Source organism: Streptomyces sp. RLA012 (assembly GCF_056270325.1).
This window is the reverse complement of record NZ_JBWDPA010000005.1, coordinates 1-43,082: the sequence shown is the minus strand read 5'-3', so window position 1 is coordinate 43,082 and position 43,082 is coordinate 1. Positions and strand designations below refer to the sequence as shown.

38 protein-coding genes and 13 pseudogenes are annotated in these 43,082 nt (G+C 68.5%); 29 read left to right on the top strand and 22 right to left on the bottom strand.

Features of this window, described 5'->3' with window-relative positions:
- Positions 1 to 717: 717 nt before the first annotated feature.
- From RV986_RS53850 to RV986_RS53840, 3 genes are all read left to right on the top strand, one after another.
- Positions 718 to 1,386 carry an IS630 family transposase gene (locus RV986_RS53850; RefSeq protein ID WP_475924983.1) on the top strand — a complete coding sequence of 223 codons (669 nt, stop codon included), beginning with the start codon at positions 718 to 720 and terminating at the stop codon, positions 1,384 to 1,386.
- 405 nt (positions 1,387 to 1,791) lie between these two features.
- Complete coding sequence (locus RV986_RS53845) at positions 1,792 to 2,640, top strand: hypothetical protein (protein WP_475924982.1); 849 nt, start codon at positions 1,792 to 1,794, stop codon at positions 2,638 to 2,640.
- A gap of 118 nt (positions 2,641 to 2,758) precedes the next feature.
- Positions 2,759 to 3,076 carry a hypothetical protein gene (locus RV986_RS53840; RefSeq protein WP_475924981.1) on the top strand — a complete coding sequence of 106 codons (318 nt, stop codon included), beginning with the start codon at positions 2,759 to 2,761 and terminating at the stop codon, positions 3,074 to 3,076.
- On the opposite strand, the gene RV986_RS53835 is transcribed toward RV986_RS53840, so the two are convergent.
- The 3 genes and pseudogenes from RV986_RS53835 to RV986_RS53825 form a co-directional block, all read right to left on the bottom strand.
- Positions 3,064 to 3,966 carry an NmrA family NAD(P)-binding protein gene (locus tag RV986_RS53835; protein ID WP_475924980.1) on the bottom strand — a complete coding sequence of 301 codons (903 nt, stop codon included), beginning with the start codon at positions 3,964 to 3,966 and terminating at the stop codon, positions 3,064 to 3,066. The two genes, RV986_RS53840 and RV986_RS53835, sit on opposite strands and share 13 nt — an antisense overlap.
- Positions 3,967 to 4,032: 66 nt before the next feature.
- Entirely contained in the window at positions 4,033 to 4,353 is a 321-nt protein-coding gene (locus RV986_RS53830; protein WP_475924987.1) for a hypothetical protein, read from the bottom strand.
- A 207-nt stretch (positions 4,354 to 4,560) separates the two neighbouring features.
- Positions 4,561 to 6,173, bottom strand: a pseudogene (locus RV986_RS53825) (MFS transporter).
- A 203-nt stretch (positions 6,174 to 6,376) separates the two neighbouring features.
- On the opposite strand from RV986_RS53825, the pseudogene RV986_RS53820 reads away from it, so the two are divergent.
- The 3 genes and pseudogenes from RV986_RS53820 (at position 6,377) to RV986_RS53810 (ending at position 8,492) form a co-directional block, all read left to right on the top strand.
- Positions 6,377 to 6,972 (top strand): annotated as a pseudogene (locus RV986_RS53820) (TetR/AcrR family transcriptional regulator).
- Positions 6,973 to 6,989: 17 nt separating this feature from the next.
- On the top strand, positions 6,990 to 7,409 hold the full coding sequence (locus tag RV986_RS53815) for a recombinase family protein (protein WP_475924979.1): 420 nt from the start codon (positions 6,990 to 6,992) through the stop codon (positions 7,407 to 7,409).
- A 240-nt stretch (positions 7,410 to 7,649) separates the two neighbouring features.
- Positions 7,650 to 8,492 carry an IS5 family transposase gene (locus tag RV986_RS53810; RefSeq protein ID WP_266636694.1) on the top strand — a complete coding sequence of 281 codons (843 nt, stop codon included), beginning with the start codon at positions 7,650 to 7,652 and terminating at the stop codon, positions 8,490 to 8,492.
- Between the two features lie 81 nt (positions 8,493 to 8,573).
- Here RV986_RS53810 and RV986_RS53805 read toward each other — a convergent pair.
- Positions 8,574 to 8,930: pseudogene (locus RV986_RS53805) on the bottom strand (MerR family transcriptional regulator); the annotation flags it as partial.
- A 117-nt stretch (positions 8,931 to 9,047) separates the two neighbouring features.
- On the opposite strand from RV986_RS53805, the pseudogene RV986_RS53800 reads away from it, so the two are divergent.
- From RV986_RS53800 to RV986_RS53775, 6 genes and pseudogenes are all read left to right on the top strand, one after another.
- A pseudogene (locus RV986_RS53800) lies at positions 9,048 to 9,756 on the top strand (SDR family oxidoreductase).
- Between the two features lie 195 nt (positions 9,757 to 9,951).
- Positions 9,952 to 11,381, top strand: a protein-coding gene (locus RV986_RS53795; RefSeq protein ID WP_475924978.1) for an IS3 family transposase whose coding sequence is annotated in 2 segments (ribosomal slippage) — positions 9,952 to 10,255 and positions 10,255 to 11,381 — 1,431 coding nt in all. Because the reading frame shifts where the segments join, the coding sequence is not laid out codon by codon here.
- A 125-nt stretch (positions 11,382 to 11,506) separates the two neighbouring features.
- On the top strand, positions 11,507 to 11,920 hold the full coding sequence (locus RV986_RS53790) for a DUF6262 family protein (RefSeq protein ID WP_475924977.1): 414 nt from the start codon (positions 11,507 to 11,509) through the stop codon (positions 11,918 to 11,920).
- 1,120 nt (positions 11,921 to 13,040) lie between these two features.
- On the top strand, positions 13,041 to 13,352 hold the full coding sequence (locus tag RV986_RS53785) for a hypothetical protein (protein ID WP_475924976.1): 312 nt from the start codon (positions 13,041 to 13,043) through the stop codon (positions 13,350 to 13,352).
- A 264-nt stretch (positions 13,353 to 13,616) separates the two neighbouring features.
- Positions 13,617 to 14,003, top strand: coding sequence for a hypothetical protein (locus RV986_RS53780; protein ID WP_475924975.1), 387 nt, complete (start codon positions 13,617 to 13,619; stop codon positions 14,001 to 14,003).
- Positions 14,000 to 14,146 carry a hypothetical protein gene (locus RV986_RS53775; protein ID WP_475924974.1) on the top strand — a complete coding sequence of 49 codons (147 nt, stop codon included), beginning with the start codon at positions 14,000 to 14,002 and terminating at the stop codon, positions 14,144 to 14,146. Before RV986_RS53780 ends, RV986_RS53775 begins: the two co-directional genes overlap by 4 nt.
- Positions 14,147 to 14,329: 183 nt before the next feature.
- Here the strand turns inward: RV986_RS53775 and RV986_RS53770 are convergent.
- Positions 14,330 to 14,760, bottom strand: a pseudogene (locus RV986_RS53770) (winged helix-turn-helix transcriptional regulator).
- Between the two features lie 92 nt (positions 14,761 to 14,852).
- Between RV986_RS53770 and RV986_RS53765 the strand changes: the two are divergent.
- Positions 14,853 to 15,691 (top strand): annotated as a pseudogene (locus RV986_RS53765) (SDR family oxidoreductase).
- Positions 15,692 to 15,905: 214 nt separating this feature from the next.
- Here the strand turns inward: RV986_RS53765 and RV986_RS53760 are convergent.
- Positions 15,906 to 16,187: a hypothetical protein gene (locus tag RV986_RS53760; RefSeq protein ID WP_475924973.1), complete on the bottom strand. Its 282-nt coding sequence runs from the start codon at positions 16,185 to 16,187 to the stop codon at positions 15,906 to 15,908.
- Between the two features lie 103 nt (positions 16,188 to 16,290).
- Positions 16,291 to 16,440, bottom strand: a pseudogene (locus RV986_RS53755) (hypothetical protein); the annotation flags it as partial.
- Positions 16,441 to 16,635: 195 nt separating this feature from the next.
- On the opposite strand from RV986_RS53755, the gene RV986_RS53750 reads away from it, so the two are divergent.
- From RV986_RS53750 to RV986_RS53735, 4 genes are all read left to right on the top strand, one after another.
- Positions 16,636 to 17,418: an MFS transporter gene (locus tag RV986_RS53750; RefSeq protein ID WP_475924972.1), complete on the top strand. Its 783-nt coding sequence runs from the start codon at positions 16,636 to 16,638 to the stop codon at positions 17,416 to 17,418.
- 140 nt (positions 17,419 to 17,558) lie between these two features.
- Entirely contained in the window at positions 17,559 to 18,116 is a 558-nt protein-coding gene (locus tag RV986_RS53745) for an MFS transporter (RefSeq protein ID WP_475924971.1), read from the top strand.
- Positions 18,092 to 18,343 (top strand): hypothetical protein, encoded by a 252-nt coding sequence (locus tag RV986_RS53740; RefSeq protein ID WP_475924970.1) that lies wholly within the window; start codon positions 18,092 to 18,094, stop codon positions 18,341 to 18,343. Before RV986_RS53745 ends, RV986_RS53740 begins: the two co-directional genes overlap by 25 nt.
- A 740-nt stretch (positions 18,344 to 19,083) precedes the next feature.
- Entirely contained in the window at positions 19,084 to 19,596 is a 513-nt protein-coding gene (locus RV986_RS53735) for a hypothetical protein (RefSeq protein ID WP_475924969.1), read from the top strand.
- A gap of 153 nt (positions 19,597 to 19,749) precedes the next feature.
- Here RV986_RS53735 and RV986_RS53730 read toward each other — a convergent pair whose 3' ends face one another.
- From RV986_RS53730 to RV986_RS53715, 4 genes and pseudogenes are all read right to left on the bottom strand, one after another.
- Entirely contained in the window at positions 19,750 to 20,268 is a 519-nt protein-coding gene (locus RV986_RS53730; protein ID WP_475924968.1) for a hypothetical protein, read from the bottom strand.
- 38 nt (positions 20,269 to 20,306) lie between these two features.
- Positions 20,307 to 21,382: pseudogene (locus tag RV986_RS53725) on the bottom strand (IS3 family transposase); the annotation flags it as partial.
- 240 nt (positions 21,383 to 21,622) lie between these two features.
- Entirely contained in the window at positions 21,623 to 21,964 is a 342-nt protein-coding gene (locus RV986_RS53720; protein WP_475924967.1) for a hypothetical protein, read from the bottom strand.
- Positions 21,965 to 21,987: 23 nt separating this feature from the next.
- Positions 21,988 to 22,596: a hypothetical protein gene (locus tag RV986_RS53715; RefSeq protein ID WP_475924966.1), complete on the bottom strand. Its 609-nt coding sequence runs from the start codon at positions 22,594 to 22,596 to the stop codon at positions 21,988 to 21,990.
- A 223-nt stretch (positions 22,597 to 22,819) separates the two neighbouring features.
- On the opposite strand from RV986_RS53715, the gene RV986_RS53710 reads away from it, so the two are divergent.
- Positions 22,820 to 25,330, top strand: coding sequence for a DnaB-like helicase C-terminal domain-containing protein (locus tag RV986_RS53710; RefSeq protein ID WP_475924986.1), 2,511 nt, complete (start codon positions 22,820 to 22,822; stop codon positions 25,328 to 25,330).
- Positions 25,330 to 25,902: a hypothetical protein gene (locus RV986_RS53705; RefSeq protein WP_475924965.1), complete on the top strand. Its 573-nt coding sequence runs from the start codon at positions 25,330 to 25,332 to the stop codon at positions 25,900 to 25,902. The genes RV986_RS53710 and RV986_RS53705 overlap by 1 nt, the downstream gene beginning before the upstream one ends.
- A 65-nt stretch (positions 25,903 to 25,967) precedes the next feature.
- Here RV986_RS53705 and RV986_RS53700 read toward each other — a convergent pair whose 3' ends face one another.
- Positions 25,968 to 26,189, bottom strand: a complete 222-nt coding sequence (locus RV986_RS53700; RefSeq protein ID WP_475924964.1) for a DUF3761 domain-containing protein — start codon at positions 26,187 to 26,189, stop codon at positions 25,968 to 25,970.
- Positions 26,190 to 26,378: 189 nt separating this feature from the next.
- Positions 26,379 to 26,831: pseudogene (locus tag RV986_RS53695) on the bottom strand (NAD(P)H-dependent glycerol-3-phosphate dehydrogenase); the annotation flags it as partial.
- Positions 26,832 to 27,189: 358 nt separating this feature from the next.
- On the opposite strand from RV986_RS53695, the gene RV986_RS53690 reads away from it, so the two are divergent.
- Together RV986_RS53690 and RV986_RS53685 are read left to right on the top strand one after the other, a co-directional pair.
- On the top strand, positions 27,190 to 27,882 hold the full coding sequence (locus RV986_RS53690) for a hypothetical protein (protein ID WP_475924963.1): 693 nt from the start codon (positions 27,190 to 27,192) through the stop codon (positions 27,880 to 27,882).
- 83 nt (positions 27,883 to 27,965) lie between these two features.
- Positions 27,966 to 28,232 (top strand): hypothetical protein, encoded by a 267-nt coding sequence (locus tag RV986_RS53685; protein WP_475924962.1) that lies wholly within the window; start codon positions 27,966 to 27,968, stop codon positions 28,230 to 28,232.
- A gap of 81 nt (positions 28,233 to 28,313) precedes the next feature.
- Here the strand turns inward: RV986_RS53685 and RV986_RS53680 are convergent, their stop codons facing one another.
- Positions 28,314 to 29,594, bottom strand: a complete 1,281-nt coding sequence (locus RV986_RS53680; RefSeq protein WP_475924961.1) for an asparagine synthase-related protein — start codon at positions 29,592 to 29,594, stop codon at positions 28,314 to 28,316.
- On the opposite strand from RV986_RS53680, the gene RV986_RS53675 reads away from it, so the two are divergent.
- Positions 29,477 to 30,814, top strand: a complete 1,338-nt coding sequence (locus RV986_RS53675; RefSeq protein WP_475924960.1) for an IS701 family transposase — start codon at positions 29,477 to 29,479, stop codon at positions 30,812 to 30,814. The two genes, RV986_RS53680 and RV986_RS53675, sit on opposite strands and share 118 nt — an antisense overlap.
- A gap of 80 nt (positions 30,815 to 30,894) precedes the next feature.
- On the opposite strand, the gene RV986_RS53670 is transcribed toward RV986_RS53675, so the two are convergent.
- Complete coding sequence (locus RV986_RS53670) at positions 30,895 to 31,926, bottom strand: serine hydrolase domain-containing protein (RefSeq protein ID WP_475924959.1); 1,032 nt, start codon at positions 31,924 to 31,926, stop codon at positions 30,895 to 30,897.
- Positions 31,927 to 32,378: 452 nt separating this feature from the next.
- Between RV986_RS53670 and RV986_RS53665 the strand changes: the two are divergent.
- The 3 genes and pseudogenes from RV986_RS53665 to RV986_RS53655 form a co-directional block, all read left to right on the top strand.
- Positions 32,379 to 32,671 (top strand): annotated as a pseudogene (locus RV986_RS53665) (transposase family protein); the annotation flags it as partial.
- Between the two features lie 164 nt (positions 32,672 to 32,835).
- On the top strand, positions 32,836 to 33,684 hold the full coding sequence (locus tag RV986_RS53660; RefSeq protein ID WP_475924958.1) for an IS5 family transposase: 849 nt from the start codon (positions 32,836 to 32,838) through the stop codon (positions 33,682 to 33,684).
- Complete coding sequence (locus RV986_RS53655) at positions 33,681 to 34,013, top strand: hypothetical protein (protein ID WP_475924957.1); 333 nt, start codon at positions 33,681 to 33,683, stop codon at positions 34,011 to 34,013. The genes RV986_RS53660 and RV986_RS53655 overlap by 4 nt, the downstream gene beginning before the upstream one ends.
- Before the next feature lie 197 nt (positions 34,014 to 34,210).
- On the opposite strand, the pseudogene RV986_RS53650 reads toward RV986_RS53655, so the two are convergent.
- The 5 genes and pseudogenes from RV986_RS53650 to RV986_RS53630 form a co-directional block, all read right to left on the bottom strand.
- A pseudogene (locus RV986_RS53650) lies at positions 34,211 to 34,411 on the bottom strand (integrase core domain-containing protein); the annotation flags it as partial.
- Between the two features lie 12 nt (positions 34,412 to 34,423).
- Complete coding sequence (locus tag RV986_RS53645) at positions 34,424 to 34,978, bottom strand: IS3 family transposase (protein ID WP_475924985.1); 555 nt, start codon at positions 34,976 to 34,978, stop codon at positions 34,424 to 34,426.
- A gap of 928 nt (positions 34,979 to 35,906) precedes the next feature.
- Complete coding sequence (locus RV986_RS53640) at positions 35,907 to 36,080, bottom strand: hypothetical protein (RefSeq protein WP_475924956.1); 174 nt, start codon at positions 36,078 to 36,080, stop codon at positions 35,907 to 35,909.
- A 633-nt stretch (positions 36,081 to 36,713) separates the two neighbouring features.
- Entirely contained in the window at positions 36,714 to 36,908 is a 195-nt protein-coding gene (locus tag RV986_RS53635) for a helix-turn-helix domain-containing protein (RefSeq protein WP_475924955.1), read from the bottom strand.
- Positions 36,905 to 37,927, bottom strand: a complete 1,023-nt coding sequence (locus tag RV986_RS53630) for a tyrosine-type recombinase/integrase (protein ID WP_475924954.1) — start codon at positions 37,925 to 37,927, stop codon at positions 36,905 to 36,907. Before RV986_RS53630 ends, RV986_RS53635 begins: the two co-directional genes overlap by 4 nt.
- 397 nt (positions 37,928 to 38,324) lie before the next feature.
- On the opposite strand from RV986_RS53630, the gene RV986_RS53625 reads away from it, so the two are divergent.
- The 3 genes from RV986_RS53625 (at position 38,325) to RV986_RS53615 (ending at position 40,476) form a co-directional block, all read left to right on the top strand.
- Positions 38,325 to 38,465, top strand: a complete 141-nt coding sequence (locus RV986_RS53625) for a hypothetical protein (protein ID WP_475924953.1) — start codon at positions 38,325 to 38,327, stop codon at positions 38,463 to 38,465.
- A 65-nt stretch (positions 38,466 to 38,530) separates the two neighbouring features.
- Positions 38,531 to 39,661, top strand: a complete 1,131-nt coding sequence (locus RV986_RS53620) for a hypothetical protein (protein WP_475924952.1) — start codon at positions 38,531 to 38,533, stop codon at positions 39,659 to 39,661.
- Positions 39,662 to 40,074: 413 nt separating this feature from the next.
- Complete coding sequence (locus RV986_RS53615) at positions 40,075 to 40,476, top strand: Tn3 family transposase (RefSeq protein WP_475924984.1); 402 nt, start codon at positions 40,075 to 40,077, stop codon at positions 40,474 to 40,476.
- Between the two features lie 57 nt (positions 40,477 to 40,533).
- On the opposite strand, the pseudogene RV986_RS53610 reads toward RV986_RS53615, so the two are convergent.
- Positions 40,534 to 41,160 (bottom strand): annotated as a pseudogene (locus RV986_RS53610) (NADPH-dependent F420 reductase).
- A 33-nt stretch (positions 41,161 to 41,193) separates the two neighbouring features.
- Positions 41,194 to 41,931 (bottom strand): annotated as a pseudogene (locus RV986_RS53605) (SDR family oxidoreductase).
- 372 nt (positions 41,932 to 42,303) lie between these two features.
- Between RV986_RS53605 and RV986_RS53600 the strand changes: the two are divergent.
- Positions 42,304 to 42,651: a hypothetical protein gene (locus RV986_RS53600; RefSeq protein WP_475924988.1), complete on the top strand. Its 348-nt coding sequence runs from the start codon at positions 42,304 to 42,306 to the stop codon at positions 42,649 to 42,651.
- The last annotated feature ends 431 nt before the right edge of the window (positions 42,652 to 43,082 follow it).

Below are 43,082 nucleotides of genomic sequence, written 5' to 3'. Positions count from 1 at the left end.
CCGGGCAGCCTCGCGGGTTTCCAGACGGAGGTACCGATCTCCGCTTTGAGGACTACGAACCAGTTTCCGCAGCAGCATTTATTTTCTGTGGCAGAGCCGACACGTCCCATCGACTGCCTCACTGTGCAACTGACGTATCTCGGCTCCGGAATCAGTCACTTGTGTATTCGCTGCCAGCGGTCGGTGTGCATGATGCAGTCGTCCTCCAGGCCACCGCGTCCGGCCGCATCCGCAGGCGGCGGCCGGCCTCGCCGCGGTGGTGGCCGGCCGTCGAACAGCCGATCACCTCCGCGTCCCCGAGATCGATGCAGGTCATGGACAACTTCCCTTCCAGGGTGACGAGTTCATCATGTCACCAACCAGCCGCATCCAGGGGGGGGGGCGCGGTGAAGTCCAGGCCGATCAGGTCGGCGGCAGAGCCCCGCCCGCTTCGCCTGCCGGGTCGGGCCCCGACGCCGACGACGGGTGATCCCGACGATCCGGTGCGCGCATCAGCCGCTCGACCCTTCTTCGGGTTCACCGCCCGCCCGGCCCGCCGCAGGGCGAGTGAATCCGCGGGGGCCGTAGGCGCCGCGCGACCCGGCGTGGAGCACTCGGATCTCGTCCACGAGGCGCTCCTCCTCGCGCCGTGCGGCCCGCCGCGCCGACGCGGCCGCGTGGTGCGCGTAGTAGGTAGACGCGGAACTCCCAGTGCACGGTACAGCAGCGCCACGCGCTGTGACCTGCCAAAGATGGCTGTCCAGATGCCTTCTCCGCGTCGATGAAGCGGCACCGCGCGGCGGTGTCTACCTCATCATCGGCCTCTACACGAACCCGCCCGACGGTGCGACGGTGATCTGCGCCGACGAGCTGGGGCCGGTGATCCCGCGGACCTTCCCGCCCGCACCTGCCTGGTCACCGGACGGGCACCGGATCAAGGCGGAACTCGACTACAGCCGCGGGCCGGAGAAGACCTGGGTCTACGGCGGTCTGCGACCAGCCGACGGCCAGGCAGTCACGATGACCGCATCCTCCCGGAACAGCGTCTTCTACCAGCAGTTCCTGCAACTGCTCGAGGACGCCAACCCACACGGGGAGATCTGGATCGTCACCGACAACCTGTCCAGCCACAACAGTCTGTCCACCCGGACCTGGCTCGAAGACCATCCCCGCATCCACCACGCCTTCATCCCCGTCGGCGCGTGCTGGCTCAACCTGCAGGAAGGCTGGTGGCGCATCTTCCGCGAAGCCGCCCTCGCCGGCCGGTCATTTGCCAACCCCGACGACATCGAACACGTCACCACCCTGGCGACCAGCCAGCTCAACTCCCGGGCCAACCCCTGGATCTGGGGCAGACCCACACCGCCAACCCGCCGGCTACGGCGCCGATATGTGTACACCGTTTGAGGAATCCAGCACTAGCCTTACCGAAGCCGCATAAGCCCGTGTCCAGGATCCGGGGTCAGGGCCCCCTGCCGTCCTGCCCCCGGCGCCGGTACAGGTGGTTGCGCCCGCCCCTGCTCCGGCCGCCCCCGCGGCCCCCGAGTACCTGGAGCTGGAGTCCTCCTCGGCCCCCGAAGAGGAGGTTCCAGCCTCCAGAGGGGAGGCTGTTGAGGAAGCGCAGGGCACTTCGCCGAGGCCTACCAGGGGGTGGATCGGCTCGGGCCCAGGCAGAGCCCACGGCTTCGCAGTTCGCTGCCTTCCTCCGGGACGAGTACGGCATCAGCACCGCGGCGGCGGTCACTCTCCTGACGAACAACGAGGCCCCTGCTCCGAGTCCTTCAGCAACGCTGTGCACCACCGGCCGGTCCCGTGATCGCCCCGGGCGATACGGAAGGTGTTCCAGAAGAAGAGCCGTCGTGGGATGAGTTCTTCTACAGCGCATGGCTCGCCTACGCGGGAGAGCATGATCAGTACCCCGATGCCGCCGCTCTCGCCGCGTATGTCTTCCAGCGGGACGGCATCACCGGGGCTACCGGCCAGCCCCTCATGGGCGAGGACCTGGAGGACTTCGTCGCCGCCTTCCAGGAGCGGGAGTTCGGTGACGCTGGGCCGCCCGTTGGGGAAGCAGCTGCTGGCTTTGGCGAGCAGTTGCCTCCCGTGCCGTCCCCGAGCGAGTCTGATCCCCAGGCCGAGCCCGTTGCAGCGGGGGCGCACGCTGCACAGGAGACGCGCGGCCCGAAGGTGAATGCCGCCATCGACGAGCACGCGGACGAGCAGATACCGCCCCAGCCTCCGGTCGAGAAAGGCGGCCTCACCACCGTCGATCGCTACTACCTCGCATGGGTGGAGTACCAGCAGCAGCGCGGTGGCGAGCCCAGCGGTGATGACCTGTCGAAGTACTTGGGTGAGAAGGGCGTGGTCGGCCGCAACGGCCGGGCCGCCGCTGCGAGCACGCTACGCCGCTACCTCCTGCCCTTCCGGATCTACAGCGTCTGGGCCGAGCACCGAGTGCGCAGTGAACAGCCCTCGTTGAAAGCCGTCGCCGAGGGCCTGCGCAGCCCGGGGAATCACCCTCCAGTACAACGAGCCCATCACGGCGGCGACCATCGCAGAGCACACCGCAGACTTCGAGCGCCGCTGGCACGCCGTCATCCGCCACCGCACCGACGCCACTGCGCAATCACGCTGAACAGATGCGCCGTGCGCAGCCCACCGTGATCACTGGGCAACGCCCATCGCTGTCACCAAGGAGGGACCCGCATGCCAGGACCGGCAGCGGGAGGCCCTGCTGGTCGAGTGCAGGGCGCGGAGTATCGAGCCGCCGGGCCGGACCCGGATGGAGAAGGTGCTGGTCACGGCCCGCAACCGGTGGGAGTGGGTGTTCTGTGCGCGAACCACTGAGCGCCTGGGCGAGGTCGGGGTGACCCGGCTGCTGGCGCTGGTGGCGGAGGGCAACGAGGGCGGCGCCGAGCTGATGGCGCTACTCAAGCGGGACCCGGGCGCGGTTGGCATGGATTCTCTGCTGACCGAGGTCAACAAGCTGAACGACGTGCGCAGTGTTTTCGGCGGGCATACACGGCCAAGAGGGCCCGGCCGGTCCCGCGACAGCAGTCGCCCCGGAGCGGCCTTGGCCGGGGCGGCTCAGCCCAGATAGAAGTTCCTGCGGGCGGTCACGAACGCCTCGATCGACTGGGCGGGGATGCCCGTCACGCGCTCGACGCCGTCGGCGGTGCGGTTGTAACGGTTGTCCCGGTGCAACTGGGCCATGGTGGCCACGTGCTGTTCGAGATGCGGCGGCATCCCCAGCTTCGGGAGCTGGGCCTCCCACCTCTCCGGGGGCACGTCCACGTAGGTCACCGGTCGTCCCAGCGCCCGCGAGAACTCCTCGGCCAGCTCTGTCATGTCGACCGAGCGGGGCCCGGTCAGCTCGTAGACCTGCCCGATGTGCGGAGCTGGGTCGCGGAGCACGGTGGCGACGACCCGGGCGACGTCGTCCACGGCGACCGGCGAGGTGCGTCCGGTGCCGAACGGCAGCGCGATCGTGCCGTTCTCCTGAATCGACCGCGCCGCCATCGCGGTGAACAGCGGAGTGTCCAGGAACGCCGTCGGCCGGATGTGCACCACAGGCAGACCTGACCAGTCGAAGACCTGCTCCGCCAGCCAGTGCAGCCGCTGCTGGTGCGACTCCTCGGTGCTGGTGGCGGTCATCTGCGACACCGTCATCTGCGACAGGTCGACCAGGGTCTCCAGCTTCCCGTACTCCCTCGCAACGGAGGCCACCACGGTCGCCGCCAGCAGATGGTCCGGCGACACGCGCATGGCGAAGTACATCCGCGCCACGCCCTGCAGCGCGGCCGCTACCGTCTCGGGCCGGGTCAGGTCACCGATGACGACCTCCGCGCCGAGCGCCCGCAGCTCAGCCGCACGCTCGTCCTCGCGACGGACCATGAAACGCACTGGCACATCCTGAGCACGCAATTGCTCGAAGACCGTACGGCCCACGCCGCCGGCACCGGGGATAAGAACAAGGTTGCTGGCTACCATCAGTCGATCTCCTTCGGAGTAATGGAATAACTGAGTTGAGGTGTGATCAGAGCGTCAGCGGAGCTGTCAGCAAGGCGTTGGCCGTGGCGATGTCACCGCTGATCCGGGTGGCGGTTTCACTGGGGTCTCCAGTGCTGTCGGTGGTTCTGCGATTGCCGGGCGGAGGAGGTCAGCGGCACCGAAGTCGGCACAGGCCTCACCCGCGCGGGAGCACTCCTTCGAGGCGTGTCGACCATCGGCTCGGACAGTCCCTCCTCCGGCGAGGAGCCCGGCCGCAGCATCGCGCGACAGCATCGGCCCCACGATCAGATCGCCGAGCAGCTCCAGATCGACGTCGCCGCGGATCTCCCCGGTGTCGATGCCGCGCTGCAGCACCCCGAGGACCAGGGGCCGGCGGACCAGGATGACGGTGTCGCGGTAGAGCTGCCACAGCTCGGGCGGGTAGGAACTGCAGCACGACGCTGCGCAGCACGGCGGAGTCCCGCTTGGCCGGCCCGCACCGCCGGACGAACTCGACGAGCAGGACCAGGTCGTCCCGTAGGCTGCGGCCCGGCAGCTCCGGCGTAGGCTCGTCCAGGGAGATCACCGTTGGGCTCAGACGGTCTGGCGCTGGGACTTGTCACCGGCGGCGGTCACGGCGGCGTCCTTGCCCGGCAGGAAGACCAGCACGACGATTGCGCCGACCAGGGCGACGGCCGCCGACCCTGTCGCGGTGATGTGCATGGCATGGATGAAGGCGTCGTTCGCGGGCTGCACCAGTGCCCTGCCGGCCGGTCCCAGCTTGTCGGCGACGGCCAGGGTCGCCTGGACGGATTCACCTGCGGCGTGCCGGTCGGAGGCGGGCAGTACGCCCAGGTGGCCGTCGATGCCGTTGCGTGGTAGGTGGTGGACAGCAGCGACCCCAGCACGGCGACCCCCTATGGCCCCGCCGACCTGCCGGAAGGTGTTGTTGACTGCGGATCCGGAGCCGGCCACTCCTCGCGGCAGCGACGACATGGTCATGACGGTGGCGGGCGGCATCACATGGGCCATCCCCGTACCCATCAGGAAGAACAGCACCTCCAGCACCCATATGGGGGTGTCCTGGCCGAGCAGCAGGAAGCCGGCGAAGGCCACGGCGGTCAGGACGAGGCCGGTGGCACACACGGCTCGGGCACCGAAGCGGCCCACGACCAGCCGGGCCCGCGGCGCGAAGAACATCTGGGAGGCGGCCAGCGGCAGCACGAGCAGACCGGACTGCAGGACGCTGTAGCCCCGAACGCTCTGGTTGTAGAAGACGCTGAAGAACGTGACGCCCAGAGGGCGAAGAAGACCAGGCCGATGGCGGCGACGGACGCGGAGAACCGCCGGTTGCGGAAGTAGGTGACGTCGAGGGCCGGATGGTCGCTGCGGGCCTCGTACACCACGAAGCCGGCGAGGACCGCCAGGCCGCCGAGGATCGTCGCCCAGGACTCGGGCCGGGTGAAGTCGCCCAGCTGGCCGCCCTTGATGATGCCGTAGACCAGCAGCGCCAGACCGACGATCGACAGCAGCACACCGAACGGGTCGAGTCTGCCGGGCCTGGGGTCCTTGGAGTCGGGGACGATCGCCGCCATCGCGGCCATCGCGGCGACCACGATCGGCACATTGACCAGGAAGACCGAGCCCCACCAGAAGTGCTCCAGCAGGATGCCGCCGGTGATGGGGCCGGCGGCGATGGCGAACCCGACCACACCGGTCCAGATGCCGATGGCCTTGGGCTGCTCGTCGCGCTCGAAGACGTTCATGATGATCGCGAGGGTGGCGGGCAGGATGAAGGCGCCGCCGAAGCCCATCACGGCGCGGAAGGCGATGAGCTGCCCGGAGGAGTCCGACAGCGCGGACAGCGCGGATCCCGCGCCGAACACCAGCATGCCGAAGAGCAGCACCTTCGTGCGGCCGAGCCGGTCACCGAGCAGACCCGCGGTGAAGAGCAGTCCGGCGAAGACCAGCGTGTAGGAGTTGACCGCCCACTCCAGCTGGCCCTGGGTGGAGCCGAGTCCGGTGGGAGCGGGCTGGGCGATGGTCTTCATCGCCACGTTGAGGATCGAGTTGTCCAGCATCACCACCAGAAGGCTGAACGAGAGCACGGTCAGGATGGCCCAGCGCCGGCGGTGGACCACCTCGGAAACGCCTCGTCGCTGGGCAGGCGGCACGGGCGCCGCGGGCGTCGAGGACTCGGTGGGGATAGGTGGCGATGCCACAGGGGTCTCCAGTGCTGTCGGTGGTTCCGCGATTGCCGGGCGGAGGCCGTCGGCCTCCGCCGGTGGGGGCAGCGCAAGGCCCTGACTGACCTGCCGGGTGATCTCATCGCGTCAGATAGATGTCGCTAGTAATCTAAATGGAAGCTAGGATAGATGGCAAGCGACATCCATCTGAGGAGAGTGATTCCGTGGGCCGCGTGTCCCAGGCGCAAGCACAGGAGAACCGGCAGCGCGTCGTAGCCACCGCCTCCCGGATGTTCCGCGAGAAAGGCACCGCGGTCAGCGTCGCCGACCTGATGAAGGCCGCCGGGCTCACCCATGGCGGGTTCTACAAGCAGTTCGCCTCCAAGGAGGACCTGGTCGACGAGGCCATCGCCCACGCCTTCGCCGAGCAGGCGGCACACTCGGCGGAGGCGCTCGAGGAGCACGCCGGGGAGCACGAGGCCGCACGCCGGACGCTGATCGAGGACTACCTCTCGGTCTGGCACCGCGATCACCCCGGGAGGGCTGCCCCGTCTCCGGATTCGCCGCGGACCTGGGGCGCGAGCCCGACCAGGCCGCCCGCGCCCGCCACGTCTACATCAACGGGGTACGCAACCGCGCCGCCCGGCTGGCCACTGGCGACGACGACGGCATGGCCCAGTTCTGCACCATGGTCGGTGCCCTCGCCCTCGCCCGGGCCACCCGGGGCACCCCGCTCTCCGAAGAACTGCTGCAGGCCGCGCGCGCGGCTCTCACCGAAAGCGGCACCGGGCAGTCCGAACCGCAGCAGCGCACGGACTGACCGGGGGCCGGCCCACGGTGTCGGCCGCCGCCACCATGAAGGGCCGGGCGATGTTCGGGATGCTGTCCGTACTCGCCGAGCTCCAGCGCGAGCTGATCGTGGCGAACAGCAACGACGGCCTTGCCTCGGCGCGGGCCCGCGGCTCGGTCGGCGGGCGCCGGCCCAAGCTCACCGACGACCAGGCCGCGCTCGCCCAACGGCTCTACGACGAGCGGGAGAAGACCGTCCAGCAGATCGCCGACATGTCGAGGTGCCCGTACGCCGTCGACCTCGGTACGCCGAATCACGGACCGCCGAGCTGCTGCCGCCGACCACGATGTCGACCTCGCGGTCCGCGGTCTTCTCGATCAGTCGGCTGCCAGGAGGCAAGGACCGAGTCCGCTCCGACAGGCCCTGCTGGTCCAGTTCCAGGCGCCGCACATCCGCACGGGTCTTGAGCCGGCGACAGCCGAGACGCAGCAGATACCTGCTCGCGGCTGTCCCCGCAGCGACCCCGATCGTCACCGGATCCATACCCACTCCACTGTGCCCTGGCAGCGCGCCGGTCGCGCCGTCTCTCCCCCTTAGAGAGCCCGGCGGTAGGTGTGGCGAATGGCCGTGTGACGACCCGGAGGCAAGACAGGCACGAGCCTGGGTGATCATGGAGTTCTTGACGCTCGGTGATCACCGGAGGACTGGTGCCTGTCCTGCCATCATGCCTGCTCGAACCCCTGTGGGACCAGTTCGCAGCGCTGCTGCCCGAGCATGTCGATACCCATCCGCTCGGCTGCCACAACCCGCGCATCCCGGACCGGATTGTCTTCGAGCGCGTCATCGCCGCCCTGGTGCACGGCTCCGGATACGAGCGGATCGCCGACCGCCAGTGCTCCGACCGCACCATCCGACGCCGCGTCAAGTACTGGTCACAGCTGGGCATGGCCGAGCAGGTCCACGGGCTGGCCCTGCAGGCGTACGACCGCATGATCGGCCTCCAACTCCATGAGCTGTCCGTCGACGGGTGCATCACCAAGGCTCCCTGCGGCGGCGAGAGAGCCGGACGCTCCCCGGTCGACCGGGGCAAGCAGGGCCTGAAACGCTCAGTGGCCACCGAAGCCCGCGGCGTCCCGATCGGTCTCGTCTCGGCCGGGGCCAACCGTCATGACTCCCCGCTGCTCGTGCCCACCCTGGAGGCCGCGAAGAAGCAGGTCGGTGTGTTTCCCGAGCAGGTCAACGTCAACTTGGACCGGGGCTACGACAGTGACAAGACCCGAGCCGCGCTCGAGGAACTGGGCTTCACCGGCGAGATCGCCCGCAAGGGCGTGCCCGCACCGATCCAGGCCGGCAAGAGGTGGGTCGTGGAGCGGAGCCACGCATGGATGAACGGCTTCGGCAAGCTCCGCCGCTGCACCGAGAAGCGCCAGTGCGTTGTGGACTTCTACCTCTACCTGTCCGCCGCAATCGTCACGCTCCGCATGCTCATCCGCCGCGCGACCCCGCTCTACCGCTGGGACGGACGGTCCACCACCAAGAGACTCGAGTGACGCCTGCTGACGGGCGTCCGTCTGCGTCGGGCGGACAAGCACTGCCGCACGCCTGGGGAAGGCGCGCTGCTCAACGAGGGCAGGGCCGCCCGCGCTCCTGGCTGTGGCAGCCGTGGTGATGATGGCGTCGAGCCGGTCCCGGGTTTTCACCAGGGTGCTGACCTGCGCATCGATGCGGCCCCGCTCGGCCGACAGCCGGTCGAGCAGCTCGGGGGTCACGTCACCGGTCTCGACACAAGGCAGCAGCTCCACGATCGCCCTGCTCGACAGCCCTGCGGAGTACAGCTGCTGAATCAGCTGGACGCGGTCGACCGCGCTGTCCGGGTACTGCCGCTGGCCGCTGGGGCTGCGCACCGAGGCCAGCAGGTCCTGCTCTTCGTAGTAGCGCAGTGCCCGCACGCTCACGCCCACCCTTGAGGCCAGCTCACCGATGCGCATCAACACCCCCTCTGTGACCTGGATCACATTTCTTGCCTCTGACGTCAACGTCAGGTTCTAGCGTAGCCCGCGAACAGCCCGGACAGGAATCACCTCACCACTGCCAGGAGACTCCCCATGAAGATCACCGGTTCCGTCGCCCTCGTCACCGGCGCCAACCGCGGCATCGGCAGGCACTTTGCCCAACAACTCCTGCACCGGGGCGCCACCAAGGTCTACGCGACCGCGCGCACCCCGCCTCGTCGACCTCCCCGGTGTGGAGGTACTGCGGCTCGACATCACCGATCCGGCCTTCCCGGTCGCCCGCTGCGGGCGCGGCCTCGGACGTCACCCTCTTGATCAACAATGCGGCGTCTTCACCCAGCAGAACCTCGTCACCGGGGACCCCGAGAAGATCCGGCTGGAGATGGACACCAACTACTTCGGCACCCTCAACGTGGTCCGGGCGTTCACCCCCGTCCTGGCCGCCAATGGCGGCGGGGCCATCCTCAACGTCCTGTCGGCGATGTCCTGGCTCGCCTACGACGGGGCCAACGCCTACAGCGCGGCGAAGGCGGCGGCGTGGAGCCTCACCAACGGCATCCGCCTCGAACTCGCGGGCCAGGGAACCGCGGTGACGGGCCTGCACCTGGCCAGCACCGACACCGACATGATGGCCGGGTGGGACGTGGAGAAGAACGACCCCGCCGATGTCGTGCGCGCTGCCCTCGACGGTATCGAGGCCGGGAAGATGGAGATCCTCGCCGACAACAACTGCGTCCAGCTCAAGGCGGCCCTGTCCGCCGACCCGAGCGTGCTCTATCCGCAGGCGGTTCCCGCCGCCTGACCCTTCAGCAGCCGCCCGCCCGGCCAGGCTTCAGCCGACGTTCGAGGATCTACGGATCAGCCGGGCGCGGCCTTGCCCTCTCTGTCAAAGTGACTCAAGCCAGATATACTGGATGATTCATTGAGTCGAGGGCGGAGAAGGAGGAGTGCCCGTAGTGGGCCGGCCACCAACGACCACGGGGCCCCGGATCCGCAGGTGACACCCCGGTCGACCGGGCAGCGGCGGTACTCGGCGGAGTACAAGGCGAGGATCCTGGCCGAGTACGAGACGCTCGACAAGCAGGGCAAGGGTGCCCTGCTGCGGCGGGAGGGTCTGTACTCGTCGCTGATCACGAACTGGCGCCAGCAGCGGGGACAACGGCGCGAAGGCGGCGCTCGCCGCCCCCCTGCGGGCTGGCCGAAGGCGGATCCCAGAGAGAAGGAGATCGCCCGGCTCGAAGCCGAAAATGCCAGGCTCCGCAGCGAGTTGGGCAAGGCCCGCACCGTCATTGAGGTGCAGGGAAAACTCTCCGCGCTGCTGGATCAACTCGCCACGGGCAGCGACGGGACGACGGGCGAGAAGCCGTGACGGCAGCGGGAGGGGTCTTCGAGGCCGCCCGCGCCAAGGCCCTGGAATCGCTGTCGTTGCTGGTGGGACGGGTGCAGGCGTGCGCCGCGCTCGGCCTGAGCCGGGCGACCTGGTATCGGCACCACGGCAGGTCCCCGGCTCCGGTGCGGCAGAGGCGGGAGCGCAAGCGGCATCCGCGGGCTCTGACAGAGACGGAGGAGGCGAAGGTCCTGGCCGTGCTGCGCTCGGCCGAGTTCGTCGACATGGCGCCTGCCGAGATCTGCGCGGTGCTGCTGGACCGCGGCATCTACCTGTGCTCGGAGGCGACGATGTACCGGATCCTGCGCAAGCACGGCGAGGTCCGCGAACGGCGCCGGCAGGCCACGCATCCGCCGCGCAAGAAGCCCGAGCTGATCGCCACCGCACCCAACCGGGTGTGGTCGTGGGACATCACGAAGCTGAAGGGCCCGGTCAAGGGCAGCTATTTCTGCCTCTACACGATCATCGACATCTACAGCCGCTACACGGTCGGCTGGATGGTCGCCGCCTCGGAGAACAAGGAGCTGGCCGAGCAGTTCCTGTCCTCGACGATCGCCAAGTACCCCGTCCGGCAAGGCAAGTTGACGATCCACTCGGATCGCGGTTCGCCGATGATCGCCCACAACGTCGCGCAGATGCTGAACAACCTGGGTGTCACCAAGTCGCACTCTCGGCCCAAGACGTCCAACGACAATCCGTACTCGGAGAGTCAGTACAAGACCCTCAAATACCGGCACGACTTTCCCGGGCGGTTCGGCTGCATCGAGGACGCCCGCGCCTGGTGCACCGGTTTCTTCGACTGGTACAACCTCGCCCACCGGCACTCCGGAATAGCCATGCATACCCCCTTCGACGTGCACTTCGGCCTCGCCGACCAGCTCCGCGAGATGCGCGCCGACGTCCTCACGAGCGTCTACCGCCAGCACCCCGAACGATTCGTCCGCGGGGCACCCGAACCACCGAAACTCCCCGAGGCCGCCTGGATCAACAAGCCCGCCGACCTCCGACACGACGATCAAACGATCCCGGCACAGGGATAGAACGATCTACCTGCCTTGATCGCGTTGACAGGCTCCGCCGTTGCCCGCCGTGGTCGGCAAGGCGTCCTGCTGGGCATGCCACGCGTCCGTCAGCCCCTGCCCGACCTGCGTCCTGCGAGGCCCGCATGACGAGCATGAGCGAGGGCCGTTCCGAGCAAACCGCCCGGCGTCGAGAGCGAGTCCTCAAGGCGATTACCGCAGCCGTCGGGGCCGGCGAGGAGGTCACCGTCTCGGCGATCGCCCGAGCGGTCAGGGTCGACCGGTCCTTCCTCTATCGCCATCGTGACCTGCTGGAGCGAACCCATACCGCTGCCCTAGTCCCTTCGCCGGACTCAGGGGCCGCAGCAGTCACCCGGGCATCCTTGCAGGCGGACTTGGCGAGCGCGCTGGAACGCAACTCCCGGCTGACCCTCCGGGTTCGGCAGCTGGAACGCCGGCTCTCCGAGTCCCTGGGTGAACAGGTCTGGCGTGACTCGGGCCTCGGGGCCTCTGTCGACATCGACCAGCTGCAACGACAAATCACCACTCTCCAGCAGTAAGCGGTGGATCTGCAGAGTCAGCTCGACGAACGAACGGAAGACTTGAAAGCAGCCCAGGCAGCCAATCGTGAACTCACCCGGGCACTGAACCGACCCGTGTGATCGGCGTCATTCCCGAGCAATTCGCCTGTCCTTCGGGAGCAGTTGTCGGCGTACACCTGACTGAATGTACTCAACCGGGTACAGATGAACGTGCTCGTCCCGGTGTTGCCGTACCCGAGGCCGGCGCACCGTGATCGTTGCCAGGAGGGCATCCATCGCATCGGTGCTGTCAGCAGCTTGTCGTAGGGTCCCGGCAAGAATCCCCCGTCCTTCGGAGTCCTCGTGCCGCAGCTTGCTCGACTTGTGACCACGATCACCGCCCCTCTGGCTTTCTCGGGAGCCGACGACGCCCCGTACCTGGAGTGCCGGCCCGCAACGCGGCTGCTCGTACAGCGAGGGGACACGGAGCTGATCGTGCAAGAGCTCAAGCCGCTGGCCGCGGCCTCGACCGTCCGCTTTCCGGCACCCTGGCCGCGCCGGTTCGGCGGGTGCGCGGTGTCGCCTGCTGGTGATCTGGCTGTCTTCGCGGGGCTGCACGCGCTGCGGGCCGTCGACCGGTCGGGGAGCGTGCGGTGGGAGCTGCGGCACCGCTGCTGGGCGGGCTGCGTGGGGCACGCGGTCTTCACCGAGTACTGTGACGACCGTGACCACCGGTACGCGAGCAACGGCTCGGTCGCCTTCTCCGCGGACGGCGCGCTCGTGTGGGCCCACATCCACGGCCCCTTGGCGCACGGGGAGCCCGACCGCGACCGCGGAGCGGAGGAGTGGCTGGTCATCAACGCCGTGGACGGCACGGTGCTCGCACAGGCCCGGACGCGGACGGCTGCTGCGGGTTCCGTCCACGTTCCGCACCCGGACCCTGGCCAGATGGGTCTGACCATCGGAGAAGGACAAGAAGGCTCCCCGCTGCGATGGGGACGCTGGGACGGCCACGCCCTTGCCATTGATCGCTTCGACGACGAGGACCGTGTCCTGCTGGCGGTGAGCCCCACCGGTGACCGCCTGCTCACCGTTACCCACGACCAGGACACTCTTGCCATTCATCGGGTCATCGACGGCTCGCTGGAAGCCGAGCTGAGTGCGGCCGCAGTTCCCCGGCATCCCGCGGTCGAGACCCAGGACGACGAGACATGCGAAGACGACGGAACACAGGCGTTCTTTCGACTACGAGGGAGGCTTCCTCAACGAGGACACCGTCGTCGTCGGGACAGTCGAGAGCGACGAGGAGCTCGGCGCGGGCCGGCACTGGCTCGTCGACGTGGTCGGCATGCGGCTGACCGACCAGCTCACCTACCCCTTCGAGGTGTCCGGTCTGCCCAAGGCCCTCAACGACGGCACCTGGTACACCGTGTCCGGCACCGAGAACGCCCTTCACCTTTGGTCGCTGTAGCGGTGCTTCCAGCGATCGCGCACGCCCGACGCTGAGCACGTTCACCTGTACCCGGCCGAGCACACACCCGAGTACGCCGACAGCAGTCGGCTCCTTGGGACACTGGTGCGACTCGGTATCTTCAGGGGGCGGGACGTGAACCGACGGCATTTCGGGCTGGTATGTGTGTTGATCCTGGCGCTGTCAGCCACTACGACAGGCTGCTTCGGCCAGTACTCGCCCTGCCCAGGGGGCGAGCGTCCACCGGGTCTCAGGAGCCAGGACTTGATCGGCACCTACCGAAGTCCGACTGGATCTCTGTCTCTCAATGGCGACGGGACGTTCACCGCGGTCGGCTGGCCTGCCAACCTCGATGGTGCCACCGGCGACCCCCGTCAGAGAACGGGCAACGGCACGTGGGAGCTCACCGCTGTCGGCGATTCCGGCTATCTAAGCCCGTTCACGTTCCACAAGATCAGTGACCACTGGGACAGCCAGGTCAAGGGCGGTTACGGCAGCGGCGTCTTCGTCGGCGGAAGCCGAGACGACCCTCGCTTCTACGAGTACGTCGGTGACCCCGGCCTGCGACCTCAACACCTTCACGCTCACCAAATGAGCAGCCTCCATAAGCGGTTTGCCGAGTGCCCGAACCTCCGCATCACGGGCGGATGATCGCCATGCGGCGCGCAAGCGCGCTGATCGAGCACGTACTGGCGCGCGAGGAAACCGGTTCGGCGCATGCCGAGGCCCATCCCGTGGTCATCTGGAAAGACCGGCGGCCGCCTGAACTCACGGCCGGTGGCGCCATTTCGTGAAGTCGATCGGCCACGGAACTGAGACTGGCTGGTCAGCCTGTTCACTCGTTGGGGTGAACCACACGCGACAGGTTCTCCACGGACAGTGTCTTGGTGGCGCGGCCTTCCTGCCACCTGGGTCGTGCTGGAGTACGAAACTTTCTGCCGTCACGATCAGTGTTCGTCGTAGAGATGGTGAAGTTGTTAAGGACCTGGGGTGGTCAGCTGCTTCGCTTGATCTGTTGCGCTCAGCCGCTCCGCGGCGGACGTTCCGCTGGGTGGCAGCCGCTGTGTGATCCGGTCGAACAAGTCCGTCAGCGGTTCGCCGACGTCCTGACCGAACTCGGTCAGCCCGTAGGTGACTTGGGGCGGCGTCGTCGGCTCGACCTCCCGCCAGACCAGGCCGTCCTGGACCAGTGCGCGCAGTGTCTGAGCGAGCATCTTCTCGCTGATGCCCTGGATGCTGTCACGCAGCTCGTAAAACCGAAGGTCGTTGCTCCGCAAGGAGATCAGCACCCAGATACCACACCTGCGGTCACGCGGTCGACCACGTCGCGCGCAGGGCAGTCGGTGTGGAAACACCTCACTGTACTGCTGCCCGCCTCGGCCTGCGTCAGCTGCGCGCCTTCCCCCATGTCCGGAGCTTACCTCTGGGTATGTTCTTACGGAAAGTAAGCCCGACTCCTAGCGTCAATTGCCGCAGTGCACAACGGACTAGGAGCTGAACATGATCGTGGTGACCGGGGCTACCGGGAATGTGGGCCAGCCTCTGACGCAGACCTTGGCCGAGGGGGGGCGAGCAGGTGACAGCGGTGTCGGGCACGCGGCGGTGCTGACCCGGGGTCCGGCACGTGCCGGTGACTTGGCCGAGCCGCAGGGTCTCACTCCCGCGATGGACGGGGCGAAGGCGTGTTCCTCCTGCTGTCGGCGACCTGCACGCCCCCGAAGCTAGGCCGATCGATACATCATCGATCCTGGCCCGCGGCCAGCGGGGTCCGCCGGGTCGTCCTGCTGTCTTCGCAGGGCGTGGCGACCAGGCCGCTCGGTCCGTCGCGGATCGCGATGCGCGCGGTGGAGGACGCGTTGAGAGAGTCCGGCCTGGACTGGGCCGTCCTGCGACCGGGCGGCTTCGCCTCCAACGCCTTGGCCTGGGCGGAGTCCGTCCGCACGCAAGGGATGGTCGCCGCACCCTTCGGCGACGTCGGGGTTCCGATCGTCGACCCGGCGGACATCGCCGAGGTCGCGGCGGCCTGTCTGCTGGACGACCGGCACACCGGCGGAGTCTTCGAGCTGACCGGGCCCGAGGTGATCACGCCGCGTCAGCAGACGGAAGCCGTCGCCGCCGCGCTCGGCTCGCCGGTGCGGTTCCACGAACTCACCCGCGAGGAGGCCAAGGCCGCAATGACCCAGTTCGTGCCGCCGGAGCTCGCCGACGACACCCTGGACATCATCGCCGCCCCGAACCCCGCCGAACTACGGATCAGTTCGGACGTGGAACGAGTCCTCGGCCGCGCCCCGAGCCCCTTCAGCGACTGGGTCGCCCGTAGCATCGCCGCTTTTCGCTGAGGCACAACTCAGCTTAAGCGCCGGGCAACTACGTGCCCTAGGCCGCAGGCGACCCCGAGGCCACTCCCGCCACCAGTCAGAACGACGTTCACCGTCCGCCCGATGCAACCGCGCGCGGTCAGTCGAGGATGCGGAGTGCCGGCCCGCTTTTACGCGGCTGGCTGGCGGTGCGAAGCGCACCGTCCGTAGCGCAGCAGCGCAACGCAGGTTGGGTTCACTGGCCGGGGGCCGCCGCGCCCATGCCGCCGACGGTGGAGGGCGACGACCGGCGCGGAACGTCGGGCGCACGGCTGCAGCAGTCGGCTTCTGGACGGGCCGGGGCCTGGCCGCAGTCGGTCTCGCGGCCGGGGGCGTGGTGACCGAGCGGCAGGCCGAACTGCTGCTGGGGGAAGGCCGGCACCCGGACGCCGACCGGATCGAGCGCGAGCGCCTGGATGCGGGCAAGAGCCCGGCTGAGGCGCGGCGGGCGACGGTGCTGGGCAGGCCCATCGAGCACAACCAGTCGGAGCGCACCGAGAAGGCGAAGGAACGGTCGCCCTGGCTGGCGGGACTGACGTCCCATGGATGGTGCCCGTCACGAAGCATGAGGACGGGTAGGTGAATGGACGCTCGGGTTCGGGTGACGCCTGCACTGCTGAGCCGTCGTCGGCGAAGACCAGCGGGAGTTCGAGCTGGTGCAGGGTCCAGGCCAGAGCTACGGCGGTGGTGTCGTGGCCGGCGATGAGCAGGGTCATGGTGCGGCCGCGGATCTGCTCGTCGCTCTGGACGGCTTCGCTGGGGTCCGTCGGCGGCCGGGTGATGAACGGGGTGAATGACCTTGTGCAGACCCCTAGGCATACCGACTAGTCGGTACTAGCCTCTGGCCACGCTCTCGGAGCCGGGCGCAGCGCGCCCCCGTCGCCCCGACACAAACACCCGGTTTCCGTATCCCCAGGAGGAACCGTATGTCCGCCACTCCGACGGCGTTCGACGCCGACAGACCCACGCCCGATGGGCCCGCCGTGGACGCCCGCGGCCCGCTGGCCTGGCTGTACCGCCGCGACCTGGCGGACTACCCGCCCACCGGTCGCCGCATGGCGTATCTCGCGATTGTGGTCATCACCACCGTCGTCCTGTACTACATGCTGTACATCCAGTACGCGGTGGCGACGTCGATCATCACGCACTTCGACATGACGTACCGCTACTTCGTCTGGGTCTCGGTGATTGGCAACGCGATCGGGGCCTTCGCCTCGCTCGTGGCCGGTCTTGCGGATCGCTGGGGCCGGGCGAATCTGGTGGTCTACGGGCTGCTGATCGCCGCGCTGCTGGTCTTCTTCGGGCTGCCGAACGCGGCGAACAAGACCACCTATCTGGTGCTCTTCGCGCTCGTCAGCTTCGTCGAGGGCATCGTGCTGGTCGCCACCCCTGCGCTGATCAGGGACTTCTCCCCGCAGCTCGGCCGGGCCACCGCGATGGGGTACTGGACGATGGGCCCGGTCATCGGCTCTCTGGTGGTCACCACCGTCACCAGCAACACCCTCGACAGCGCCACCTGGCAGGACGAGCTGCGTTATTCGGCGATCGCCGGGTTCGTCGTCTTCATCGTCGCGATCTTCGCGCTGCGCGAGCTGTCCCCGGCGCTGCGCGATCAGATCATGGTGTCGCTGCGGGACCGGGCGCTGGTCGAGGCGCGCGCCGGGGGCTGGACACCGAGGTGGTGCGCCGCGGCGAGTAGCGGCAGATGACGCCTGGACGTTCTGGGCTCGGCCTTCGCCATCGCTGTGTTCCTGCTGCTGTACTACGCGGCGGTCGGCAACTTCGTCGTCTACTTCGCGACCACCTTCGGCTACAGCGAGCAGCCACCAACGCGCTGGCCAACTGGTACTTGGGGGCGAACGCCATCGCCCTGGTCCTGGTCGGCCTGCTCTCGGACCGGCTGAAGGTGCGCAAGCCCTTCATGATCGTCGGCGCGGTCGGCTCCGTCGTGGTGACCGCGATCTTCGCCACCCGCGCCACCCACCTGACGACCGACTACTACACCTTCGCCTGGCTGTTCATCGGCATCGGCGTCTTCAGCGGCATCGCCTACGCGCCCTGGATGGCGAGCTTCACCGAGACTGTGGAGAAGCACAACCCGGCGGCAACCGCGGCGGGCCTGGCAGTGTGGGGCTGGACGGTGCGCATCGTGGTCGCCGTCTCCGCGGCCTTCATCCCGGTGCTGGTGACTTCCGTGACCCCGCTCGTGGAGCACGGCACCGAGGTCAAGGCCGCCTCGGTGCAGGCTGCGCCCGCGCTGGCCATCGTCAACGCGCACCCTCAGCTCTTCGCCGAGCTGAACAAGTACACCCCGACCACGGTGCCGCCCGCGCGCTGGGCGCCCGCGCCGTCAAGGAGGTCGGTGCGGAGAACCTGGGTGTCGTGCAGAAGGCGGCGCCGCAGCTGAAACTGCTGCTGCAAGAGTACGGCCCCGAGGTCCAGAAGGCGTCGAAGGACGGGCCCGGCGAGTGGCGCAACTGGTGGTGGATCTGCGTCGGCGGCCAGGTGCTCTTCCTGCCCTTCGTCTTCGTGATGGCAGGTCGCTGGAGCCCGAAGAAGGCGCGTGAGGACGCCGAGGCGCACCAGCTAGCGGTCGACCGCGAACTGGCCGCCCTCGCCGCCGCCGAGGAGTGACCGGACGCGGAGCCGGCCGGCCGTGGACGGGCCGGCCGTCTCCGTGGTCGCGTGTGTCGGCACCATCGGTGCCCGCAGCACACCAGGGGGCGGACAGTGCTTCCACTGCGAGGGGACCGGGCGTGCCCGCACCCTGTGGGAGCGGTCGTTGTCAGCCAGCCACGACGTCGCGTAGTTCCCGTACAGCACGCTCGCGGTGGTGCTGGGCGGGGATCGCCTCGAACAGGTCCAAAGCGCGGCGGCGGACCAGGCCGGTGCGGTAGTCCGCGGGCAGCGCTGTCAGGGCGGCGACCGTACGACGGCACGCCTGCTCGGTGTCGCCGTCGTGATGGGAGCACGCCGCGGCGTCGATGTTCCAGGGTGCGGGTCAGGGTGCTGGTCGGCGCGGACAGCTCCAGCGCCCGCTGCTGGCTCTCCCGGGCGCGGCGGGTGTCCCCGAGCGTGGTGAAGGCGTGGCTGAGGTGTACGTGGTGCTTCTGTTCGCCGTACGTCAGCCAGGTGTCCGACCGTTCGCTCTCGGGGAGCCGGTTCATGAAGGCGTCGGCGGCGGCGAGCGCGGCGCGGGCCTGCTCGGGCTGGTGGTTGAGGGCGTAGGCGCGGGCGGCGACGGCGGCCGCCAGCGTCGCGGCGGCGGTCGGCCGGGTGCTGGCGGAGTGCCGGGCTTGGTCGGCGAGTTCGGCTGCTGCCCGCGGTGCGCCGTAGTTGAGCGGCACCATCGCCTCCCGAGCGAGGACCCAGGCGTGCAGCTGGTCGTCGCCGGATTCGGCGGTGGCCCGGGCGGCGGTGGCGAACCAGGCGCGCGACTCGCGGCGGCTGCCCAGATCATGCAAAACGATCGCGGTCATCCCGGCCATCTGCCCGGCCGTGCGGCACAACCTGGCCCGGACCGGGGCGGGCTGTGGGACGGTGAGCAGTGGGCGCAGGGTCGTGAAGTCCGTGACCAGGTCGGCCAGTACGCGAGTGGGTGCTTGTCCGTGGTAGCCGTATCCGTAGCTTTCGGCTGCGGCCTCCAGGTCGGCCATGTCCTGGGGAGTGTCGGGGGAGAGGGTCTGGTCGACGTCGGTCCGGGCGGCGGTGAGCGCGGCGAGGGCTGGAGCGGTGAGGCCGGCGGCGAGCGCGCCGCGGATCAACCCGGGGCCCGGGCCCTCGCCGAACACGAGAAGGCCCAGGCATTCCCGGAGGCCGTCAAGGCGGCCCACGCCGACTTCGCTGCACTCCGCCAACGCTCAACAACGACTCCCACCAGCGCCTGACCGCTTCGCTACTGGCCGTCCAATCCTCCAATCGCTACCGCCAAGACCCGGTCGGATCCTCCCCGAGTGATGGTGGGTTCGATGCGGCCCAGCACCTCTGGGCTCGTGCCGGCGCGGGAGCAGGCCGTGCGGCCGTGTCACGGGTCTGCTGTGTCACAGGTCTTCGGCGGCGGCCCGTCGGACCTCGATGATCGGCAGCAACTGGCGTCGGGTGGGACCGGAAGGGGTGGGGACGTCCGTGAGGCGCTCCAGGAGCCGGTCTATGGCGACGCGGCCGTCCTTGACAGCTGCCTGTTCTTCGTCGGTCAACGGGATCGCGGCCCGCATGCGCTGGAGGTTGTCCTTCGCCTCCAGGAGCTGGGCCTTGCTGGACTCCTTGGGCGTGTAGAAGTCGCAGCGGGCACAGGCCATGCGGTGCGGGCACTGCTCGAACAACGTGTACGTGCAGTAGCCGTGCCCCAGGTCGTAGTGCTGCCACGGTTCCCCAGCCACGGCCGCGCCGGAGGCGACAGCCTCATGGTCGACGAGGACCTCGATGGTGCGTACGTTGCGGGCGAAGTGCCCGGCGCCCTCGTACGCCTTGGTCAGCGTGTTGGGGCTGATTTTCGCGTAGTGCTGGGTGGATTCCGGAGACCGGTGTCCGAGCCACGCCTGCAGCTCGAACAGGGTCATGGGCTCGGGTCTGGTGCAGGTTTGGGTGACAGGTTCGGTCACGCGGCCTGGAGGGCCGGTGTGGTCATGACGGTCTCGAATTCGACGGGGGTCAGCCGTCCGAGCGAGGCTTGTCTGCGGCGCCGGTGGTAGGTCCGTCCGATCCAGGTCACGATCGCGATCCGCAGTTTCTCGCGGGTGGCCCACGCCCGACGGTCGAGGACGTTCTTCTGCAGCAGGCTGAAGAAGGACTCCATGGCCGCGTTGTCGCCTGCCGCCCCGACCCTCCCTGTCGAGCCGACGATCCGGTGCCGATCGAGCGCCCGGACGGACTTCCGTGACCGAAACTGCGATCCGCGATCGCTGTGCAGAATGCACCCGGCGACGTGTCCACGCCGGGCAACGGCGTTGTTCAGGGCTGTGACGGCCAGGCGGGACTTCATCCGCGTGTCGATCGAGTAGCCGACGATTCTCTTGCTGAAGACGTCCTTGATCGCGCAGAGATACAACTTTCCTTCGCTGGTGGCGTGTTCGGTGATATCGGTGAGCCACAGCCGGTTCGGGCCGGTCGCGGTGAATTCACGGCGGACGAGGTCGTCGTGCACCGGCGGGCCGGCCTTCTTGATACTGCCGCGCTTCTTGCCGAACACGCTCCACCAGTTGTTGTCCCGGCAGATCCGCCACGCGGTCCGGTCGGCCATGCCGGATCCCGCGCTGCGGGCTTCGTCGGCCAGGAATCGGTAGCCGAACTCCGGATCCCCGCGGTGAGCGTCGAACAACGCGTTCGCGCGTGTAGCCTGCTCGAACCCGGCATCGGTCACCGGCCGTTCGAGCCAGCGGTAGTAGGGCTGGCGGGCAAGATTCAGGACCCTGCACGTGACCGTGACGGGAATTCCGCCCGTGGCCAGCTCTTCCACGAGCGGGTAGATCCTTTTCCCGGCAGATGCGCCTGCGACAGGTAGGCCGCGGCCCAGCGCAGGACCTCGTTCTCCTGCTCCAACAGCTTGATCCGCCGACGCGCTTCCCGTAGTTCCGCGTTGTCCTGGCTGGTCGTTCCGGGCTTTGTCCCGTCGTCGATGTCCGCGCGGCGCATCCATTTCCACAGCGTCATCGCGTGCACTCCGAAGCTCGTCGCCGAACTCTTGCGCAGGGCCTTTGTCGTCGCTCCTCCGTGACCCGGCTGTGCAGCCCGTAGGTGCCCGAACGCGTCGTTCCCTCCTGATCGGTGATCCAGGGGGCGTGCATCGGGCGGTCGCACGACCGGGTCTCGGACATGCGGAATGGCCGTGCGGCCTGGGCACGGGGAAAGTTCTGCAGTCTTTTGTTTAATTCACTCCTTGCCTCGTATTAGAACCGCCAACTATGTGTCGGTAATTCACTCCCGGCATGGCAATTTCAGTCTCTCCAGCAGTCTTTGATGCAGTGTCGAGTGCCAGTAGGCCCGCAAGTCAGGCAGGCGCTCCCGCACCGGGAAGAGGCGTTCCGGCAGGGTCAGGTACGCCGCGTCCGCACTGCCTGTGGACCACTTCGACTCTTCCTGGTGTGCCACACACAGCACCGCCGCAGGCACCGGCAGCCGGATGTTCTCCTCCGCGCCGGTGTCGTCGTCCAGCGGCGGGGGAGTGCTCCAGGCGAGAGCAGGTCGGTCTGGTGCGGTGAACGTGATGGAGTACGGCAGCATGACGACGAAGAGGAGCTCCGGTTCCGGGGCGGGCATCAGGCGGGCCCTCTTCAGTTTCTTCAGCCAGCCTCTGTCTGGCGCGACCCACCTTCGTTCCACGGAGTCGCGGTCACGCTCATGGTGCGCATGAGCTGCAGGAACCAATGATCTTGTGCCTCGTTGGGGGCTCGGGGTGCCCGCGCTTCCAGTACGGCCGCACTGGATCCGTCGGCTGTCATCAGGTCGAGCTCGAACCGCTCGTGCCAGGTCTCCCGGTACTGCTGCCAACCGGTGTCATCACGGGGCACGAACCAGACTTCGCGCACTTCGCCAGCCGGCACTCCCTCGGGTGCCCGCCCGTTAGCATCGGCCCGCTGGTTCCCGTCATCCGCTGAGTCCGCGCCGGATGCCGCATCCTCGGGCCGGTCGCGGGACTCGCCCTCCGTCGGTCCGTCGGGACTGGCCGGTTCTTCCCCGGCCGGTGCCTCGGTCTCGGCAAGTACCTGAGCCCACCGCTCCTCCAGCTCCTCATCGGAGTAGGAGGGGAACGGACCGCCGCCATCGCGGAAGGCGCGGAACTCCCGCAGGACGGTGAGACCGCATTCCGTCTCTTCAGCCCCGGGACCGTCCCCGAAGTGCAGCTCCGTCATGGCCATGTTCTCGTCTGCGTCCGGGTGCTCGTTCGTCATCGCTGCTCCTCTCCATCCCGCTGGACGATCTTGGTGACCCGGCTCATCAATCTGTGCCGGCGAACGCGTTCGGTGCCTTCCGTGAGGCTGAGTTCGTGCGCGCATGAGTGAATATTCCAGAGAACAGTATGATTCGCGTCAATTAATAAGTGGATTCTGGTATTATGGTGGTGAGTTAAGCGTCCTAGGAGGGTGAGTGAGTCAGCCGCACGAAGAGGCCGCGATGAACGCGACCGAAGCCCGTACAGAGCTCTTCGCCCTGGTGAAGCGCGCCGAGGAGGACGGGGTTACGGCGCTGATTCATAAGCGGGAGGATCGCGCTCTGCTGGCACCGCTGGACCGGTTTCCGGCAGCCCGGAAGGCCGATGCATTCCCGTCCCACGCGCTGAGTGCGGCGCAGAAGGACCTCGGCGAACTCATCACACTGGCAGCTCAGGGTCAGCCGCAGGTGCTCCGGCGGGGCCGTACTCCAGTCGCGGTGCTGCTGCCCGTCGACACCGACTCTCGTACCTACCCGTTAGATCCGACCGTGGCCATGGGCGCGGCACCCGCAGGAGGCGCGGTGAACAGCCAAGGCAATCAGGAACGCGGCAGCGCGCCGCGCAGACTCGCCACGCTGGGCGACGCCATCGGCGCCGTGCTCGCCTCCGGCCCGACCGGCGGCCCCACGTTCGGACTGCCCGGGCTGGACGCTGCGACAGGTGGTCTGCAGCCGGGGCGGCTGACCCTCGTGGCGGCCGCCCCGAACGTCGGCGGAAGTCTCCTGGGGCTGGCCGCCGCACGCACGACCGCGCTGGTCGACCACCGTACGGTCCTGTACGCGGCGTCCGGACCGAACCGGGACGACGTCTTCCGCCGCATCCTCTCCGCGGAGACCGGGGGCGACTACCCGCGTCTGAAGCAGGGACGCCTCACCGACTACGAGCAGTACGTCGCCCGCCAGCTGATGCAGGCCGGCGACGTACTGCTCATCGATGACGGCAGCAACCTGACCGCCGAGGACATCGCGGAGACCGCCCCGCACATGAAGGGCCTGGCCCTCGTGGTCGTGGACCGCCTCCAGACCGGCCACAGCGCTCGCCTGCCGCTGTCCGGGAACCGGCTCCCCGACGCCTCCCAGATCCTCTCCGGCCTCGCGCGCACCCTGCACGTGCCCGTACTCGCCGTCGTCGACAGTGACGACCCCACGCTGCTCGGGCTCCTGGACGCCGACGTCGTGATGACGCTCACCGCTACCGCGGACCCCGACAAGGTCCAAGTCACAGTGGCGGAACGTGACTTCGGCGTGATCGGCTCCGCCTACCTGCGCCCCGACCTGCTGCACGCCCGTTTCCTCGACGCAGGAGCCGCCCCCGTCGCCGGGACCGGCAGCGAAGATTGGAGGCTGCACACCACGCCGGTGGAGCGGGAGCTGGCAGACGCGGCGCTCCCCTACACTTCCGGCGCCCAACAGGGACTGCCGTCCGCTCTCACGCACCTGCTGGCCGCGCTGCGCACCGCACTGGCAGCCGGCGACCAGGCGGCGATCGACAAGCTCGCGGCATCCCTGGCGCAGGCTGCTGCCGCGCCGCCGCAGATGCCGGACACCGCCGAAGGTCGTCGTCTCGCGGCCGCGCTGCACGCCTACAGTGCCCCCGCCCCCGCCGGCGCCACCGCGCAGCCTTCTGCCACTGAACCCGCCCGCCCCGCCGCCGACAGCGGCACCGTCTCGGACGCGGACGACGAGGTCCGGCGGGACGACGATGACGGCCTGGTCCCAGGGGACGAGGAGGACGAGCCGCAGGAAGCCGTGTTCCCGGCCTTGCGGATCCTCAAGGACTCGGTGACCCGTTCGAAGATGCACCCGGTCCCGGTCATCCGCACCGAGGACCGGGAGGACGGCCCCTGGCCGTTGATCAGCGAGGACATGGACGGCGAGCCCCGCTGGGTCCACCCCGACGTCACCAGCACCCGCGTCGCCCACACCCGGGACAACGGCAAGCGGGTCCGGCGCGACCAGCTCGACGTGCCCGCCTCCTTCGGGGACGGCGTGCTGTGCCTGATCGACCGCAACGGCTCCTTCCCCTCCGCCTGCTCGGCCGTCCCCCTCGCCCCGAACAAGCTCCTGCACACCGGCCCCCTCGACGCGTTCGACAAGACCAAGGCCGGGATCTACCAGATCGACATCCCGGAATGGAACTACCCGGGCATGCCGCACCCGCTCGGACGGCTCACCGACCGGCCCGACGACCAGGGCCGCGTGTGGGTGACCACCCCGCACATCAAGCAGCTCGAACGCCTGCACCGCGACGGCCACCTCACCACGCCCGTCACCATCCACGACTCCTGGACGGGCAAGGCGAACGAGTCGCTGTTCAAGCCGTTCTACACCGCGGCCCGCGAGGCCCGCACCCAGCTCATCCAGGCCGGCGGTGAACCGTACAAGAACTACAAGACCCGCCTGTCGATCGCACTGCGCCTGCTGTGGCCCAAGCGCCCCTCGCAGCGCTCCCCGTTCTGGCGGCCGGACTGGCGCATGAGCATGGTCGCCGAAGCATCCGTCCGCCACTGGACCGTCGCCTTCAAGGCCGTCCAGGAAGGCCACACCCTCGTCGCCCTGCGCAACGTCGACGCCGCCGTCTTCTGGACACCCCCCGGCACGCCGCCCGCCACGTACCGGATCGGGACCGGCTTCGGCGAAGTCAAGGCCAAGTTCATCCAGCCCGGCGAGTTCATCCCCGAAGGTGACGACTGATGGCCGGACCCACAGGCCGCGGCGACTCCCTCGGCGCCGCACTCAACGACCTCCTGCGCGCCCAGGTCACCCCCCGCCACCGGCTGTCCTCCTACAGCGCCAAGCACTGGCACGCCCAGCTCAGCCAGCTCACCGGGACCAGGCGAGGTTGTGAGGCCCTGGAGAGCGCCGGCCTCGACGTCAAACCGGACACCCTGTTCAAGTGGCTGTCGGATCCCGAGTACAACGTCCGCCGCAGCTACCGCGACCTCATCCACACCGCGTACGAGAACGTCGCCATCGTCCCTGCCGACCCCATTCCTGACCACGTCAGGAACGGCCAGTTCGAGATCAGCGGCAAGGTCAAGACCGGCAACGATGAGCGGGATCGCGGCACCCGCCGCGCCGCCCCCCTGCGGATCGACGGACGTCGCGGGGACTGGAGCGAGATCGAGACGCTCTGGCTGGCCGGTGACCTGCGCGACGACGACTTCGAGGACCGCTTCATCGACGACGTCATCGTCGCCGACATCGGCGAAGGCACCGACGGCTGGGAATTCAACGGCGACTCCTACGCTGTTGAGCTCAGGTGACTTGCCGCCGAGCATGAAGCCCCTGACCTGGGGACGCGGCCGGGGGGCTTCATGCGGACTGGGATCTACCGGTACCAGTACTTGACGCCCCGGTGGTGCGAGCAGGTGCCGCGGGCGTGGGCGCTGTAGGACCAGGTGCTGTCCTTGCGCTTCGCCGTTGCCCCGCGCGGATGCGGCGGGTTGGCCTTGCAGACGCCCGTGGTGTGCCGGGCGCACGTTGCCGCTGCTGCCCCGGTCGCCGCCGCGACCGGGGCAGACGTGCGCGGCCGCCGGTACGGCTGCCGCAACTGCGCTCCGGAATGTGGTCAGTATCAGAGCTTCCCCCTGCTGTGGATTCGGAGGGGGCGATCATGGGCCTGGCTGCCGGGAAGAGGCGGCCGGCCGGGTGAGCGGTCACCAGGCTGTGACGGTTGCGGCCCGGTCGTAGCCGCACGTTCGAGTCGTGCGTGCATATGCGCGACCTGCATGGATGGCGATCAGGCGATGTACTGCTCGGGCTTCGGCGTCCGTGACATGAGCGCGGCGGCTGCGTCCGGGACGCTGGTAGTGCCGTCGATCACCGCGGCGACGACCTCGGTGATCGGCATCTCAACCCCGTGGACCCGCGACAGGTCCAGGACGGCCTGGCACGACTTCACACCCTCAGCCGTCTGCCCCGTCGCCGTCGTGGCTTCCTCCATGCTCATTCCCTGCCCGAGATGCTCGCCGAAGGTCCGGTTCCGGGACAGCGGCGAGGAACAGGTGGCAATGAGGTCGCCGGCCCCGGCGAGGCCGGAGAACGACAGCGGGTCGGCGCCCATCGCCTGGCCGAGCCGCGCGGTCTCCGCGAGGCCGCGGGTGACGAGGAGGGCGCGGGCGTTGTCGCCCATGCCCAGACCGGCCGCCAGGCCAACCGCGAGGGCGATGGCGTTCTTGATCGCCCCGCCGATGATCATTATCTGGGGTTTGTGGAACTTATGTGCAGTTCAGGCCGAAGTGAGTCTGTGAGGGACGTTAGTCACGGAGCACTAAGCGGCTACGGCGAAGTCAAATGCTGATTCTTCTCGGCGTACAAGCCCTCGCCCCAGCCGAACAGTGCGGGATCAGCAGTGCACTTCACCGCATCCGCCGCCACGGACCGGCAGGTGTTGCTCGCGGATCTTTGAGTACGCGTACTCATGCACTCGTGTACGGCGCAGGGAAATGTGTGGCGACGAACGTTAAGTATCCGGGAGGGGCGGGGAATTGGGATCACATCGGAGACTGGGCGCTGGAGTGCTGGTGGCGGGATGTGCGTTGATGATGACGGTGGCCACCGCATGCTCCCGACCGCCCGCCGACAGTGAGCTGCGGGCCAAGGCACAGGGAGCCGACGCACAGCGCAAGCGCGACTCGGAGGATGCGCATATCCGGGGGCTGCTGGCGCCGTTCAGCCACGTGGAGGGCCTACACCCCGGGTATACGATGTTCGAGGACAGATGCAACAAAGCCAGCGAGGGCAACATCTTCGAGCCCGCCACGGGCCCCTTGCTGACCTGCTCGATGAGCGGGCATGCCGTGTTCGGGGTCGAGGGTGAGGTCGCCGACGTGCTGCGGCGTATCGACGCCGCGCACATCGCGAAGTGGCAGCCCAATGTCAACGGCCCCGGGAGTGCGTCCGGGGGATCGATGGACTACGCGCTGATGTACCAGCGGATGCGGGGCGTGGAGCCCGACGGGCAACTGATGCCCGGTCCCTACCTGGAGTCGGTGAACGAAGATGTGGAGATCACATGGGACACGGCGCCCCACGGAACCATGCCCCCTCTGCACCAGGTGGAGGGCAAGGAAACGCCCGCCTGCCCGCCAGAAACCGCCGTGTACTCCCGGTGCGACATCACCCCCCAGCGCCCTGAAGCCGTGCCGTCCATCCGCGCCCGGTACGGAACTGTTCTCCAAGTGGACATCCGACCGGCTCTCTCAGACGGAACCTACTTCAAGGTGCCCCGCCCCCGGTCCTAAGTCCCGGCGATCAGCCGCTATGGGGCACAGCCTCGCTCCTACGGCGCGCCGTGCAGACGGGAGATCAAGGCGGCCGCCTGGCCGTGCGCGTCGCTGACCGTGTGGTGGAAGGCGAAGGCGAGGTCCAGGGTGAGTTCGGCATACGCCAGACCGGCAGTGTGAATTTCGGTGCGCAGCAGTCAGGCCCGGCCTTCGATGTCGGCGTCGTCGCGTCCGGCGTCGCGTACGAGGGCTGCGATCCGGTGGTGAGAGCGGTGGCACGCAGATCGAGTCCGGACAAACTGTTGGGCGAGGTCGATTTCGGCGAGGGCGAGGGCGGGGTCGGTGATGCGAGGATGAAGGCGCGCTGAGCCTGTCCGTGGGCCCGTTCACCGGCGATGCCATTGATATGGCGTTTCTGCAGGTGAACTGCTGCGCCCGTTCGGGTGAGTTCACCCCTGCCGCCCTTCCTGCTCTGCGGGCCGGACGCTGCAACCCGGGGTGTGATCAGGAAACTGTTGCGTTTCGCACCCGTGCTCGCTCTCTCCGTGCTGTCCCTCGCCGCTCCGGCCGCGGCTGCACCGGCCGAACATCTTCTCCCGGCTGCGGGTCCGGCCGGCACGGTGTCGGCGGTGAAGAAGGTGCGGGCTCCTGCGACCGCGCACGATGTGCCGCTGTTCCAGGCGCTGGAGTGGGTCGGCGAGGCTCCCGAGGGTCCTCGGGCCGGCTACAGCCGGGACCTGTTCAGGCGCTGGAACAAGGGCCTGAACCCTACGGACGGGTGTGACACCCGCAAGGAGGTGGTCCTGTCCGAGGCAAAGACGGCACCGGAGATCGGGGCGAAGTGCACGCTGTCTGGGGGCCGGTGGATCTCGGAGTACGACCAGGTGTGGGTGACCTCTGCGTCCTTGCTCGACCTCCGGGGTGGCCCACGGTGGCATACGGATGCCCGCGCCCCAGTCCATGACCGGGGTGGAGGACGAGGGGGGCCCACTGGTAAGGGATCCGGCCGCGTCGGCCAGCCAGCTCGCGTAGCTCCGCCGGTCCAGCAGCGCCCACAGGACCGGTGCCCACTTCCAGCGGTGCAGTGCCGCCGTCGCGCGCAGATGACGCAGCGAGGCGATGGGCGCCCTGCGCACGAGCGCGTACAGGTAGGTGGGCAGGGCCCAGAACAGTTCGTCGCCCCCATGTCCGGTCAGATGCCGGGTCGATCCCCGCTCGGCCATCTGACGCACCTGGGCGAGCTGCTGTGCCTGGGTGCGGATCAACGGAGAGGGCGCTTCCGTGTCGTACGTGGGCATCGTGATGTCCTCGTACCACCGCGGCATGTCGTGCGGCGGCGTCACCACGTGCTCGGCGCCGGGCAGCGCGGCGGCGGCTTCCCGAGCCCATCGCTCGTCGTCGACTCCCGGATCCATCGCCTCCCAGCGGCTGGTGATCAGGCGCGCCGGGCCGCGGTCACCGATGAGGAAGCAGAGGCTGGTGGAGTCCATTCCTTCGGAGAGGTCCGCGCTGACCGTGCCGCCGCCCTGCGTCCGTACGGCGACGGCCTCCTCGAGACGCGACCGGAGCAGTTCCGCGCCGTCCCCCACCAGGGGTAGCTCCGGTTCCGGCGGTGACCACCAGTCCACCGTGCGGTGACTGCCGTCGGCTCCAAGGTCGAGATAGGCGTTCCCCGGCAGCCGGTGGACCCCGCGCCACAGCGGCGTCTCGCCCAGCGGCCACGGGGCCATGGGTGTCAGCAGGTGCCGGGCGAGCACTCTTCCTGTCCGAGTCCCCCTGGGAGGCCGATCAGGTCAACGACCGGCGGCTTGAACTGCTGCGCGAGCAGCGGGCGACGGCTCCGCATGACGGCGGGGTCATCGTGATCGACGATTCCGGGGACCGCAAGGACGGCACGGCGACCGCGCATGTGGGCCGGCAGTGGCTGGGCCGGTTAGGCAAGACGGACAACGGCATCGTCACGGTGAGCACGGTGTGGACCGACGGCCGCGTGTACTACCCGCTGCACGCGACTCCCTACACCCCCGCCCATCACTTCGCCCGCGGCCGGTCCGATCCGGCCTTCCGTACGAAACCGCAGCTGGCTGCTGCCCTCGCGGCCCGAGGCAAGGAGGCGGGCTTCGGCTGCCGGGCGGTGGTCGCCGACTGCGCCTACTCCGTCAGCGACGACTGGTACCTCGCACTGCGCGAGGCCGGCCTGGCCTACGTGGTCGCGCTCAAGCCGCACCGCGGCACCTGGGCTCCGGCCGATCAGCCGCACACCCCCATCGAAGCCGCCCACGCCCTGACCTGGCGCGATGCCAAGCGTCCAGATGACTGGACGCCCGTGGAGCGTCACTTCCGCGACGGGCACACCGAGACCTGGTGGGCCGCCGATGCCCGCCTGGCCGGCTACCGACCCGACTCACCCTGCCGCCTGGTCGTGGCCACCACCGACCCGGCCAGCCTGCCGGAGAAGGCCACCTGGTACCTGGCCACCAACCTGCCCCACCCCGACGCACCCCATGCCGCCACCGGCCCGCACCCGCCGGCCGACCTCGCCGAAATCGTCCGTCTCTACGGCCTGCGGCCGTGGATCGAGCAGAGCTACAAACAGATCAAGGACGAACTCGGCTGGGCCGACTTCCAAGTCCGCTCCGACCGCGCCATCCGCCGCCACCAGACCCTGGTCAACCGCGCCTTCTCCTTCTGCTGGGACCGATGGTTCGCCCCACCCGGACCCCTGGATGCCACCGCGCCGGACCCGTGCCCCGACGAGGGGCCAGAGAGGGGGCCCAGCCGAACCCCACCAGCCCCAACAGCCTTGCTGGCCCAAGGCCTTACGGGCCATCCGTTCCTGGCTCACCCCCGCCGTCACCCTCAACCGATGGTGGCAAGCCTGGACGGACACGGACCCACCCTCCGAGCTCCAAGCCCTAATCGACGCGGTCACCACCGGACACGGCATTGACCTCTACCGCCGGATTTAACGAACTACCAGTAAGCGTTTCACATCGTGATCCGGAGGCGGCTCCCACGGAAACGCGCTGGTCAGTCGAAGATGGCGCAGTTGACCGCGTCCATCAGGGCCGCGCCGGTCTGGTGCGCCTGCTTGGTGAGAGTGGACGTGGCAAAGAAGAAGGCGGCGGTGCGATGGCCGGTGGAGTCGGTGACGTTGTAGGTCGCATAACCCGGGACGACGCCGACGTGGTCCCAGACCGTGCCACAGTCGGTCTTCGCCGTCTCGATGCCCAACCCGTAGCCGAGCTCGTCCGGGTCCCCCGGCCCGTCCTCCGGCACGGTGGTGCGCATCTCGGCCAGTTGGGCTGCGGGCAGCAGGCGGCCCGACATCAGCGCGCCGTAGAAACGGGACCAGTCACCGGCGGTGGACACGATCGCGGCATCCGCTCCGTCGGCCGTGACGTAGTCGCCGGTGACGTCCACGTGGTCGTCGTGCTGCGGTCCGGCGTAGTTCCTGAACTCGTCGGGGACGTCCGGTGGCATGTGGGCGGCGTCAGGTTCGTAGCCGTGCGCGTGCCGGTCGTGCCAGGCGGAGCCGGTGGCGTAGAAGGTGTGCCGGAGTCCCAGGGGTCCGGCGATCCGGTCCCGCACCAGCGTCGCAAGGTTCTTACCGGTGGCCTTCTCCAGGACGGCGCCGATCGCGATGTAGTTGGTGTTGCTGTACGACCACTCGGTGCCGGGCTCGAACAGTGCCGGGTGTCTGCTCACCAGGCTCAGGATTTCCGTCGACGTCCATACGTGGGAGTCCCGGCCCGTGAGGGCCGGTGCGAGGGCGGGGTCCTCGGTGTAGTCGAACAACCCACTAGTGTGGTTGAGCAGCATGCGCAGGGTGATCGCTCTGCCGTTGCGCACCTGGCCGGGCAGCCACTTGTCGACCGGGTCGGTGAGGGCGAGTCTGTGCTCAGCGACCAGTTGCAGGACGAGGGTGGCCATCACCGTCTTGGTGTTGGACGCTTCTCGCACCTCGTCGTCCGCCGTGAGCCGATGGTCCTTCTTCGTCCAGGCGGCCTGCTCGGAGATCTCGATGGGCCTGCCGTGACCGTCGTCCACCCGCACGATCACCCCAGGCACTCCTTCTTCCGCCAACTTCCGCTCACTCCCGCAGGTGAGCGTGTGTCTCCGCAGTGCCGTCCTGTCGGACCGCCGAGAGCGTCCGAGGGCCGACGGCCGCACTCTCGCGGACCGCCGCACTATCGTGGACCGTGTTCGCACTCGACGGGGTCGCAGCGAGGGGCACGACGAGGGCCGCGGACACCGCAACTGTTGCTACTGCGCGAACCCCCGTCAGTTGCGGGCGCCGTCGAACACGCACATTGACACGCAATTCATGCTCCTTCGAGAATCCGGGAAGGCCGTCGGGCACGATCGGGGGACGGGGAGGAGAACACGGGACTCCGCCCGGCGAGTTGTCGCCCGGCCCTGGTGCGAAGCCAGCTCCGGCGGGCCCTGCACAGCCCTGGGGAATCCTTCGGAGGATAGCCGAAGGCGGGGTGAAAAAGATGAATATCGGTTACCGCACCCACGGCATCATCGACGCCCTGGCCGAGGCCGACGTGCGCTGCTGGGCCGATAAGGGATACCAGGGTGCCGGCGGCACCGTGCGCGTCCCCTACCGCGCCCGCTGGAGAACATCTCCGCAGGCCAGCAAGCCGTCAACGTCTCCCACGCCAGGATCCGCGCGGTCGGCGAGCAGGCGATGGCCACCCTGAAGTCCTGGCGCCTGCTGCGCAAGCTCCGCTGCAGCACCACCCGCATCACCGACCTGGTCAAGGCCGTCCTCGCCCTGCATCTGGCGACGTCAAACTGAGGTTGGAAAAGGCTCAGTGGCTTCGAATATGGCAAATGGCTCGAAGTGTGTGGGTATCTAAGAGGGCAGTTTGCAAGTCTTTGGGTGCTTCTGTTGTCGCCTGATGGTGTGGCGGCGGGGCGGAATCTGCCGGTCCGCAGTCGTTGATCTGGTGATGTGACCAGGTGAGTGAACGCAAGCCGTATCCGAGTGACTTATCGGACGAGCAGTGGTCGTTGACCGAGCCGGTGATCACCGCGTGGAAGGACCGGCACCGTTCGGTCAGTGGCCATCAGGGCGCCTACGACATGCGGGAGATCGTGAACGCGATCCTGTACCAGAGCAGGACCGGCTGTCAGTGGGCCTATCTCCCACACGATCTTCCGCCGAAGAGCGCGACGTACTACTACTTCGCCGCCTGGCGGGACGACGGGACCGACCAGGTCATCCATGAACTCCTGCGCTGCCAGGTCCGTGAACGTGCCCGCCGATTAGAGGACCCGACCCTGGTGGTGCTGGACACCCAGAGTGTCCACGCGGCCGCCGGGGTCCCCGCCGCCACGACCGGCCGGGATCCGGGCAAGCGGGTGCCGGGCCGCAAGCGCGGACTGGCTGTGGACGTCCTCGGCCTGGTCATCGCGGTGGCTGTCCTCGCCGCAAACACGCATGACAACGCCGCGGGCATCATCCTGCTGGACCAGGTCGCCGAGCATGCCGACGGCACCGTCCGCAAAGCCCTGGTCGACCAGGGCTTCGAGAACCAGGTCGTCATGCACGGCGCGGGCTTGGGGATTGACGTCGAGATCGTCGAACGCAACCCGCAGGACAAGGGGTTCGTGCCGCAGCCGAAGCGATGGAGGGTCGAGCAGACATACGGGATCTTGATACTGCACCGGCGACTGGTCCGCGATTACGAGCACCGCCCTTCCTCGTCCGCCTCCCGCGTCTACTGGGCGATGACCCACGTCATGATCCGCCGCCTCACCGGCACGAACACCCCCACCTGGCGCGAAGAACGGGCGGTGACCGCGTGAACATCCAGCCCCTGCTCGGTGCCCTGGACCTCCAGGAAGACGCAGCCCGGGCCCTGGCCGACGACTTCCGGGCACAGATCGACGACCTGCAGACCCGGTTGCGGGAGGCCGAGACCCGCCTGGAGCACCTCGCGATCACCCGCAGGACCGTCACCGGCCTCGCCGACCGGCTCCCCACCGTCCCACCGGACCTGCCCGAGCACCCGGACTACCCCCGCATCCTCGCCGTCTTCAACCAGGCGACCGGGCCGCTACGGGCCAAGGACATCTGCGAAGCCCTCGGTCACGAACCGCTGCCGAAGAACATCGAAGGCACCGCGCCAAACTGAAACGCCTCGTCAAGCTCGACGTCCTTGCCGAGATCGACGCCGACAGCTTCACCAGGAAGCGGTAGCTGCCCGATGGTCCGCGACCAGACCAGGAGGCGGGTGTTGTGGCACAGCCAGTAGCGGGGAAGGTCAGCCGCTCATCCAGCCGTGCTCCCTATGCACCGCTGAGGTTGATCCCGGGGAGTGGACACCGGGTTTCATGCGACGAGTGACAGCGTACGTGATGTGGTCAGTTGCTGTTCGAACTCGGCTGGTGTGAGGTAGCCGAGCGCGGAATGCCGACGGCGCCGGTTGTAGTACGACAGCCAGCGGAACAGCTCCAGCCGAGTCTGTGCCTTCGAGGTCCAGCGCCTTCCGTGGAGCAACTCGCGCTTGAGACCCTGGAAGAACGACTCGGCGAGGTCATTGTCTTAGCTTGAGCCGACCCGGCCCACGCTGCGGCGGATGCCGTGCCGGCGGCAGACCTCGGCGAAGGCGGCCGCGCTGTACTGGGCGCCCCTGTCGGTGTGGAAAACGACGCCGCGAACCCGGCCGCCGCGGGCGGCCACGGCCATCTCGATCGCGTCGGTGACCAGCGAGGTGCGCATGTGGTCGGCGATCGACCAGCCCACCACCTTCCTGGAGCAGATGTCGGTCACCGTGGCGAGATAGAGCCATGTCGCGCCGACGGCAATGTAAGTGATGCCGCCGCACCACCTGGTGTTGAGCGTGTCCGCGGTGAAGTCGCGCATGACCAGGTCCGGCGCGGGCGGCGCGGTCCTGTCCGCGATCGTCGTCCGCTTCTTCTTGCGTAGGTGCAGGCCGACGATGTGGTTGATCCGCATCAGCCCGGTTACGCGCTCGCGGTTGATCCGTCCGTCCTCTCGCGCGCAATTCAGCATGGACGCGCGGAGCCCCATACGCCCCCGGTGTTCGGCATGGATGGCGCGGATCCCGCTTACGGTCCGTTCTCCTCGCTCATCGATACGGGCGCGAGCCTCGCTCGATGGCCAGATGCCGGTAGTAGCCGGCGCGGGACGCCCTGAGCACCCGGCAGATCCGGCTGGACGCCGAATCGGCGTGGTTCTTGGAGATAAGTCCCAGCAGTAGGGTCACTTCACCTTCCGGGCGAAATAGGTTCTGCCCGGCGCAGAATCTCACGTTCCAGCTAAGCCACTCCTGCTCGGCCTTGAGCAGCCGGGCGCTCTCCGCCCGCAGCCAGGCCGGCTCCTCCGCCGTTCCTCTGCCATCCCACCCTCGGGCGCGGCTTGAACCTCGTCCTTGCAGCAACCAGGTCCGAAGCACCCGCGGTGACGCTCGAGATCCGCAGCCACAGCCACGCGGTACGTCCGCTTCCCCCCCGCCGCGCGGTGCGCGACGGCGTCCTTCCTAACCCTCCGATGGAGACTGCGTCCTACCTACATCCTCCCTGGACCATCAAGATCCATTGTCAGGGTGTCCACTCCGAAGATCAACCTCAGCCATCTCGCTGCGGTCGGTCCTCTAACGGGCAGTACGGCAACAACGTCGTCGCGAGTGACTTCGCGGAGCGATTGCCGGGTCGTCGCCCAGAGTCGAGCGCGCGGCAGGGGCAGCGTAGAGGTAGTGGCGAGTCGTCCGGTCGGAACGCGGGTGACGCCGCGGCGCGACGGTACTGCCGTTCTGCATGACGTCGGCCCACTCGCCGATCTCGCTGCGTATCTGTGCGGGCAGGGGAGGGGTCTTCCGCTCGACCTAGGCGGTGACGGTCGTGAGCGGTCGTCCGTCAGGAAGCCGCGTGGTCCAGGGACCTCGATGGTCGGGCGGACTGGGAGTTAAGCCCGCGGATCACGGCCACGCGGGTGGCGTCGACTGGTCCTCCAGGGGTGTCCTGGGTGGCCAGCAGGACCTTGAGGGTACGGTTGACCCAGCCAGTCACAGGGTCCAGCCATGCTGTTCGCCAAGGTCCAGGCATTTCTGGCTTCGGAGGGACTCCAGCAGCTCGGGCATGACGGGGTCGGGCACCGTCAGGGTGCGCAGGCGCCCGTAGTCGCGGCGAGCGTCGAACAGGACGAGTTGGCGGTGGACAACAGGGTCGATCGGTCGCAAGACCGGACGCCTGCGCGAGCGAGTGCGGCGGTGCGGAAGCGCCGGGGCGGCGGACGGTGGTGGGGCGGCACCAGCAGTGCCAGCCGCTGTTCCATGCCGTGGAAGAAGAGCTGGTGGCCGCCGGTGACGGCTTCAAGGCGGTCGGGGTCGGACGGGTCACGTGCCCAGGACCGGCTTCGGCGCCAGCACAGGCGGCACTCCTCTTGCCGGATTGAGCGACGCGGTCCGTCCGCAGGAGGTGCACGTGCCTTCGCCGGGATGGCGTCTGGCCCAGTCGCGGCAGGCATCACAGGTACCTCCGGTCGATTTGAACAGGCCCCATGCGTCGCACCATTGGCACGAGTCGGGCAGCGGCGGCGCGCCTTTGTGGCAGCGCTGGCAGAGTCCGGCTGTGTAGTAGTCCGGCGAGCCGCAACGACGGCACGGCGGTGGTGTGTGCGAGCCGCGTGTGCGGCAGCCGTAGCAGTACTTGGCCTTGGTGTGGGCAACCGGTCGCAGCCCGCATCCAGGGCACGTTCGCGGGGCGGTCACGCCGGCGGCAACGTGCGGTTGCGTCCGAGCCGAGGCGTGACCGAGTTGGTCCCGCCAGCCTCCGCCTTCGGCCGCCTGGCCGGGCGGCGGGCCGCCGCGACCTCAGGCTCGGATCAGCAGGTCGCCCGTTGTGCAGCCCAGGACGGCGCAGATGATGTCCAGGTCGTCCAGGCGCACGGTCGTCGGAGCGCCGGTCCACAGAGCGGACATCTTCCCCGCGCTGATCTCCAGTCCGGCCTCCGCCAGGCGGCGGCGCATCTCGGTGGACTTCCAGATGCCTTGCTCCGCGGCCGTCATCCGCAGGTTCCAGCGCACCGTGTCACTTCCCGTTGCTCGCCCCGAGCCGGGCGGCGACCCGTTCGTTCGCCGCAGCCCAGGTGTGTTCGATGTGGTCGTTGTGGACATGGACATAACGTGTCGTAGTGGACAGCCACTCGTGTCCGAGGAGCTCTTGGACCGCCTTCAGGTCCAGCCCCTGGGCGTAGTACTCGGACGCAGAAGTGTCGCAGCCCGTGCGGCGTCAGACGGCCGGACCAGGACGGCAAGTGCAGCCCAACGGCCTTGGCCAGTCCGGAGCGGAGAGCGTCGTCGCCCACGCGGCGGCACCAGCCGGTATACGGATCTCGGCGCTCGCTCGGCAGCAGCGGCGCGTCGGGGTCCGCGTAGTCGTCGCCGAACTGGGTGACAACATCGGTGAACCACCAGTTCACCAGTGCGTCCACCGAGTTGGATCGCCGGACGAGCCGCTGAAGCCGCGGCCACGGCTTCCCTTGCCATGCTGGACGTGCAGCTTGCCGTATTTCGCCCAGGTCGGGCCGCCAGTCGCGGATGTCGAGCATCCTGGTCTCGCCTATCCGCAGCCTGGCGCGCTGCCACAGCGACGCGGCGAAGTATCGGGCGGCCGGCAGGTACTTGCGCGCCGACGGCAGCGACGTCCGCCAGGCCGCGAACAGGTCGCCGACCTCCGAGGAAGACGGCGGAATGCGCGGCGAACCGTAGTCGGCCCTGGCCGGGCGGTTGAATTCATCGATCGGCTGGACCAGCACGTGCCCGGTCAGCGCATGCACATCGCCCTGGTAGCGGGCGATGAGGAAGTCGAAGAACTGGGCGATCGAGCCCGCGTTGTTGTGCACGGTGCCCTTCGCCAGGCCCCGGACCTTGCGCTGGTGGACAAGGAAACGGTCGGCGTCGTCTGGCTGCACGGTCCACACCGGCCGGCCCACGAACCGGATCAGCTCGAAGAGGACCGCCCGGTCGCCCGCGATCGTGACGTCCTCGACCCCGGCTCCGACGGACGCCAGCAGGTACTGGTCCACGAGCCTTGCTCGTAGTCCTCGTAACCCGTTCGTGCGCAGGCTTCGCGGCGAACCCAGCGAGCGCACCGTCGCTAACGCCACAGAGTCCTCACTCACTTCACCAGGAGCGACAGTGCGCCGAAAAATATCAGCGAACTCAAGAAACCTGACCGAATGCCAGAATCTCCCAACAGTCCCATGAACCCGTCGCGGCCTGGCCTGTGCGGCCACCAGCAACAAGAACGCCCAAGGAACCTGCGGGAGTTCGTGTAAACGGCACCGCCACGCACGCAGCAGCCCCGTCCTGGCCAGCCACCCCGCCGGACGGCCCTGCACCGATCCCTCCCGCCCCTGCCTGTCGCGCACCACGGACGAGCTGCCCGCAGCGGCAGCCCTGCCGACCGGCACGGAGTTCTGGATGATCCACACCCGGAACTACCAGTTGGTCTCGCTGCCCGAGCGGCCCGATGTGCCCTCCGGCATCAGCCTCGACGTGCCTGTCCTGGCAAATCGCGTGGCCAGTGCACCGCGACTCTCACCCCCGAACAGCAACACCTGATGGACCTCTGGAACGGCCTCATGAACGGGGCCTGACCGCCCCGTTCCGCACGGAAGGAAACCGCCATGCTGATCACACCGGACCCGGCCACACCCGCAGGCGAGGCCATCATCGACCTGGCCGACCTGATGGACGGCCTCCAGGAGCGCACCGGCGAATGGCCGGGTGCGGACACCGTCGACATCGTCGAAGGGTGGCTGAGCCGCTTCAGCTTCGCCGTCACCGACGACCTCACCACGCAGGCAGCCGGCCGGGCATGGGTGCTGCGTCAGTGGGACCGGCACAGCGATGACGTGACCCTCTGGTCCGACGAGGCTTCCGCCCTGGCCTCGCTCGCGCAGGAGGTACGCAGTTCCTGGGACGACGTGGCGGGCACCGACGGTTTCCCGTACCGGCCTCCCGCCGACGACCAGACGGCCGTGAACCTCTACTACGGGCCGGAGAGCAACCGCGGCGACGCGGGCTACACGCTGTACCCCGCCGACATCTCCCGTCATCTGCGAGCGCCCTTCAGCCTCAGCCTCTCGGACGCCGAGGCCTGCGCGGAGGCGAACAGCTCGGCGGTCTTCCACCCGCAGGCGAACCCCGACGACGAAGGCCTGCCCTGCATCGAGATCGCGGGCATCCTCGTGTTCGCCTACCTCGACGCCGACCGCGGAGCCGTACGGGTCTCCGTTCATCTGGACACCACCGACGAGCAGTTGGTCCGGGCCGACGGCACGGTCCCGTTGCAGGTGGAGATCGAAGACGCCACGGCGTTCGACAACTCACCCCGCCGCCGCTCCCGGCGCAGCCGACCGGCTGGAAGGCCCGCTTCCGGCGTCTCACCCGCCGTACCGCACTCCCCGGCGGCGGGAAGTGCCGACAGCGGGTCCTTAACGTCCTGGCCGCGATGCGCAAGAGCCGCCATGCCCTCTCCGATGCGGAGATCACCCGGCGGGCCGTCGTCAACCCGCAGTACCTTCAACGCCACCGCGACCTCAAAGCGGAAGCCGAGACGGTCCGCGCCCAGCTCGCCCAAGACGGGCCGCGGGCGGTGGCAGCAGCGACCGCCCGCAAGGAGGCGGCCCTCGAAGTCGAGAACCGCATGCTCCTGGAACAGAACGCCGCCCTGCAACGGACCCTTCACGAAGTCCAGAACGAGCTGCGCACGCTACGCGCCCACGAACTGGGCGCCCGCCTCCGCGACGGCCTGAACGCCCGCTCGCTGCGCGACACGGAGATGGAGGAACTGCGCCAGCAACGAGACGCAGCACTCGCAGCCAGCCGCCAGGCAGAGACCGCCATGCAGGCATTCGCAACGTCAACCAGCGGCTGATGATCGAGAACAGCCGGCTGATCGCCGCAGATGCTCCAGAACCAACCCGGACAGCCGCAACCGCCCGCAAGCCGCCGGGCCCTTGAGAAGCCTGCCGCCGACCGACCTCTGACCCGCACCGCCGGCAGCCTCGAACCTGACGGACGGAGTCGGTACGGATCTGACCGCATGACCAGGTGAGGCCCCTCCAACGCTCCGGAGAGGCCTCACCGGTATCCAGAACCACCGGTACACGCCCCGGTCACGGCCTCGAACTCCTGAAGCCGAGAACTCGGGCGGCGGTCAGGACCGATCTTCGCCTGCGACTATCTCGCTGACCATCTCCGCCGCAAGATCAACGGCGGACTGCAGGTCGTCGAGAGCTGGAACTCCACCAACGACAAGATCTTCTACGGCCGCGAGAGCGTCCTCACCGGCGCCGACCGCGAGCACGCCGAGGTCTCCATGCTCGCACTCCATCTCCTGCAATCCAGCCTGGTCTTGATCAACACCCAGCTTCTCCAGGAGGTCTCCGCGCCCCGCAGTGGGCCGGGAAGCTCACCGCCGCAGACCGGCGCGGGCTGTCCCCGCTGTTCTGGTCCCACGTCGACCCGTACGGGAGATTTCACCTTGATATGGACAGCAGGCTCGGCATCACCAGGAGGTAGGCCTACCTCGGATGGCCTGGGTGTCGCTTACTGCCCGTCGCCGTGATGCGGCGGCGGACTTCGCGGTGGGCGCTCTCCTTTCGGTAATCCGTCAACCGTTTGCTCAGACGGGAAGTTCGGTGATGCTGAGGGCGAAGTCCAAGTTCCCCACCCCGTGGTTGGCAGGCCCACCGTAACCACCGCCCGCTCCCTCCAGCCAGTGCGCCATTTTCAGGCCGCCGACGTCCAGCGGTCGCATCCCGAGGGGTCTTCGATGAACGCCTCCACACGCCTGGCCTGCGCGTTATCGCCGGCGATGAAGACGTCGGAGCCGACCGCCCTTCTCCAGGACATGGCGGAAGACGGTGTTGGAACGCCTTCACCACGCTGGCGCCGGCCGGGGCCGCCTTGGCGACTTCCTGCGCGATCGAGGCGTCTCCTCGCGGTGGGCCAGCCCGTCGAACGTGGAGTTGAAGGGATTGCTGATGTCGACGATGACCTTGCCCGCGAGAGCGTCTCCGTACTGGGCGACGACCGGCACGACACCGTCGTGCAACAGGGCCACGACTGACGATGTCCCCGGCCGGGGCGGAGCGCTATTCTCGCACGTCGTGGCGCCGCCTGGGAGTGCCTTGGCCATCCGCGGCCTTGGACTGATCGCGGTCCATGATCTCGACGGTGTTGCCGCCGCTATGGCCCGCGCGCCGATGGTGCGCCTGTTTCCGGTGCCGATGATGCTGATGTCGCTCATGAGATGTCCCGCCCTGGTTGTGGGTTGTTCGGTTCAGATGGCGGTGGTGCCGCCGTCGGCACGAGTTCCATGCCGTTGACGTAGCTGAGTCGTCGGAGGCGAGGAAGAGGGCGGCGGTGGCGATTTCGTCGGGGCGGCCCCATCTGGCCGCGGGGGATGAGGGACTCGAACTGGCGCTTGGTGGCCTCGTCGAAGAGTTCTGCCTGCTTGGCGGTGGCGACCTGGCCGGGGGTCAGGACGTTGACGCGGATGCGGCGGTCCTAGAGCTCGTTGAGCCAGATGCGGGCCCAGGCCTGCTGGACGGCCTTGCTGGCCGGCGTAGACGCTCCAGCCGGGGAAGGCGCCGAGGGAGGCGTTGGAGCCGGTCATGAGGATGGAGCCGCCGTCGTTGAAGAAGGCGGGAGGGCCTTCTGGACGGTGAACAGGGTGCCGCGGGCGTTGAGCCCCGAGCCAGGGTGTCGAACTGGGCCCTCGGTGATCTCGCCGAGCGGGGCGAGCTCGCCCCGCCGCGAAGGCCCACAGCACGTCGATGCTGCCCTTCTCCCGCTCGACGGTGTCGTAGAGGCGGTCCAGGTCGTCCAGGTCGGCGGCGTCGCCCTGGACGCCGGTGACGTTGCGGCCGATCTGCTTCACGGCCTCGTCCAGGGCGTCCTGGCGGCGGCCGGTGATGAAGACGTGCGCTCCCTCGTCGACGAACAGCTTCGCGCCTGCCAGCGCCATGCCGGTGGTGCCGCCGGTGATGACCGCGACCTTGCCGTCGAGCTTTCCCATAGTCGTTCCCTTGGGTCGGTGGTGCCGTGTGTACCTGGGACGACGGTGTTATGTTCACCGCCCTGTGTACGTACCGTACGGGCGGGCGTCGGGGACGAAACTATGTACACCGGCCGTTACCCAGCTGCGGTACGGTGGATCCATGACGGAGTTGGAGAAGGGCCCCACGGGCCGCTGCCCGCGGACCGGGGCGCCTGAGCGCATCCTCAGGCGTCCCAGAGCTGTTCCGCGAGCAGGGCATCAACCGCACCGGCATGGACCAGCTGTGCGCCGCGGCCGAGGTGTCCAAGCGCACGGCCTACCAGCACTTCACGGCAAGGACGAACTCGTCGCCGAGTACCTGCGCCGGTTCGACCCTCCGTCCTGTCCGGCGTGTTCGACCGCACCGACCTCACCCCGCGAACGGCTCCTCGCCGCCTTCGACATCCCCCCCACCACCCCCTGTGCCCCTACATCGCCGCCGCCGTCGAACTCCACGACCCCCAGCACCCCGCATCCCAGTACGCACGCGAGTACAAGAAAGCCGTCGCCGCGCGGCTCGCCGACACCGCCCGCGAAGCCGGCGCCGCCGACCCTGAACAGCTCGGCGAACAGCTCGCGCTGCTCATCGACGGCGCCGCGGCCCGCACCCGGGTCCTCAACGCCGACGCCTTCCCCACCGCCGCCGCCATCGCCGCCGTCCTCATCGACAACGCCATCCCCGCCACAGCCCGGCGATGACCGGCGACCAGAGGAAGTGTCAAGCTGACTTGGCACTCCGCGGCCGGGCTGGACGCGCTACCGGTCGCGCGGCTGCACCCGCTGGTACGCGACACCAGCCGCCCGGCACCTGGCCCGGACCTGCTGGCTTTTACGGAACTGCCCGCCCGCCTGCTGCAGGCCGCAGCAGAAGCGGCCGGGGAGACCGGCGCCCCGGCGAAGGCTTCAGGAGTTCGAGGCCGTCATCCCGGCCCAGGGCGCTGGCGCGCCGCCGGTTCGAACAGACGCCTGATCACATACGTCCGTACGCGGTGGTGCATGAAGAACTCGTACGCAGCTGGGAGGTTGTGACTGCCACCCCTCTCATCCACTCCACCGCGGCGCTCTCCTCACGGAGCAGCACGGCGTCGACTTCTGGACCGAGCCAGCTGAACCATTCACGCTGATCACCA

Coding starts and splice junctions, on each gene's coding strand:
- RV986_RS53840 (WP_475924981.1), top strand. CDS start 2,759: ATGGAGAAGGTGCTGGTCACGGCCCGCAACCGGTGGGAGTGGGTGTTC.
- RV986_RS53710 (WP_475924986.1), top strand. CDS start 22,820: ATGAACGCGACCGAAGCCCGTACAGAGCTCTTCGCCCTGGTGAAGCGC.
- RV986_RS53715 (WP_475924966.1), bottom strand. CDS start 22,596: ATGACGAACGAGCACCCGGACGCAGACGAGAACATGGCCATGACGGAG.
- RV986_RS53720 (WP_475924967.1), bottom strand. CDS start 21,964: ATGCCCGCCCCGGAACCGGAGCTCCTCTTCGTCGTCATGCTGCCGTAC.
- RV986_RS53775 (WP_475924974.1), top strand. CDS start 14,000: ATGATCGCCATGCGGCGCGCAAGCGCGCTGATCGAGCACGTACTGGCG.
- RV986_RS53790 (WP_475924977.1), top strand. CDS start 11,507: ATGACGAGCATGAGCGAGGGCCGTTCCGAGCAAACCGCCCGGCGTCGA.
- RV986_RS53680 (WP_475924961.1), bottom strand. CDS start 29,594: ATGGCCCCGTGGCCGCTGGGCGAGACGCCGCTGTGGCGCGGGGTCCAC.
- RV986_RS53635 (WP_475924955.1), bottom strand. CDS start 36,908: ATGACGGCCGCGGAGCAAGGCATCTGGAAGTCCACCGAGATGCGCCGC.
- RV986_RS53835 (WP_475924980.1), bottom strand. CDS start 3,966: ATGGTAGCCAGCAACCTTGTTCTTATCCCCGGTGCCGGCGGCGTGGGC.
- RV986_RS53625 (WP_475924953.1), top strand. CDS start 38,325: ATGATCCACACCCGGAACTACCAGTTGGTCTCGCTGCCCGAGCGGCCC.
- RV986_RS53705 (WP_475924965.1), top strand. CDS start 25,330: ATGGCCGGACCCACAGGCCGCGGCGACTCCCTCGGCGCCGCACTCAAC.
- RV986_RS53620 (WP_475924952.1), top strand. CDS start 38,531: ATGCTGATCACACCGGACCCGGCCACACCCGCAGGCGAGGCCATCATC.
- RV986_RS53730 (WP_475924968.1), bottom strand. CDS start 20,268: ATGACCCTGTTCGAGCTGCAGGCGTGGCTCGGACACCGGTCTCCGGAA.
- RV986_RS53750 (WP_475924972.1), top strand. CDS start 16,636: ATGTCCGCCACTCCGACGGCGTTCGACGCCGACAGACCCACGCCCGAT.